The following is a 55,964-nucleotide window of genomic DNA, read 5'->3' on the forward strand; positions in this document are numbered from 1 at the left end:
GATGCATATGTGGCGGCAAACCCGGATCTGGTTGTCTGCAACATCGGTGTGGCGCGGACGGAATACAGCGGTATCCGCATTGGTGTAGAAAAGGGAGAAGAGGAGTTCGTGGAATACCTCAACGGGATCATTGCGGAGATGCAGGAAAAAGACCTGATTTCCAAGTATACGCTGGAAGCACAGAAGCTGGCCGGCATGGAGTAAGGAGATAAGACATGCCGCAGCTAAGCAAACGTGTCGATACATTTACAGATTCCGTAATCCGCAGGATGACGCGCATCAGCGATGCGAGAGAGGGGAGCATTAACCTCTCGCAGGGGTTCCCGGATTTCGACCCGCCGCAGGCGTTGCTGGACGCCCTGGCCCAAATGGCAGGGGGCGGAGAACAGCATCAGTATTCCATCACCTTCGGTTCGGAAAACCTGCGCAGCTGTATCGCGAAAAAGTATTCGCCGATATTTGGCTACGAAATCGATCCGGAAACAGAGATCGTCGTAACCTGCGGCTCGACCGAGGCTATGATGGCAGCGATGATGACGATTTGCAACCCTGGCGATAAGGTGATCGTGTTCAGCCCGTTTTATGAAAACTACGGCGCAGATGCGATTTTAAGCGGTGCGGATCCCATCTATGTTCCGCTCAACCCGCCCGAGTTCGGCTTTGACCGGAGCGTGCTGGAAGCCGCTTTCGCAAAGGGAGCCAAGGCCATCATCGTGTGCAACCCTTCCAACCCCTGCGGCAAGGTGTTCAGCCGGGAGGAGCTGGAATATATTCTGGAGCTGGCTGAGAAGTATGATGCGTTCGTCATCACGGACGAAGTGTATGAGCATATCGTGTTCCCGCCCTATCAGCATATCGCGGCTGCCTCTCTGCCCGGCGGCAGAGAGCGGGTCATCACCTGCAACTCGCTTTCCAAGACCTTTTCCATCACGGGATGGCGCCTCGGGTTCATGATTGCCCGGGCGGATGTGGCGGAAAATGTGAAGAAGGTGCACGATTTCCTGACAGTAGGCGCGCCTGCGCCGCTGCAGGAAGCCGCCTGCGCAGGGTTTGCCCTGGGCCAGGATTACTACGATGAGCTGGCCGAGACATACGGGAAGAAGCGCAAGATCTTCATGGATGGGCTGGATGCCATTGGGCTCAAGCATACTGTTCCCCAGGGTTCGTATTTCATCATGGTGGATATTTCGGACTTCCTGAAGCTGGAGAAGTTCCGCGGCTGGACGGATTTGCAGTTCTGCGAGTGGATGGTGGAGGAAGTCGGCGTGGCGGCGGTGCCCGGCTCGAGCTTTTTCCGCGAGCCCATCAACCACCTGATTCGCCTGCACTTTGCCCGGAGCGAAGATTCTCTGCGCGAAGCGCTGAGCCGGCTGAGCAAACTGGCGGATTATCTCAAAGCATAGAAATAGATTGCCTGCAAAGGGCGCGCCAAACAAAGGCGCGCTCTTTTTTGCGGGCTCTTTCGAAAACAGTGGAAAATTCCGCCGTTGTGTGATAGAATAAATAAGCATGAAGGCATTGCCGGGCGCACGGAAAAGCTGGGGCAAACAGCGCCGCAAAGGAGAAAAAGCCCTTGACATTGCCGAAAAGAAGTGATATGATAGCTTCGTTAAGCAGAAACTACCCGTTTCTCACCTGCCGGCAAAGGCTAGGCATGGTTCTTTGGAAAGAACAGTACTGCGGGTAGGTTTTGCCCGCAGTTTTTTTATTGCAAGGCGCGCAAAGGCGCAGGGAGAGAAGGAGGGAATTTTCATAGCTAACGATCTACTCATCAATGAACAGATCCGCGACCGCGAGGTGCGCGTGATTGGAGAAAAGGGCGATCAGCTGGGTATTTTGGAGATTGCAGCAGCGCAAAAGCTGGCGGATGAAGCCGGGCTGGATCTCGTCAATATCTCCCCCAAAGCGGTGCCGCCGGTTTGCAAAATTATGGATTACGGCAAATACCGCTTTGAGCAGGGCAAGAAGCAAAAGGAAGCCAAGAAAAACCAGAAGACCACAACCCTTAAGGAGATGCGCCTTTCCGCCACCATCGACACCCATGATATGGAAGTCAAGGCGAAAAACGTCGCAAAATTCCTTGCGGGAGGAGATAAGGTAAAAGTATCAATTCGTTTCCGGGGCAGACAGCTCAGCCATACGGAAAACGGGCTGACTGTCATGAATACGTTTTTGCAGATGCTGGGCGACAAGGTTGCCGTTGAAAAGCCGGCCAGGATGGAAGGCCGCAGCATGTTCATGATACTTGCACCAAAGAATTAACCTAGAGAGGAGGGCATTTCGATGCCAAAAATGAAAACTCACAGAGGCGCCGCCAAGCGTTTCAACGTTACCAAAAGCGGCCGGATCAAAAGAAGCCAGACAAACAAGCGCCACCTTCTGAACGGGAAAACCACAAAGCGCAAGAGAAGCCTGAGAAAGGGCGTCTATATGGTCGAGGCTGGCGAGAAGAATATGAGGGAGCTGCTTCCTTATAGCTAGGCCCGCAGCTTTGGAAAACGTGATTTAGGAGGAATTTTACTATGGCAAGAATTAAAAGAGCCGTAAACGGCCATAAAAAACGCAGAAAAGTATTTAAAGCAGCCAAGGGATACTATGGCGCAAGACACAGACAGTACCGCACAGTCAAGCAGGCGGTCATGAAGTCTAACTGGTATGCATACCGCGGCAGAAAGCAGAAAAAGCGCGATTTCCGCTCTTTGTGGATCACCAGAATCAACGCGGCTGCGCGCAGCAACGGCCTGAGCTACTCCAAGATGATCAACGGCCTGAAGCTTGCGGGAATCGAAGTCAACCGCAAAATGCTGGCAGAGCTGGCAGTCAACGATGCGGCGGCGTTCGCACAGCTGGCCGAAGTTGCCAAGAGCAAACTGGCATAACAAAACCGGAGGGAGCTTTCCCTCCGATTTTTTATGGACAAGAGGCAGAGGAAAAAGGAGCGGCGGAGTGGAGCAGATCACCAGCACGAAAAACGAATATATCAAATTGCTGCGCAGCCTGAAGCAGAAAAAAGGCCGGGAAGAAACTGGGCTGTTTTTGGCGGAGGGCGATAAATGCGCGGCAGAGGCGCTTGGCAATGCCAAAGTGCAGGCACTGCTGACGACGCAGGAGCAGCATCCGCTGGCTATTCAGGCAGAGCAAAAAGGCGTTCGGGCAGTTTTGGTTTCCCAGGCAGTGATGGAGGCAGTTTCGGATGTTAAGACGCCCCAGAGCGCAATCGCCGTCGTTCAAAAACAGCAGGGCAAGCTGCCGGAGCAGGGGCTTTTTGTGGCGCTGGAGGATGTGGCGGATCCGCAGAACGTCGGGACGATTCTGCGCACGGCAGACGCCGTGGGCGCGGCGGGCGTGCTGCTTTCCGGCAAATGCGCAGACTACACCTCTCCCAAAGCTGTGCGCGCGGCGATGGGCAGTGTTTTTCATCTGCCGGTTGAAGTTGCGCAGGATTTTCAGGGCAGGCTGAGCGCGATGAAGAAGGCGGGCGTGCGCCTGCTGGGCGGGCATCTGCAGGGCGTGCAGGCCATGCCGGGCCGGCAGGAGAATCTCTGCGTCATCATTGGCAACGAGGCCAGGGGCATGAGCGAGAGCGCCGTGCGGCTCTGCGATTATCTTGTGAAAATTCCCATCTATGGAAAGGCTGAGAGTTTGAATGCGGCCGTGGCCGCGGGAATTTTGCTCTATCGGTGCAAAGAGGGCAGATAGCGGAGGAAATTCGCAAAACCTCTTGCAGGAACAAACGCTGTGTGCTAGAATGAAACAAATGAAATGCAAAGACGAGGCAAAGTATGCCAGAGCCCGGCAAAAGAGAGCATCCGCCACCGGCTGAAAGCGGAAGCGAACCACTGGCAGAAATTTCACCTTCGAGCAGCGCTGTTGATAAGTAGGCGGCGCCGGTTTCAGACCGTTACCATGAAAGAGGCCAAGAAATTGGTGAATTCGGGTGGTACCGCGGAGTATGAGCTTCGCCCTGTGTGGGGCGGGCTTTTTTATTTTCCCGGGCAGGCCGTCCGTGTCAATATGAGAAGTCGGAGAAGAAAAAATGGATAACCACGAGAAAATTTTACAAGAGGTTCGGCAGGCTCTTTCCGAGCTGCGGCAGGAAGAAAAAGCAGCCGGGCAGGAGGTGCTCGGCCGTTTGCAGGAGCTGAGAGTCAAATATTTGGGCAAAAAGGGCGAGATCACCCAGATGATGAAGCAGATGGGGACGCTGCCCAAGGAAGAGCGCCCCAGTTTCGGGCAGAAGGTCAACAGCCTGCGCCAGAAGGTGGAAGAGGCGTTCGAGCAGCGGAAAAGCGAGCTGGAAGAGCGCATCAAGGAGAAAAAGCTGGCGGCAGAGCGGATCGACGTTACGCTGGAAAAGCCCGAGGCAGGCATGGGCGGCGTGCACCCGCTGACCAAGGTTTACCGCCAGGTGCGCGGCATTTTCGAGGGAATGGGCTTCCAGGTGGTCGAGGGGCCGGAAATTGAGTTTGACAAATACAATTTTGAGATGCTCAATATCCCCAAGGATCACCCGGCAAGGGATATGCAGGATACTTTCTATGTAACGGACGACATCGTGCTGCGCACGCATACTTCTCCCGTGCAGATCCGCACGATGCTGGGACATCAGCCGCCCATCCGGGTCATCTGCCCGGGGCGCGTTTACCGCACGGACGACGTAGACGCGACGCATTCGCCTGTGTTTAACCAGATCGAGGGGCTTGTCATCGATAAGGGAATCACCTTTGCGGATCTCAAGGGCACGCTCAACACCTTCCTGCGCCAGCTTTACGGCGAGCAGACCAAGACCAAGTTCCGCCCCGGTTTCTTCCCGTTTACAGAGCCAAGCGCAGAGGTAGACGCAACCTGCTCGCTCTGCGGCGGCAAAGGCTGCCCGGCCTGCAAGGGCGCTGGCATGGTAGAAGTGCTGGGATGCGGCATGGTCAACCCCAAAGTGCTGGAAAACTGCGGGCTGGACCCAGAAGTCTATTCGGGATATGCTTTCGGCCTGGGGCTGGATCGGCTGACCAACATCAAATACGGCATCACGGATATCCGCCTGCTCTATGAGAGCGACGTGCGGTTCCTGCGGCAGTTCAGATAGGGAGGAAGAGAAGATGAAAGTACCATTCAAATGGCTGAAAGATTATATTGAGATCCCGGTTTCTGCCGAGGAGTTCGCGGATGCGATGATCATGACGGGCAACGGCGTCGAGGGCATTGAGGAGCGCGGCGCAGAAATCCGTGATGTTCTGGTGGGCAGAATCGTCAAGCTGGAAAAACACCCGGATGCCGATCGGCTGCAAATTTGCAGCATCGATATTGGAAAAGAAGAGCTTTTGCAGATTGTAACCGGAGCGGATAACGTGTTTGAGGGCGCGCTGGTTCCCGTTGCAATGGTGGGCTGCCATCTTCCCAACGGCATGCACATCAAAAAGGGAAAGCTGCGCGGCGTTCCTTCGCTGGGTATGCTTTGCTCGGGAGAGGAGCTTTGCCTGAAGGAAGCGGATTATCCCGGCGCAGGCGTCTATGGCATCCTGATTTTGCAGGATGGGCAGCCGGGGCAGGATGTGCGCGAAGTGCTCATGATGGATGACAAAGTGATCGAGTTTGAAGTCGGCGCGAACCGGCCGGATTGCCTTTCGGTGATCGGCGTCGCCCGGGAAGGCGCTGCGGCGCTGGGAGAAGGCATCTCTCTGCCCGAGCCCAAATTTGGCGAGAGTGAAGGCGATATCTCCGAATATGTCAAAGTGACGGTGGAAAATGAGGAGCTTTGCCCGAGATATATGGCCAGGGCGGTGAAGAACGTCAAAATCGGCCCTTCTCCAAAGTGGATGCAGGAGCGGCTGTCGGCGGCGGGCGTTCGCCCCATCAGCAACATCGTCGATATCACCAACTTCGTCATGCTGGAGACCGGGCAGCCCATGCACGCTTTTGACGCCGCAGACATTCGAGGCAAAGAAATCATCGTGCGCCGGGCAAAGGAAGGCGAGAAAATCGTCACGCTGGATGGAAAAGAGCGGGAGCTTTCCGCTTCCATGCTGCTCATCTGCGATGGGCAGGGGCCGATCGGCATTGCAGGCGTGATGGGCGGAGAAAACTCCGAGATTCGTGAGAACACTACCACGGTCGTCTTTGAATCGGCAAAGTTCATGTACGGCAATATCCGGCAGACCTCCCGGGGCCTTGGCCTGGCGACGGAGGCCTCCATGCGCTATTCCAAGGGCGTGGATGCGGCCAACTGCGAATATGCACTGCACCGGGCCTGCCAGCTGGTAGAAGAGCTGGGCGCGGGCGAGATTGTCGGCGGCGAGGTGGATATTCTTTCGGAGGATTTGAGCGAGAAAGTCATCGAGACGACGGCCGGGAGCGTCAACGCGCTGCTGGGCGCGGAGATTTCCGCAGAGGAGATGCGGCAGTGTCTGGAGCGCGCGTTTATCAAAACCGAGCTTTCCCAGGGCAAGCTCACCTGCCATATTCCGCATTTCCGCGGGGATATGTATGGCAAGGCGGATGTGGCCGAGGAAGTGGCGCGCATCTATGGATACGACAACATCCCCGAGCGCACGGGCGCGGGCCAGATGATGCATGGCCTGCCGGCCAGCCTGGAGCCCGAGCAGGATGCGCTGCGCACTTACCTGGCGGCGGAAGGGTATTTTGAATCCGTTACATACTCTTTCCTGGGCGAGCAGGATTTCGATAAGCTGGAACTGCCGGCAGAGCATATGCTGAGAAAGGCGGTGCGCATCAAAAATCCGCTGGGAGACGATAAGGCGCTGATGCGGACGACGCTGGCGCCGGATATGCTTGCTGTGATGAGCGCAAACCTCAAGCGGAAGAACAAACAGGTGAAGCTCTATGAGATGAACAAAGTCTATCTGCCCGAGAATCTGCCGCTGGCAGATACGCTCCCGGATGAGCGGCGTATGCTGGCGCTCTGCATGAGCGCAGATGCAGGAGATTTTTACGCGATGAAGCGCGTGGTGAAAAACCTGTTCGATATTCTGCGCGTGCCCGGTTTCGATGTCGCGGCGGGCGGGGAAAGCTTCCTGCACCCCGGCAGAAAAGCAGAGATTTTTGCGGGCGAGCAGAAGGTCGGCCAGATGGGCGAGATCGCGCCGGAAGTTCAGAAGAATTTCGAGCTGCCCATGCGCGTTTACTATGCCGAAATCGATCTGAAGAGCCTGTTTGCGCTCATGCAGGGGGAGATCAAGTTTGCGCCGCTGCCCAAATACCCGGCTTTGGAGCGGGATATTGCGGTCATTCTGGCGGAGGAGGCAGAGGCGGGAAGCGTGGCCAAGTGCATCCGCAAAAACGGCGGGAAACACCTGGAGAGCGTGGAGCTGTTCGATGTGTACCGCGGCGGCCAGCTGGAGGAGGGGCAAAAATCCCTGGCCTATTCGCTGGCATTCCGCTCGCCGGATACGACGCTGACAGACGAGGCCATCGCCAAGAACATGGAGAAAATTCTCAAAGCTCTTTCCGAGGAATTCGGAGCGACGCTGAGAGAATGAGCCCAAAAGGGCGCCGGGAAGCCGGCGCTCTTTTTCTGCCGCGGCAGGGATGGGGGATTGGATACAAAATTGCAAAGTCCGCTTCTTGCAAAGAATGGGCAGATATTGTATGATTAAGAAAATTGCGAACATGGAGCAGGGTAAATATGGAAAATAATCAAAATCAAGGCCAGCAGAACTGGCAGGCAAACGCACCCTATGGGCAGCCGCCTTATACCCAGGGCTATCAAAACCAGCCCTATGGCCAGCAGCCCTATTATCAGGGCGGCTATGGGCAAAACCAGCCTGAGCAGGGCAAGGGCCTCGGGATTGCGGGAATGGTCTGCGGCATCCTCAGCCTTTTGCTGATTTTTGCGTTCATGCCGCTGGGAATTGGATGCGGCATTGCAGGGCTCGTCATGAGCATCATCGGCAGAAAGAAAAATAACAAAGACGGCATGGCGCTGGCAGGCATCATCACCTCTTCGATTGGCCTTGGGCTGAGCGTCCTGCTGATTATTTTGGCCGTGATTTTGGTGGGTGCGGCATTTGGCGCTTACGGATTTGAATATTTCGATTATTTCCTGAATGCGGCCCAGGTGGCGGCATTGGGAGCGGGGTTGATTCTATAAAAGAGAGGCGCCGGGGGCAAAGCGGCAGGAACTGCCATTTTTCCCCTGCCGCGCCTCTTTTTTTGCGCGGAAACGTGTGTTATAATAGTCTCACATGGGCCGAGCTAGGCTTGGCCGGGCAAGCACGAAAGATGAGAGAAAAAGGAGAGCGCAGATGGGGCGCATCAAGTTAGTCGTTTTTGATTTGGATGGGACGCTGGCAGATACCCTGCCGGATATTGCCGGAGCGCTGGAAAAAGTAACGGCAAAATATGGAGCATATGGGGATTTGCAGCAGCTCGTCCGAAAGAGCATCGGCAATGGAGCAAGGAAGCTGGTAGAGCGCGTGTTTGACGCCCTGGGAATTTCAAAGGAAAACCTCGAGGCAGATCTGGCCGAATACCGCGCGCTTTACGCAAAAGACAGCTGCATCGATACAGTGCTCTACCCGAACACGATCAAGGTCTTGGAGGAGCTGAAAAAGCGCGGCATCATGATGACTGTCGCCACGATGAAACCCCTGGAATCTACGAAGGAAGTGCTGGAAAAGCTGGGCATTGCGGATTATTTTTCCCTGGTGCTCTCGGCAGACGACATGCAGGCGCCCAAGCCGGATCCCTGGAGCGTCTATACCTGCGCAAAGCATGCCGGCGTTTTGCCGGAGCAGGCGCTGATGATCGGCGACTCTATGACGGATGTCGGCGCGGGCAAGGCCTCGGGGGCGGTGAGCGTGGCTGTGCTCGGAGGGTATTCCAACCGTGAAAAGATGCTGAGCAGCGGCGCGGATTATCTTGTGGAAGAGATTGGCGCGCTGCTCCCAATTTTAGATGAACTGGACGAAAGATAACAGTATGGTGCAGAGAACAAGGCCGAGGGTTCGGCGAGGCAGAAGACAATTCCATATCGATCCGAAACTGATCTGGATTACCGCAGGCGTTTTGGCGGCGATCATTCTGGCGGTTGTGCTCATTTCCGTTCTCTCTGTGAAGACTTTTACAGCAGAGCAGGGGACGATTTCCTTTTCCAAAAATTCCAGCGGCGTGGTCATCCGCAAGGAGACGCTGTATAAAGCGGATAACTACGGGAAAACCGAGTTTATTGCGCAGGAAGGCCAGGTTGTAACCAAGGGAACGCCCATCGCCGATGTCTATAGCTGGGATTATAACGATAAGGATTATGACGAGCTGAAAAAACTGCAGGAAACCATCATGGATTACCAGCAAAACAACGTCTATTCCAGCATTCGCTCGGAGGATCTGGAGCACCTTAACGCGATGATCGACGAAAAGACCGCAGAGATCCGCGCGATTGTCAAGGGAGAGGCCGAGGGCAACCTTCTGGTGCTCAATAAAGAGCTGGAAAAGCTGATGGATGAGCGGGCGGCCGTGTTGCGGGATTCCATCAAGCAGGATGATCAGCTCAAGGCGTTTTACGATCAGGAAACCGCGCTCAAAGCCAAAATAGACAACTGGAAACAGACGATTTTGGCCGAGGAGGACGGCGTCGTCAGCTTCCATTTTGACGGCACGGAGATTTTGCTGACGCCGGAAAACATGACAAAGCTGACCGTCAAGAATATCAATGACATTTTGCAGGGCAAATCCAGCTATACCAGCACAGAGGCAACAGCCAGCCGCGCGCTTTATCGGCTGGTCAGCCAGAATGAATGGTATGTCGTGATGATCTGCGATGAGAAAGTGCCGGAATTTGAGAATAATTCGGCTTTTCAGGTGGAGTTCTCCTATGGAGAGGACTATAAATATACCGCCACCATCTATGGGCATAACTCGGAATCGGGCAAGGAGATCTACTACCTGGCTTTCAGCCAGCCTGTGGACAAGCTGCTGCTGGCGCGGCAGGTGGAGTTCAAAATTTCGGCAGACTATGTGGGCATCAAGGTTCCGGTTTCGGCTGTCAAAACCAAAGACGGCGTAACCGGCGTATACTATAAAAATGAAGAGGGCAAGAAGGTTTTCGAGCCTGCGGCAGTGCTGATCCGGCAGGATAAGGAGTGCATCATCGAGCCTGTGGATCTGCGCTCGAAACTGGATGTCGGCAGCGAGATATATGCTTGAGATGAGGCGGAAAAATGAGCGTTAGGGAAGCTATCCAGGAAGTTTTGGGGGAGATTGCGCAGAGCGCGCGGAGGGCCGGCAGAAAGCCAGAGGAAGTGCAGTTGCTTGCTGTGAGCAAAACCGTAGAGGCAGAGCGCATCCAGCAGGCCATCGACGCGGGTCTTACCGCTTTCGGTGAGAACCGTGTGCAAGAATGGAAAGAAAAGTATGAAATTTTGCCAAAAAATATCTCCTGGCATATCATTGGACGATTGCAAAAAAATAAGATAAAGTATATAATAAACAAAATAGAGCTGTTGCATTCGCTTTGCACGCTGGAAGCCGCGCAGGAGATAGAGCGCCTCTCGGCCAGGGAAGGCGTGCAGACAAACTGCCTGGTGCAGGTCAACATCGGCAGGGAGGAGAGCAAAGCGGGCGTAGAGCAGGAGGAACTGGAGCGCTTTTTGGAGCAGCTTCAAGGGTTTGCGCATCTCAAAGTGCAGGGCCTGATGGCCATTGCGCCTTTTGCGGAAAACCCGGAAGACGTCCGCCGCTATTTCGCAGCAATGCGGGAGCTTTATGAAAAAATGCCAAACGAGGGCAACCTGGAGCGTAAATTTCTCTCGATGGGAATGTCGGGGGATTATAAAATTGCGATAGAAGAGGGGGCCAACATCGTGCGGGTTGGTTCAAAAATTTTCGGCGCACGGGATTACCACTAAACGGAGGAAATGAAACATGGCAAAGAATTTCTGGAAAAAGGCTTTTGGGCCTCTTGGCGGCAACGACGACGAGGAATACTACGAGGACGATTTGCTGGACGAAGAGGAAGACCAGGAGTACGAGGAAGAGGCTGATCAGCAGGAGCCGATGTATGAGGAGCCCAACTTTTCAAGAAGAAGGAACAAGGTGATTTCTATGCCTGAGAACAGGACAAGCGGTGATACCCAGATGAAAATGATCATTTTCCGCCCGACTTCCTACGACGAGACCCAGAGCGTCATCGACAGCCTGAAGGCCAGAAAGCCCATCATCGTGAACCTGGATGAGATCGACGTGGCTGTTGCACAGCGCATTTTGGATTTCATCAGCGGCGCGGTTTATGCCCTGGGCGGGGATATCAAAAAAGCGGCGCGCAATATCTTTGTCGTGGCACCTTCCAATGTGGAAGTTACGAGCAACATGGCAAACGAGCGCTCCACGATGGATTTCGACGTCGGCGATCTCTAGACCTTGGGGATAGGAGAGAAATATGGAACTGACAAAAGCATATATCGATATGGCAAAGTTCGAGCAGAAGCGCGGCCGATATGATGCCCAGGAAGTGGATGTCTTTTTGGACGGCGTGGCCGCAGAGGCCGAGCGCCTGCAAAACGAGCTGAAAGAGGCAAAAGAGCAGCTGGAGAAATACCGCAGCATGGAGGGCGCTCTGGCGTCCGTCATGGTTACGGCAGAGGCCAATGCAAAAAAGGTCGAGGAAGAGGCGGCAAAGAAGGCTGAGGAAATTCTGAGCCAGGCGGAGGAAGAGGCGGCAAAGGTGCGCGATTCCATCGCCGAGCAGGAGGCTTCCCTCAGAGAGCAGTATCAGAGCCAGAAGGAAGAGCTCATCCAGGAAGTGGAAAAGCTCTCTCAATTTTCCAAAGAGTATCGCAGTGCCATGCGCGAAAAGCTCGAGGGCCTTTTGGAGCAGCTCCAGGATTCGCCTGCACAGCAGGAAAACGGCGGGATTGACCTGGGAGATATTCTAAAGAATCTGCCCGAGACAGACAGCGAACTCAAAGCCATGATCGATGAACTGATCTAGAAAAAGACGGCAAATAGAAGCCGGCGGGGCACTATGGTACTCTGCCGGCTTTTTGATCGCAAGCTATTTGGCTGGTGCGGCAAGCCGGAAAGGGGCAAAAAAGAGCGGCCATCGGGGCGCCTTCCGTAAGGAAGCCATATCAATAGCAAATGTATAAACAAAGCCCGCACCTTTTGGGGTGCGGGTTTTGGATTTGGTGTCAAAATCAGATGCTCGCGAAACCTGTGGGCACTGCCGCATTAGCAAGCAGGATCATGTGCTGAGTTCTTCGATAAACCGAAAGCTGATAAGATATGCTTCCCTCTGTTTCCATAGGAAGGCCCAAAAGCGTTTATACTGTTTCTAAATAATTCACAAGAAAATCATTCACATTTGCAAAACGCTTTGGGCTAATTCCTGCTCTACAATACTCTTCCAGGTATCTATCTAAGGTATTGTCAAAAACCGTTAGATTCTTTTCCGGATCGCGAGGATCAAAGCTGCTCATAATCTCAAATTCACTCACTGCGGCATTTTCCGCAATTTCATTCATCATATACTGGAATGAAACCATGTTCATAAAGGAAGAAAATATATCTTTTCTATCTGAGGCTTCCTGCATTTTGTTCCGCCAGTTGGAGAACATTTCTTCATATGTGCCGGAAATATTGTCCTGATTGGGTGCAGTTTTTTCATGAGGGAACAATAGATATGCCTGCATCGTTTTCATCAGATCCGTCAGTCCGTTTCTGATTTTGGCATTCGTTTCTGCACGGATAATGTTCATGATTTTTTCCTCCATATTGAAGGGCATGTTCAGTGATTCCAACTCCTCAAATGTTCTTTTCACTCCTTTTCTGAAGTATCTGCCGTGATAGAGCATAGTTGCATCCAGCAGAAAATAAATCACTAAGCCAGCATCGGTGCGAATCTGCGAGGCTGAATCCGACAGGAAGCAGTCTGCATATATTTTTTTCGCATTGTCAAAAGCCGCCTGCGCCTTTTGATACCGCTTATCTGATGACAGAAGGGCTAATGCCTTTTTTCTCAATCCTTCGAGCCTTTGAACAGCACTTTGTTCTCTTATATAGACCAATGGTGAGTCAAGCAATCTGGACAGATGTGCGTGGCTGCATTTCGCATCCTCTTCGAGCATCTCCCAAGTGGTGCAATAAAGATCATATCCGACTTCGGCATCATTTAAAATAAATGTATCGGCCAGTTGCCTTCCATGTTCGTCATTGATTAAAATCATCAAATCAAGGTCGGATTTTTCATGAGTATCCCCTGTAGCGACCGAGCCGTACAAGCCTATGAGTGCCAGTGAATCCGGGCATGCCGCTTCTGCTTTTTTTATGATTGCATCAATAATTTTTTTATGGATTTCATTCATAAAATCATTCTTCTCATTCGGCTTAATAAAAAACAACGGATGCCTCTTTCGCCGCTCTTTTTCTGATCATTCGCCGGCGTAAGTGATGCCGATTTGCTTATTGTCGGGATGTACCGCGATCCAGGTGTTGCCCGGCTTTAAGATGATGGGCAGGCCGTTCTCGTCGTAATACTGGGTGGAATCATCCAGGCTTTTGCGCTCCCAGGAGCCGGAAATATGCTTGCCGCCGATGAAAAACTCGCATTTGCCCTCGCCGACCATCTCCACCATCCGGCGGCCGCCGTCGTTGTTGCGCACATACGTCTCCGCATACTGGACGATCAGGTTCTGCACGGAGAGGGGTGCGGTAGTCGTAGTCTGCTTGCCGTCCTCGTCTTCGGAGACTGTGCGGACCTCGAAGGCTTTTCCCTTTTCATAGCGGAAGAACTTGTCCTTGGCGGAATCATATTCGAAGGTAACGAAGTTTTCTACGCTGGTTACATAAGGCAGGCTGACGGTATCCACGGTTTTGCCGGTATAGCTGGGCGCATCGCTGAAGGAGAACTGGATGCGGTTGTTGGGCGTGTAATCGTAGAGCTCTTCGTCAATTTTGCCGAGATCGGTATAGACGTTGTGCGGCGCGGAACGGGATTTATCGCGCCAGAAGTAGTCGTTGTAAGTTCCCTTGATGCCGTCTACCCGCAGTTTGATGTACTTGGTGGAAGAGCCGTAGATATAGGAAGGGGAGTTGGGATCGTCCGGGCCGCCGTAGTGAACCAGCGGGGAATCCCACTCTTTTTGCATGTTGATATAGTATAGGCGTGCCGAGCGGATAGGGCCGGCGACACTGGGCTTCTGGTCGTTGAAGATGCACATGAACCGGGTGATATCGCCCTCTGCCATAGCCTCATAGATGATATCCGCCTGCTGCAAACCCGTCTGCGGCCGAGCCTGCGACTGGTTTTCTATCATGACGGAGATGGGCTTATACTCCGGCGGCGCATCGTAAGCCGTGCCGGTTGTGGGAGAATAGTAGACGGTGGGATCAGAAGAAGGCTCCTCCGATGCGGCAACCGTCGGAGAGGGCAGAACTTCCTGGCTGGCTTCCGGCTGTTGTTCTGCGCCGCAGGAGAAGAGCAGCGGCAGGCAGAGCAGCGCCAAAACAAAAGCGAGCGCTTTTTTCATAAGATAAGGTACCTCCTCTTTGGGTTTACAGATTCATTTTAGGGGATTGCAAACCTTCTGTCAATGAACCGGGCATAATTTCCCGGCGCGCAGAATAAGAATGAGTAGAATAAAACAAAAGGAGAAACTGCCATGAGCGGATATGAAGAAATCAGGAGACTCGATGCCCGGCCGCATAAAGTGATCATCGAGGGCAGGGAGCGCATTACCATTACCTCGGTTGAGGATGTGGATAGCTTCAACGAAAATGAGGTGATTTTCCTCACCGGGCTTGGGATGATGACAGTCATCGGAGAAGAGCTGCATATTGCAAAGCTGAACCTGGAAGAGGGCGAGCTTGTGATAGACGGGCAAATCCAGGCGGCGGATTACGCCGACCACGAGGAGATCCGCATGAACAAAGGCGGGATTTTCTCCAAGATTTTTAAATAATGGAAGGCACATTAAGCCAGCCCTATCTCTTTGCGGCGGCGATGTATGTCGGGATACTGGGGGCGGCAATTTACTTCTTGCTCTCCTGGCTTGGAAAGATTCTGCAAAAGCGGGCATGGCAGATCGTCCTGGATATTTTCTACTCTCTTTTGGTGCTGGCCGCTATGGCAGGCATGCTCTATCTGGTGGCGGATTTAAAGGTCAGGGGCTTCTATTTCATCGGCGCCGGGCTTGGTTTTGCCATTTATTGCCTGGGAATAAAGCCTGCGCTGGGCTGTATTTGTAAACTTCTCAGGCCCAGGGGAAAATCAAAGAGCAAATAGTTGACAAAGCATAGCAAAAACCTCTAATATAGAGTTAAACTCCGATTTAGAGGTTTTTCGTATGCAGGAAAGAAACACTGCTCCGGCAGAAGAGATAAAAGAAGAGCGTGCAAGCCAGGAAAAGGCGCAGAAAAGGCCAGCATGGCGCCTTTCTCAAAGGAAAAAAGCGCTGATCCGCTGGGCGATTTTGGGTGTTGTGGTTGTCTATGCGGGCATTACGCTGGCTATGCAGCAGCGCACGATTAGTATGCAAAAGCAGGAAGCCAAAGAGCTGCAGGAAAGACAGGAGCAAATGCAGCAGGATTTGGAATTTCTGAAGGAGAAAGAGGCTTATACCGGGACGGATGCCTATATCGAGCGGGCGGCCAGAGAGAAGTTTGGCTGGGTAAAAGACGGGGAGATCATCTTCCGCAAGCAGGAAGATACCCAGGGCGGCGCGAATGCTGATGCGACTCCCCAGCCGGATTCCAGCGCCCCTGCGGAGGAATAGGAGCGATGCAAAAAGAGTTTGCGATCGATATTGGGACAAATTCCATCCGTCTGCTTTATGCCCAAATCGAGCAGGGCAAGCTGCGCACTGTCAAAAAGCTGGTCAATACTGTGCGCACGGGCGAAGGCGTCAATGCCAGCGGCAGATTATGCGAGGCGGCCATCCGGCGGACGGTTGAGGGCATTGCCGAATTTGTGTGCCAGGCAAAGCAGTGGGGCGCAGAAGAAGTTTTGGCGTTTGCCACCAGCGCTGTGCGCGATGCGCAGAACGGTCGGGCATTTGTAGAGCGCGTTTGGCAGGAGTGCGGCGTTAAGGTGCAGATTTTGCAGGGAGAGCAGGAAGCCATCTGCGGAATCACAGGAGCGCTGGGCGGAAAAGAGCAGGGAGCTATCATCGATATCGGCGGCGGCAGCACGGAAGTCGCGGTAATGCGGCAGGGAAAGCTGGCCAGCGCAGACAGCGTCAATATCGGCTGTGTCCGCGGGCTGGAGCTTTTTGCGGAAGAGGAGTACGAAAAGCTGATCGCATGGGCAAAAGATGCTTTTTTGGAATTAAATCTGAAGGAATTGCCCAAACTATATGCGATAGGCGGAACGGCAACAGCTCTAGCCGCCATCGACCTCGGGCTGGAAACATATGATCCGGGCAAAGTCGATGGGCACGAGATTGCGGTGCAGCGCCTGGAAGCTCTGATGGGCGAGATTTTGGGGCTTTCAAAGCAGGAGCGCATCCAGCGGATGTGCCTGGATGGCGGCCGCGCGGAAGTCATCGTATATGGCCTTGCGGTGCTGCTGGGATTTTGCCGGGCTTACCGTGTTTCAGACATTACCGTGAGCGAGGCGGATAACCTGGAAGGGTACGTTTTACTCAGGCGCATGGGAGCGCCGTGAAAAATCTCTTGACATTGAGCCGCTCATATCATATAATAATAAATGTCGCAGTAATGCGAGATAATAACGCGGGGTAGAGCAGCTTGGTAGCTCGTCGGGCTCATAACCCGGAGGTCGTTGGTTCAAATCCTTCCCCCGCAACCACACAGAAAGACCGCAAACAAGGTGTTTGCGGTCTTTTATTATGTTCTGAGTTATTTCATTTCGTTAAAATCAGAAATTTTTCTCCGTTCATCTTCCTATTAAAATTATAAGAATAAGCGATAGTTACTTATTTGCAAGACTCTATTGAAGCATATCAAAAAAAGTTAGTTGTTCTGGTCTAGCCATTCCATTTGCATCTTTTTCTATAGAAAGATTATTTGAATGGTTTTTTACTAATCTCCATCTAGACTGATTCCCTTTTAACCCGGGAATCATTTCTAGAGCTCCTTGTTTTCTAAGGCGCGTAAAGACATCTTTCATTTTGATAGTATCAGCAATACCTGTTATTTTGCGACCTTCCGCATTATTTATAGAGTCATGATCTTTTAAGTAATTTAAAATAGTAGTTTCGTGGTCTGCTAATCGTTCATGTTGTATTATTACCAGAACACTATTCGTCTTTTCTTTTATAATGGGCTTTCTTAAATTCATTTTAGCCATAGCATCAAATGCTGTGTTTAAACCTTCGCCTACATCTTTATTCGGAGGGTGAGGAAATTTTGAAATCAGCCTAACAATTTTTCCATTTCTTGAATACTGTTCTTTTAAAATATTATCTATTGTAATATGGCCAGGCAATTTTCCTGGGCTTTCAATTTCAATTCTATTAGTATAAATTCTTATTTGTATATCACTTGCTATACTATAATCTCTATGCAAAACCGCATTTGTTATTATTTCATGTAAAGTTATTTCTGGATATTTTTTAGCCTCCATGCCTAATGCACCAATAACATCGGATTCTTCTACTATTTCTATAGTTTTTTTTACGGCAGATGATATTAAGCTGTATAAATCACCCTCGATTGAAATTGGGAAACGATCATCTAAGGTATCTCTGCTTCCTTCTCTAAGATCTGATTTATATCTTAAAATTCTAATTGCGGAATGCTTTGGTAGAACAGATTGGGGATTTTCAAGGTATAATAAAACTCCGGCCACAGATATTTTCGAATCTTGGTTAATTAGAAATTCCCTCTTTAAAAAATCATATGTGTTACTTTTGGGGACAATGGCTTTTGAGAAATCATGCAATACTGATGAATTTTTAATTATATCATAAGTACAAGATGTCATTTCATCTTCATATGACCGTATACCTTTGTCATATTCAATTTGACGAATTTTTTCAGGAGTTTCTTGTGGTATATTTTGGGCGCCTACCCTTCTATATAGTGTTCTATTAGTTGCATAGATAGGCTTTTGTGTCTTTTGAATAATAATATGTAATACAATGCTTTTCTGATAATAAAGAAATTCGAAAACGCATTCGTCCTGTTCCATGCCCAAGTTACTAATAACTGAGAGAATTTGATTACACTCTTCGATATGTGTAAATCCGTCCCAATTATAATTTGTTTTTTCTTGGCAGGAACTTAAGCCAACATATATTTCTCCACCATCTGTATTTGCTAAAGCTGATACAGTATGCGAAAGCTTAGCTGGAGTAATATTTTTTCCCTTTTTATCCATCACCCAAGTTTCTTCTAATTGAAGTATTTGGTCAACTTCCTGCTTTGTAAGTTGGTTCTTGATAGGTGTACTCATTTTTTCTCCTATATTTTAATCTAAAAATATTATATCATAACCAAAAGTCTAGAAGATATATGGAAGAGTAAATGGACGCTTAATTTTTTATGTCAAGTATCTCTCTGATTGTTGCATCTGACAGAATTTTTATAAGGCGCTATGTGCGGCTTCCTATAAAAAGAGAAAAGGCTGAGCGGAAATAAAAGAGCCCCTGCCAAGGCAAGGGCTCTTTTTAGCCAAGAGATTCTTTCAGATCTTCGATGCTCCAGGTATCTGTTTGAGGCGTTTTCCCAGGCTCCAATTTGGGGCGCTCTTCTGGAAGCGGCGCAATGGTGAGCTGTTCTTTGATATCCGCGCAAGCGCTGTCGTCTTCCGAGCCCTCGCGAATCTCAATCTCTGTCCCTGGGGCGATATGGTAGAAAATCCATCTTGCATCCGGGACGAGCAGGCGGATACAGCCATGAGAATCCCGGGTGCCGAGCTTTTCATAAGAGCCGACGGTATATTCCGAGGCATCTTCTGCGGAATACAGAATCGAGTGGAAATAGATCTCTCCGGTGATCTGCGTCCAGTACTGCGCGTATACGTCGTCTATCTGGAATTTTTGAAAGCGCACGCGGTCGTCATCGGCTTCGTATGTCCCGGTGGGGGTGGGCGTTTTTTCTGAGCCGGTGGTGCAGAGCATATAGCGCTCGGGAACAGTATATTCCCCGGCATTATCCTTGGAGTAGGCAATTACAACCTGATGGTAAATATCTACGACGAGCTTATACGTCCCTTTTTCCGGGAATTTTTCCGGGATTTCGTCGATACCATTGTCCCCAACCAGCTCGGCAAATTCCATTCTCGTGGTCGGCGCCAGTTCGGCGAACGTCCGCTCCTGCGAGGGAGAGGGCTTTGGAGCCTGGGTTGGAGCCGCGCTTTGCGGGTTGGCTTGCCCGGGTGAGGCCGCGGGCGCGCTGGGTGAAGGGATCGGCTTTTTCGCCGAACAGCCAGCTGCTATGATAAGCATCAGAAATGCCGATGCACCTAAAACTATTTGTCTCAATTTCATATTGATTCACCTGTCTTGTGATGATTTTTTCTTATTGTCTCCCAAAAAAGAAAATAGTTGCATGATAGTCTCAAATATTTCCTGACATACTCAAAATTTTTAAATACGAGGGGAGAATATGAGGATGCAGAAAATGGCAAAATTTATTTGGACAATGCTTGACTTTAGGGGGGAGAACGGATATAATAGATAAGGAATTTGAGTTTGGCGGCGTAGCTCAGTTGGCTAGAGCAATCGGTTCATACCCGGTCGGTCATCTGTTCGAGTCAGATCGCCGCTACCATATCGCGATGGATTTCGCGATCACAATCCCGTTCGGATCAACCGAGCGGGATTTTTAATTGCTCTTCATTCCGAAAAAAGCATCTGTTTATCCCTCGCTGGGCTTTTGCCTTTCGCTGATCTGCCACTTTTTTGCGGGCAGCGCACCTGCGGCGCGTTTGGGAAATAGCTCGGCTGCAAGCGCTCTCTCGGCGGTTTACTGCCAGCTTTTGCAGTTTTACCTCAATCTATCTGGAGTAAAGCGCAGTTCAAGTTTGGCATCAGGGCAAAGCGCGCTTTGTTCTATTTCTTATTTGTCCTTGTCCGCGCACAAAAGCCCCCGCCATACGCCAGGGGCTTTGATAGTTATTTAGTTTTGATCTATGCGGCGGTCTGCTTGCGGCGGGAGAGGTAGATCCCCTGAACCCCGAGGATGGAAACAACGCTGAACACCGCATAGCAGAGGTATGCCGGGAGATAGCTGCCGGTGATATCTGCCAAGATGCCGGGGAAAGATTCGAACAGCAGTGAACCGATGCGGCTGAAGAGCTGAATGCGCTGTAAGACGACGCCGTAGCTGCGGGAATCCGAAAAATCCAGCGCCCACATGGAGAAGCCGACTGTGGAGAGCGGGAGCCCCAGCCCGCGAAGCACCATAGAGATGAACAGGACGCTGCTGCTCTGCGTAAAGGCAAAACAGCAAAGGATTTGCCCCAGGATGATACAGGCGCCGAACAGATAATTGGAGCGGTAGGTGCCCAGGCGATCTGTGATGCAGCCATAGAGGAATTTGCCCACGGAGAGAAGCAGGCCAAACAGCGAGAGCGCGAAGGCGACGGTCATGGGCGAATATCCCTCTGTCGTAAACAGCAAAGTGATGTTGCTGTCCCCAGAGGAGGAGACGGCGTTGAATAAAATGACGAACAGGCCCAGCAAAACCCAGCTTTTTTTGCTCAGGGGCGGGGAGGAGGGCCGGAGCACTTTTGCCTCTTCCTCCTGATGCTCTAGGCCGTATGGCGCCAGATGCATCTGGGCAGGGTCGTTGCGCAGCAGGAAAAAGATGAGAATGCCCAGAAGCAGCATACACCCGGCCTGTAGGAAAAAGGCCGCCTGCATACTGTTCTTTTCGATAATGGATGTGATGATAGAAGGGAAAATGATGGAGGCGATGCCCGAGCCAATGCTGCAAATGCTCAGCGCCAGCGCCTTTTTGCGGGCAAACCAGCGGTCGATGACTAGGGAGATGGGGAACATCGTCCCAAGGCCGTAGCCGATGCCGGCGAAAGCGGCGGCGGTATAAAAGCCTGCAATGGATTTGGAGAGGCCAAACAGAACAAAGGAAAACACCGAAATGAGAATGGCGATGCCCGTTCCCAGCCGGATATTGAATTTCTGATAAAATGGCCGGATAAAGCACATGGCGATGAGGGAAAACATACAGCGGATGGTCGTGATCATGGCGCACTGCGTATTGGAAAATCCCAGCTGTGCGATGATATAGGGCCGATAGACCGAGAACACATTCGCGATTAGTCCCATAGTGGTAAAGAGCAGCAGAGTGCAGCCCAGGCAGATGACCCAGCCGTAATGCGGTTTTTTCATGCAAAGTTCCCCTCATTCCTGCAATATAATCTCAATCATAGTATAAAGGATGGGAAATATTTGTAAAATTGATTTTTTTATCTTATAATATAAAGAAAATTTATATTACTTGGGTATTTTCATGAATTATGCAGAGATAGAAGGGTTTTTGGCCATCGTGCAAAATGGCTCTATGACCAGGGCGGCGCAGAAACTGTTTATTACACAGCCGACTTTAAGCAACCGCATCCACGCGCTGGAGGAGGAGCTTGGGGAGCGGCTTGTCCTGCGGGGCAAGGGAGTGCGGGAAATTCGGCTCACGGATGCGGGCAAGCAGTTTATCCCCATCGCGGAAAAATGGCAGAATCTATGGAAAGAGAGCAGGTATATCGGCGCCAGGCAGGAGAGAAAGCCCATCCATATCGCGGCCATTTCCAGCATCAACATGTATTTTATGCCGCGCGTTTATCAGCAGTTTATGGAGCAGACCCAGTCTCGCTATATCTCGCTGAGCACTTGCCCTTCTTATGATATTTACCATCGGGTGGAAAGCGGGCAGGCGCAGATCGGCTTTATCGGCACGACCATGTATGCTGGGCGCGTGCTGACGGCGCCGCTGTTTCAGGAGCGGATGACGCTGGTCTGCAACAGCGAGAGCAGCTATCAGGGCAGCGTCTCGCCCAGGCAGCTGGACGTTGGGCATGAGATTAAGCTGGATTGGTGCCCGCAGTTCACGCAGTGGCATGAATACTGGTTCGGCGCGCAGGCGCTACCCTGGATTTATATCGACGATACGCTGATTTTGGAGCAGCTGCTGGAAGTGCCGGGCAGCTGGGCGGTCGTGCCCGTCTCCATCGCGGAGGCGCTTTGCAAGAAAAAGACTGTGCGCCAATGCGCGCTGCAGGAAGGGCCGGCGGATCGCATCATCTATCTGCTGACGCATCCGGCGCATCAGCTGCCCAAGGAGACTGCGGTTTTGCTGGAGCAGATGCACAGCGCCGTGCGGCAATACCAGGGCATTTCCTGGCTGCATCCCATTGGCGCATGAAATGGGAAAACTTGACAAGCTGTTTTGAAAAAGAGTATGCTGATAACGGCTTTTGATCAGAATACGAAAGGGATGAAACGAGATGTCGCTGCAAAAGGCAAAAGAGCATTTGAGTAAATTTGGGTTGGCGGATAAAATACTGGAGTTTGACGTCTCCAGCGCAACGGTAGATCTGGCGGCGCAGGCGCTGGGCTGTGAGCCAAAGCGCATCGCCAAGACGCTTTCCTTTGAACTGGGGGAAGGATGCATCCTCATTGTGATGGCGGGCGATGCGAAAATCGATAATCCCAAATTTAAGGCGGAATTTGGGTGCAAGGCCAAGATGCTGGCGCCTGCTGATGCGGAGCGGCTGATCGGCCATGCTGTGGGCGGCGTCTGCCCCTTTGGCATAAACGAGGGTGTGCAAGTCTATCTAGATGAATCTCTGCGGCGGTTCGAGACGGTTTTTCCCGCCTGCGGCAGCAGCAACAGCGCCATTGAGCTGAGCATCCCCATGCTGGAGGAATGCAGCATGGCGAGAAAATGGGTGAATGTTGGCAAAGGATGGCAGGAAGTGTAAGTTTATAGATTGTTCATTGCAATACACATGTAGATTTGTTAAAATAATTGTTACAAGTCTATTGTAAAATAACATTGGAGGAGTGCCCATGGAATATGCGATCGTTGCGGATAGCAGCTGCGATATGACGCCGGAGCTGCGTGAAAGGCTGGGCGTGGTAACAGCTCCCCTGACGTTGACGCTGGGGGAACAACATTTTATCGATGATGATGCGCTGGATTTGCCTGAATATATGAGGCAGATGCGCTCATTTTCCGGCGTGCCCACCTCTGCCGCCCCTTCGCCCGAGCGATACCGCGACGGCTTTTTGACGGCGGAAAAAGCCTTTGGCATTACGCTTTCCGGAAACCTCTCCGGCTCCTATGCCAGCGCGGTGGTGGGGAAGAATCTGGCCGAAGAGCAGGGCGGGGATGTGCATGTGTTCGATTCCAAGAGTGCGTCTGCCGGGGAAATCCTGGTTGCCATCAAAACCCGGGCGCTCATCGCCCTGGGCAAAACCAAGGAAGAGATCATCACTTCCGTCGAGGCTTTTATCAAACGCATGAAAACCTTTTTTGTTTTGGAGGATCTGGAAAACCTCATCAAGAACGGCAGAATGAGCAAAATCAAAGGGCGCATTATCTCGGCGCTCAACATCCGGCCGCTTTTGGGCTCGGACGGCGACGGGAATATCGCGCTGTATTCCATTGCCCGGGGCGAGAAGCAGTCCATCGAAAAGATGGCGCGCACGGTAGCGGAGAGCGAAGTGGAGACGGATGGGCAGACGGCTGTGATCACGCACTGCAACAACGAGCCCTTCGCCATGCGGCTCAAGAAGCTGCTGGAAGAGCGGTATTCCTTTGCGGAAGTGCTGGTTGTGTCCACAAGAGGGCTAAGCTCCATGTATGCCAATGAGAAGGGCGTCATTTTGGCTTTCTAAGCAGAGACGAGAGACGGCAGGCAGAAGCCTGCCGTCTTTTTATTTTTCGGCAATTGCAATGCGGCAAAAAACAGGATATGATAGGAGAAAGGAGGGAGGGGAAACATGAGAAAAACCAGAGTGATTTGCCTGCTGCTTGCTGCCATCCTGCTGGCAGGGCTGCCCATGAGCGCTTTTGCGCAGGCTGAGGAGCAGGAGATCTTCATAAAGGCCGGGCAGGCGCAAAAACAAGAGGATGGGAGCTATCGGTTTGAAAAGCTGGAGCTTTCCGGCGGGCCGGTACTGGGCATTCAGATCTCTTTTGCCGATCAGATGAGGCAGGGCGATGCGCTGGTTGCGCCCGAAGAACTGCCGGAAGGGATTGCTGCCAATGAGGCGCTGACTTCGCACGCCATGCTCAGCTTTGATGTGGATCCCAGCAAAGCTGATGCGGAGGAGATTGAGGCTTTTTTGCGGTCGCTCGCTTTCTTGAAGGGTGAGCAAACCGAGGAGCTTCAGGTCTATTTTAATCTTTCAGGCGAAAAGCTGTATCGCCAGGTGTTTTACTTCGCCGCCAACGATACCTACTACGAGATTTTCTTCTCGCCGTGCTGTGCGCTGCCCGTGCGGCATATGGATATGGAAACTTTCGTGCAGACGGAGGGCGTCTACCCGGTGGTGCGCGGATACAGCGAAAGGCTGGGCCAGCTTGCCCAGTATGTAACGTACCGCGGGATGCAGGGAAAGCCTGCCCGGGTTCCGGATGAGGCGACGGACAACTTCCTTTGGGAAGTTCTGAAATTTGGCGCGACGATTGGAGCCATCTATGTGGAAGACGGCTGGTACTGGATGGATGAAAAAGGCGAGGCGACATCCGAGAAGGTAGAATATGCGCGCATCGCGGAGACAGAGCCGCGCTACGGCAATTATCTGCACTACAGTATCAACTACCAGAAGGAAGACGACGGCCGGCATGGTCTGCGCTCGGCCGCGGGAAATCACCAGTGCACGGGCTACCTCATCGAATATGATAGTTCGCTTCTAGCGCAGGATGCCGGGCAGGCGGAGAACTATAACTATGCCTCGGATGTGGGCAAGGCAGGCGGAAACGGAAATTTGCTTTGGCTGGGATGGGTTCTGATTGGCGTCCTGGTGGCTGCGGGGCTGGCCTGGGCAGTATGGGAGAAAAGCAAGCGGAAAAAGGGGCAGGAAAAATAGACCAAAAAAGCCGGAAGCGCGCTTCCGGCTTTTCTTTTGCGGCAAAAACGGGCAGAGCGGCCTCAAAAGCGGGTTGCAAAAAAAGTAGAATCCCGGTAAAATAAAAAAGAATATGCGAGGAGGGAAACGCGATGTACACATACTACACAAAAGGCGTCTGCTCATCCAGAATGGAAATTGAGCTGGACGGCGATAAGATAAAAGCAGTTCGCATTGCGGGCGGCTGCAACGGCAATTTGCAGGGAATCATCCGGCTGGTAGAAGGCATGGATGCAAAAGAGGCGATTGGGAGGCTTCGGGGCATCCACTGCGGCCCTAAGGCGACCTCCTGCCCGGATCAGCTCTCAATTGCGCTGGAGCAGGCCTTAGCCGAGCGCGCAAAAGCATGAATGAGACGATTGCGGCCATCATGAGCCGGCGCAGTATCCGCAAATTTGAGCAAAGGCAGGTGCCTGAAGCGCTGCTACAGGAAATCCTGGAGGCAGGGCGCGCCGCGCCCAGCGGCGGAAACATTCAAACAAGCCATCTTTTGGTGATACAGTCCTCCGAAATTTTGCGCGAGATGACAGAGCTGGCCGTGCAGCGCCTGGCTCTGCTGGAATACGACGATCGCACCTATCAAAGCCTGCGCTCGGCCATAGAGCGGGCGCGGAAGGGCTACTGGGATTTCACCTATGGCGCGCCGACGTTTGTTGTCGTGGCCAACCAGAGGGAATATGCTCATAATAACCACCTGGCAGACAGCGCATGCGTCATCCAAAACATGATGATCGCCGCGCAGTCGCTGGGTATCGGGACATGCTATATCAACAATCTCAAATGGCTGAATGAGGATGGCGTCATGCTGGAATATCTGCGGGGCCTGGGCCTTGGGGAAAAGGAGATTCCCTGCGGCAGCCTGAGCATGGGATACAGCGCGATGAAAAAAGAATTGCCGCCGCTGAAGCGGACGGGCAACCTAATTACTCGAATTGGATAAAACTGGGGGAAATATGAAGGGCACTGGATTTGACAACGAAAAATACCTGCATTTGCAATCTGAGCAGATCCGCAAACGGATCGCGCAGTTTGGCGGCAAGCTTTATCTGGAATTTGGCGGCAAGCTCTTTGACGATTACCACGCTTCCAGGGTTTTGCCGGGGTTTGCGCCGGATAGCAAAGTCAAGATGCTGCTTCAGCTCAAGGACCAGGCTGAAATTGTTTTTGTCATCAATGCGGCGGATATTGAGAAAAACAAAGTCCGCAGTGATCTCGGCATCACCTACGATGCGGATATTCTGCGGCTGACGGATGCGTTCCGTTCCATCGGGCTTTATGTGGGCAGTGTGGTCATCACGCGCTATCAGGGGCAGAGCGCTGCGGATGTTTTCCAGAAGCGGCTGCAAAGCCTTGGGATCAAGGTCTACCGCCATTATCCCATCGATGGCTACCCCTCCAACGTGCAGAAAATCGTCAGCGACGAAGGGTATGGCAAAAACGACTATATCGAGACAGAGCGCTCGCTGGTCGTCGTAACGGCGCCGGGGCCGGGCAGCGGCAAAATGGCCACCTGCCTTTCCCAGCTCTATCACGAGCATAAGCGGGGCGTCCGGGCGGGATACGCCAAGTTCGAGACCTTCCCCATCTGGAATATTCCCCTCAAGCACCCGGTCAATATCGCCTATGAGGCGGCCACGGCAGACCTGAACGACGTCAATATGATAGACCCGTTCCATCTGGAGGAATACGGCAAGACGGCCGTCAACTATAACCGGGATGTCGAGATTTTCCCGGTTCTGAGCGCCATGTTTGAGCGCATTTTGGGCTATTCGCCCTATAAATCGCCGACGGATATGGGCGTGAATATGGCGGGATTCTGCATTACGGATGATGAAACCGTCAAAGCCGCGGCGCGCCAGGAGATCATCCGGCGCTATTATGCCGCGCTTTGCGATCGCCGCAAAGGCATCGTAGAGGAGGATCTCGGCGACAAAATCGCCCTGCTCATGGAACAGGCCGGCACGAACGCATCCGATCGCAGGGTTGTGGCGGCGGCGCTGAACAAGGACGAGCTGACCCAGGGCCCGGCGGCGGCAATCGCGCTGGGGGATGGGCGCATTATCACCGGCAAGACATCGGCTCTGCTGGGCGCATCCTCGACGCTGCTGCTCAATGCGCTCAAAGCCCTTTGCGGGCTCCCGGATGAGCTGCTGCTCATCTCGCCGGAGGTCATCGAGCCCATTCAGCGGCTCAAAACAAAGTGCCTTGGCAACCGCAACCCCAGGCTGCATATGGATGAGACGCTTATCGCCCTTTCCATCTGCGCCGCGGCAGACCCGAACGCCGAGCTGGCATTGCAGCAAATCCCGAAACTAAAGGGCCTGGAAGCGCATTCGACGGTGCTGCTCTCCTCTGTGGATGAGGGAGTCTTCCGAAAGCTGGGCGTCAACCTGACCTGCGAGCCAAAATATGAGACGAACAAACTATACCAAAAAAGCTAGAGCAACGCTCTAGCTTTTTTGGTTTGCGCCACTATTGCAGCAGTTCGTGCACATAGCGCCGCAGTTCTTCTTTTGGGATGGAAGTATCGTGCTCCAGCCACCAGCTTGCCAAAGAGAAAAACGCGCCGGTGTAAAATTCGGCCAGCGCTTCGGCGGGAATTTCGGCCGGGTGGCGCAGGCTGTTTTTGGGAAAATGGTTAAAATCGTCCAAAAGGAGTTGTACGATATTTTTATGGAATACTCTCGTGATGTCCCCGCCGCGGTTGGCCCGCAGCATGCGCGAATATGCCATTCGGTTTTCATATAGATGATCCAGAACCTGATCGATCATCGCCAGGTAGAAGGCGTGGGGCTCCTCACTGCGGGAAATCTGCGAGATAAATTCCTCCTGCATGGATTCGATGGCACAGCGCAGCAGATGATATTTATCCTCGAAGTGGTTGTAGAAGGTTGTTCGGTGCACCATGGCTTTTTGGCAAATATCCGTTACGCTGATCTCGTTAAACGGTTTCTGTTCCATGAGATCGAAAAGTGCGGCATAAAGAAATTTGTGTGTTTTCCGAATGCGAAGATCCTGCTTTTTAGCCATATGAGCCCCCAGTTTTCTACTGAATTATCTATTCTATAGAATATTATACAAATGAAGAGTAATTGAACCTTGACGAATTTGCATTTCTCTCTTACACTTTTTTCAATACTTGTAGTATTAGTATACAATTGTAGAACAGAATGTCAAGCAGAAGAAGGGAGACAGTTTTATGGCATTTGTTGAATTTCAGAATGTGAGCAAGATATACCGCCAGGGAGAAGTGGAGACGAGAGCTCTGGATGGCGTTGATTTTACTATGGAGCAGGGAGAGTTCGTCGTCATTGTGGGCGCTTCGGGAGCGGGAAAGACGACGCTGCTCAATATTCTCGGCGGAATGGATAGCTGCACGGAAGGGCGCATTCTAATTGAAGGGCAGGATATCAGCCATTATTCCGCAAGACAGCTGACCGAATACCGCCGCTATGATATTGGGTTTGTCTTTCAGTTCTATAACCTGGTGCAAAACCTGACGGCGCGGGAAAACGTGGAGCTGGCGGCGCAGATCTGCAAAGAGCCGCTGCCGGCAGAACAGGTTTTGGAGCAGGTTGGCCTGGGGCACCGCATGGCGCACTTCCCGGCGCAGCTTTCGGGCGGCGAGCAGCAGAGAGTCGCCATTGCCCGGGCGCTGGCAAAGAACCCAAAGCTGCTTCTTTGCGACGAACCGACGGGCGCGCTGGACTATAAGACGGGCAAGGCGATCTTAAAACTATTGCAGGATACCTGCAAAAACAGTAAAAAGACGGTAGCCCTTATCACGCACAACCAGGCGTTTACTGCGCTGGCCGATCGCGTCATACAAGTCAACAGTGGAAAAATAACGGATATGCGAATCAATGAGAGCCCCATATCCGCGGAAAGGATCGAGTGGTAATGAGCGCATTTTTCAAGGATATTTTCCGTTCGGTCCGCCGCTCGATGAGTCGCTTTTTATCCATCATTGCCATCACGGCTCTGGGCGCAGGCGTGTTTTCCGGGCTGGCGGCCGTCGCGCCGGATATGTGGCAGACGGGAGACGACTACTTTGATCGGCAAAACCTGATGGATCTCCGCCTGCTCTCGACCTATGGCTTCACAGAAAGCGATATTGAACAAATACGCCGGGAAGAGGGCGTGCGCGGCGTGTTCGCGACGTACAGCGCAGATGTGGTCGCCAGTATCGGCGGCACGGATTACACCCTCCGCCTGCATGGCCTTCCGGATGATCCCGCGCGCATGGCGGAGGACGATATGAATCTGCCGGTGCTGGTAGAGGGCCGCTGGCCCGAGAAAAAGGGCGAGTGCGTGCTGGTAAAAAAAGCCATTGAGATCGATAATGAGCAGATTGGCGATCGCATTCTCGTCCAAAACGAGGGCGGCGAACTGGACAATATGCTGGGCTGCCTGGAATACGAGATCGTCGGGTTTGTGGAATCGCCGTACTATCTCTCCTTTACCCTGGGCACGACGGATAAAGGCAACGGGACGCTCTATTATGCCGCGTATGTCCGGCGGGAAAACTTTGCCGCGGAAGTGTATACCGATGTCTATGTGAGCATAGAGGGCGCCAAAGAGCTGGATAGCTTTGGGCAGGAATACCACGATTTGATCGCGGACGGCAAGGCGCGGCTGGAAATTTTGGCGGATGAGCGAAAAGAGATTCGCCTGCAGGAGATCCGGCAGGAAGCAAACGAAGAACTGCTGGATGCAAAGCAGGAATATGCGGACGGCAAGGCCGAGGCCGATGAACAGCTGGCCGAGGCGGAGGCACAGCTGCAGGATGCCAGAGAGCAGATAGAAAAAGGCGAGAATAAGCTGCGGGACGGCCAGAGGGAATATGACCAGGGCGTGCTCCTGCTGGTGGAGCAGAGGGCGGAATATCAGCAGAAGATTGCCGCGGCAGAGCAGCAGCTTGCCCAGTCTCAGCAGGAGATAGAGCAGGGCAAAGGCCAGCTGGCCCAGGCAAAGGAACAGCTGGATGCCTATGAAGCGCTTTTTGCAGAGCAAAGCGCGGCAGGTCAGAAGCAGCTGGAAGAGGAGCGCAAAAAGCTGGAAAGCCGGGGCGCGCAGCTGGAGCGCCTGGCAGAGCAGATCGCGGCCGCAGAGCAGATAGAGGCGGCGGGCGGAAGCGTGCCCGAGCTGCCGGCCATGCGCCAGCAGTATGCAGAGCAAATGCGGCAGCTGGCCGATGCCAAGGCGCTGTTGGAGCAGAAGGCGCAGGAGGGGCAGAAGGAGCTGGCAGAACGCCGGGCCGAGCTGGATGCGGCCTGGGAGGAATACTATGGCCAGGCAGCGGCGCTGGAGGCTGGAAGCCTGGAGCTGGAAAAGGGAAAGAACGAGTTGGCGCGCCAAAAGGCCGATGCCGAGCAGGGCTTCGCCCAGGCAGAGGCAGAGCTTGCGGCCGCGAAGAAACAGCTGGAGCGCGGCAAAGCAGAGCTCGCGGATGCGAAAGAGCAGCTGGGGCGCGGCGAAAGAGAGTATCAGGACGGCAAAGCCGAGGCCGAGGCTCAGCTTGCCGAGGCTGAGCGGCAGATTGCGGATGCCGAGCGGCAAATCACAGAGCTTGCGGCACCGGAATGGTACCTTCTGGATCGGGATATGACCGAGAGCATCGTGCTTTTTGATGCGAGCACAGAGCGCATGAACCAGCTCAAGACGGTTTTCCCGGTGGTGTTCTTCCTGGTGGCGGCGCTGGTCGCGCTGACGACCATGACGCGCATGGTAGACGAGGAGCGCGTCATCATCGGGACGTATAAGGCGCTCGGGTATTCCAATGTGAAAATCGGCTTCAAATACCTCTGCTATGCCGCGATGGCGACGATGCTCGGATCTGCGCTGGGCATCGGGCTGGGCATGTATTTTCTGCCAAAGATCATCTGGAACGCCTATGGAATCGTGTTTTCGCTTCCCAAAATGCTGATCACTTTCCACCTTGGGATCGCACTGCAGGCGCTTTTGGCCTTGCTCTTTTTCACGCTGGGGGCGACCTATCTCGCCTGCAAAGCCTCTCTGTTTGAAGTGCCGGCGCGCCTCTTGCAGCCGCGCGCGCCCAAGGCGGGCAAGCGCATTTTGCTGGAGCGCATCACCTTCCTCTGGAAAAGGCTGAATTTCACCGCCAAAACGACAGCGCGCAACCTGTTTCTCAACAAGCGGCGGCTCATTATGACGGCGCTGGGCGTCGCGGGGTGCACGGCTCTGCTGGTAACGGCCATGGGCGCCCGGGATTCGGTCAGCACGGTTTTGGGCGATCAGTTTGAAGATATCTACCGGTTCGACGTCATGGCAACGCTGGAGGAGCAGGAGATTTCCGGAGAGCTTTTAGATGCGCTGGAAGATCCGCAGCTGTTTGATGGCTATCTGCAGATCATGAACAAGAATATGAATGTTACCAACCAGCAGGAAAGCTACACCATGACGGCCTATCTCTATGTTCCAAAGCAGCCCGAGCGGCTGAGCGAGTTCGTGGATCTGCGCCACCGCCAGGATAAGGCGAAGATCCCATTTGGGGAGGACAGCGTCGTCATCACGGAAAAGCTGGCGGAAAACCTGGATCTGAAACCGGGGGATACGCTGCGCCTGCAGTCGGTTACGGCATCGGATGCCGGCGGGCTCGAGCTTACCGTAACGGATATCTGCGAGAACTATGTGTTCAACTATATCTATGTCTCGCCAAAGGTATATGAGAGAGCGGCCGAGGGGCCATGCGAATTTACCCAGCTGGTCGCCCGGACGAACCCAGAGGGAACCCAGGCCGCCATCCAGAAACTGCAGGAGCTCTCCCGGCAGGTGCCGACGATCACGCTCATTTCGGATATCATAGGGACGGTGAAGGGCTCCATCGACAGCGTCAATATCATCATCTTTGTGCTCATCATCCTGGCCGGGGCGCTGGCTTTTATCGTGCTCTATAACCTGACGAATATCAACGTGGGCGAGCGCGTGCGGGAAATCGCGACGCTCAAAGTCCTGGGGTTCCGCGCCGGGGAGACCAACGCCTATATTTTCCGGGAGACGCTGATTCTCTCGATAATAGGGTGCATTCTGGGCCTTGGGCTTGGGCTGGTGCTCTATCAGTATGTGGTAAAGACGGTGGAAGTCGATATTCTCATGTTGGGGCGCACGGTAAGCCTGGGCGGGTATCTGATGGCCTCTGCGCTGACCATGCTCTTCACATGGCTGGTGAGCATCTTCATCAACCGCCGCATTCGGCAGGTGGATATGGTGGAATCGCTGAAATCTGTGGACTAAGCAGAAAAAGAATGCTATACTCTGTTTAGGAGGGCAGAAAAATGGCGAAACAACACAATTTATGCCGAAGCTTTGCGATGGCTCTGCCTGCCGCGCTCATGTTTTATGGGATTCCGGCGCTTCTGGCAGCGTGCGTTCTATCCGGCGTTGGGGTTTTTAGCTGGCTGGTTTGCAGGGCTGTGCGCGAGAATAAGAAGAAGCGGCAGGATATTTGAAAACGGCAAAAAGGTGCAGAGCATTCTGCACCTTTTTTATGCAAGCGGAGGAACTATGATTATCAGCGCGAGCCGGCGGACGGATCTGCCGGCATTTTACGCGGATTGGCTGAAAAAGCGCTTTGAAGAGGGCTATGCCCTGGTGCGCAACCCGATGAACTGCCGCCAGGTCAGCAAAATACTGCTCACGCCGGAGCATGTGGACGGGATCGTCTTTTGGACGAAAAACCCGGCGCCGCTCCTGCCGCACCTGAATGCTTTTGATGCCTACCCGTTCTATTTTCAGTATACGCTCACTTCCTATGGGAAGGAAATCGAGCCGGGCATCCCGCAAAAGGGCAGGGAGGGCATTGCGGTATTTCGGCGGCTGTCCGAGCAGGTTGGAAAAGAGCGGGTGATTTGGCGCTATGATCCCATTTTTCTCTCCCAGCGCTACTCACCCGAATACCACATCCGCTATTTTGAGCAAATGGCCAAGCGGCTGGAGGGATATACCGAAAAATGTATTTTCAGCTTTCTCGATCTCTATCCCAGCATTCAAAAGCGCATGAACCAAAGCGGCATTCTGCCCATGGAGCAGGAGCAGATGCGGGAATTGGCCGAAAAACTGGCCGAGATCGCGGCGGCATATCACTTGAAATTGGAGACGTGCGCCGAGCCGGCTGATCTATCCGAATTTGGGATCCGGCATGGCTGCTGCATTGATGCGGCCCTGCTTTCGCGCATTGCCGGAAGGCCAGTTCAGGCAAAAAAGGATAAAAACCAGCGGGAAAGCTGCGGCTGTGCGGCCAGCGTGGATATTGGGGCATACGGCGCGTGCCATGGAGGCTGCCAATACTGCTATGCCAGAAGGGACGGCCAGGCCAAGGAGCACCGGGCAGATTCTCCCTTCTTGCTGGGCGGGCTTGCGGAGGGAGACGTTGTGCGCGAAAGGAAATAGAAGGGCAAAGCGAAAAAGGGCACTCGGCATGAGTGCCTTTTTTATGCAAAGAGCAGGGCGGTAGGCAGGAAACCACTGAAAAAGAATATTAATGTTTTATATATAAAATTTAATGTAAAACATTAAAATATTATTGACATAAATTAAATATAGTGGTAAATTATTCTCACCAGGCATGCGATGGCAATTTATCACGTTGGAGGAAGTGCAAAAGTGAAAGGAATTGATAAACTCGCGAAGGTCGTTACGAAGGTGTTGGAAGTTACGCATTGGGTCGCAGAGGCGCTCATGCTGGCGGCGGCAATCTGCATAACAGCTGCGCCGCAGTGGCTGGGCTATTTCGTCGGTCTGGATACGGCGGGGCAGGAAGTAGAGCTATCCACCTATGGCTTTGAAATCGTGGCTCCCATTTCGGATGGAAGAGTGGATACAAAGAGCTTTGTCCTCTTTGCCGTTGGAGCCATCATCATCTTTTCGCTGGTGGCGATGATATTCCGGAACTTGCACCTGATCATCAAAAAATCCGAGGGCAGCACGCCGTTTCAGAAGGATAACGTCCGCATGATGAGAGAGATCGGCATTTTCTCCATCGGGATTCCTGTAGTCGGCTTTGTGATGAGCATCATTGCCCGCCTGGTGCTCGGGCCGGAAGCGACGGAGATGAGCATCAGCATGGATGGGATGATTATGGGCATCATCGTGCTTTGCCTGACGCAGTTTTTCCAGCATGGAGTGGAGCTGGAAAAAGATGTGGACGGGCTGCTGTAAGGAGGCGCATAAATGGGAAAAATTGTGCTGCGGCTGGATAGAATGATGGTTGAGAGAAAAATATCGCTGGGCGAACTGGCCGAGCGGGTGGGCATCTCGAATGTCAACCTTTCGAAAATCAAGAATAACAAAGTAACGGCCATCCGCTTTTCCACGCTCGCGGCGATCTGCGAGGTGCTGGAATGCCAGGCCGGTGATATTCTGGAATTTCAGAAGGATGGGGAATAATCCCGCGAAAGGCGCATAAAAAAGCGGCATGGCCATATGACCATGCCGCTTTTCCTGTTTTATTCCTGTTCAGGCTGGGATGGGGCTTTGCTGGAAAGCGCCGGAGGATTTCCGGCTCCCTGGATGAGCCCTGCCAGATCGATCCCGGTGAGCTCTTTGAGCGTTTCAAAGCCAGCTCCTGCAATGTTGGTAACAGTCTGCGCAACCTTTGCCGCGCCGCCCTTGCCTTCGCCTGTATCGATGACAGTGATCTTATCGATGTTCTCCATGGGCTTGGCGATATTCTGCATGATGGCCGGCAGGTTGCCCATGATGAGCTCGACGACGGCCGCCTGGCCGTATTTTGCCATAGCGTCGGCCAGCTTGTTTTTCGCATCAGCATCCGCAATACCCTTGGCGCGGATGGCTTCCGCTTCCGCTTCGCCCGTCAGCCGAATGGCTTCGGCCTCCGCCTGCGCCTGAATTTTGCGGGCCTCCGCCTGCGCCATGGCATCGATGCGAATGGCTTCCGCCTGCGCCTCGGCCTGGCGGATTGCCTTAATTTTATCTGCCTCTGCTTCGATCTCTGTTTTGCGCTTTTGGGCATTGGCCGGTTTTTCCACAGTCGCGACCAGCTCTTTTTCTACCGTGATGGCAGCCTGTTCTGCCAGAATGGCCTTTTGCTGCTCCAGCTCAGACTGCACCTGAATCTCGCGGATCTTATAGGAGGCGTCGGCCTCTGCCTTGGCGCGGTCCTGCTCGGCGCGGAAGCCTTCCATGCGCAGTTGCTTATCGCGTTCTGCCCGGGCGATCTCCGCGTCTGCCGCCAGTTTGACTTTCTGGCCCTCCTGAGAAGCCTCGGCCGTCTTAATATCCGTATCGCGCTTGCGCTCTGCCTCGGCGATCTCCGCCTCCGCCTTGGACTGGGCAACCTGCGGACGGGCACGGTTTTCCAGATAGCCGCCCTGGGTTGCGATCTTCAAAATCGAGTAGGAGAGCAGCTGAAGGCCCATCTCATCCAGCTCTTTTTTGATATCCTCTTCCGTGCGGCGCTCAAACTCGGCGCGGTTGGAGTTGATCTCCTCGACAGTCATCGTAGAGACGATGCCGCGCAGCTTGCCTTCCAGAATCTGCTCGACCATGCCGCTGATGACGGCTTTGGTAGACACGGCGTTGCCGTTGCAGAATTGTTCGACCGCTTTTAAAATGCTCTCGCGCTCATTGCGCACTTTGACGACAGCCGTTCCCACGACGTCCACAAAGATGCCCTGCTTGGAAGGCGCTTCGGTAACGTCAGTCGTCATGGAGATATTCTCCAGAGAGATGACGCAGCTGGTTTCGAAAATAGGAAGCATGATGCCGCCCCTTCCCGAAAGCACGCGCTTTTTAATTCCCGTAATGACGATGGCTTTATCCGCCGGAACTTTGCGCCAGCAAAGAAGAATAAGCAAAAAGACGAGCAAAACTGGAATTGCGATGCTCAGAACTGGCCAAAGGAACTCGAGATCATCAAACATATTTTCCTCCTGATAGGTACTAAAAATTTCGCCGCAAAGTGCGGCGCCCCATAATATAACATATGATGCGCTGGGGGTTAGCATTATTATAGCATTTCTGCAAAAAATGTCGAGTAGTGCGGCAAAAAAATGCGGCGCGTTTACAAAAAAGAAAAACGCCGCATGCAAACTCTGTTTTGCCATAGAAAAAGAGCCGCAGCCTGCGGCTCTTTTCGTATGAAAATTATTTCACTTCGTCTTTATGTTCTTCGTAGAAAGCGAGATATTTATCATACTGCTTGCGGATCATAGAGGGAACATCCATCTGATAGGGGCACCGCGAAGAGCACTGGCCGCAATGCAGGCACTCGTCTACGACCTTCAAGCTCTTGTAGTATTCATCCGAGATGAAGTTCTGATAGGGAGAGCGGGTGCAGAGCAGATGCAGCCGGGCGACAGTCGGGATCTGGATGCCCACCGGGCAGGGCATGCAGTAGCCGCAGGCGCGGCAGAACTCCCCGGCAAACTCGGCGCGCTCCTTTTGGATGATCTCCAAAAGCTCTTCATCCAGGGCGGGCAGCGCCTGCTCATAGGAGAGCCACTCATCCAGCTCCTGCTGGCGCTGGATGCCGTAAATCGGGACGACATTATCGAACTGCTGCTGGTAGGCAAAAGCCGCCTTGGCGCTGCTGCAAAGCCCGCCGGACATCGCCTTCATGGCGATAAAGCCCATATCATACTCCTTGCACAGCTCGACCAGCTCCAAATCGCTGTCTGCCGAGAGATAGGAGAGCGGGAACTGAAGCGTATCGAACAGACCGCTTCGAACGCCCTGCTCGGCGATATCATGGCGGTGCGCAGTAAAGCTCACATGGCGGATTTTGCCGGCTTTCTTTGCCTGCATCAGCGCGAAGAGCGCGGTGGAATCGTCGTCCGGATCCTGCAGAGCCTGGAGATTGTGCATCTGGTAAATATCGATATAATCCGTCTGCAAATTGCGCAGGCTGGTCTCGATATCCCGCTCGGCGCCGGCGCGGTCGGTAGACATGGTCTTGCTGGCGATGATGATATTCTGGCGCAGCCCGCCTTTGAACGTCTCGCCCAGCTTTTCCTCGCTGTCGGTATATGCCCGGGCGGTATCGAAGAAGTTGATGCCCGCATCATAGGCGCTGCGCAGAATGCTCTTTGCCGCCTGCATATCCACGCGCTGAATGGGCAATGCGCCAAAGGAAGTTTTTGTAACCATAAGCTCGGTCTTTCCCAGCCTGATTTTTCTCATATGCGTTTCCTCCGTAACTAGAAAGTAATTATAGTTTACTACTTAAAGCGGGCTGTAAGTCAAGCCTTTTCTCGTTGCAATGAGGGGAAAAGTCGGGTATCATAAGAGAAGAGAATTTGAGAAAAGGAAGATAAAATGAGCATTAAACTGATTGTATCGGATATCGATTACACGCTGATCAACGCCCACGCGATGCCCACGCCCCGGGTTACGCAGACGCTGCGCCGGGCAATGGAGCGGGGGATTACCGTCGCGCTGGCGACGGGCCGCGGCCTATTTGAGGCGCGCCATATCGCGGAGCATATCGGCGGCATCCGGCACTGCATCTGCATGACGGGCGCAGAGCTTTACGACTTGCGCAAAGAGCAAACTATCTTTTGCCGGACGATGCCAAACGCCGTGCTGGCAAGCGTCATAAAGGCTGTGGAGCGCTTTCCCGGAGCATATTGCCAGCTCTACTGCGAGCGGGAGATCGTCGCCAATGAATATGCCATGAATCGGATCAAGGAAAACGCAACGGCGAAAAGATACCTGGATACCGTGCGGGATCGGCTGATTACGGCGGAGGATGTCCCCTTAGCCGTGGAGCAAAGAGGGCTCAAAGGCGCGAAATTCCTGATCATTGCAAAAGAGCAGGAACAGCTTGCCCCCATGAAAGCGGAAATCGCAAAAATTCCCGGGCTGAGCGTGGTGTTTTCGGGAAGCTGGTCCATCGAAGTGATGGATGAGAGCGTGACCAAGGGAACCGCGCTCAAAACACTGCGCGAAATGCTGGGCTTTGACAGAGAGGAAGTGCTGGCCATTGGCGACAGCGAAAACGACGTCGCCATGCTGGCCGAGGCGGGCATTGGCGTGGCCGTCGGCAATGCGACTGGGCCGCTTTTGGAATATGCCGAGCATATCGTCCCGCCCGTCTGGGAAGACGGCGCGGCGGTGGCAGTCGAGCGGTTTGCGCTGGGAGAGGCGTAATGGAGTGGGGGATTCTCGCCGGCGCGGCAGGGCTGCTCTGCGGTTTCCTCTGGGCGCAGAATAACTGGCTGACGGAGAAAAAATATGTGCTGCACCATCCGCGCATCGCATCTCCCATGCGCATTGTGCACCTCTCGGATCTTCACGCCAAGCAGTTTGGAAGGGGAAACCGCCGTCTGCTGCGCAGGGTGCGCAGGCAAAAGCCGGATCTCATCGCCTTCACAGGAGACTTGGTGGATCGCTTCCGGCTGGAGACGGATGCCGCCTATGATCTGATGCGGGAGCTGACGGCGCTGGCGCCAGTGGTCTACTGCCCCGGCAACCATGAGTACGGCCGGCGGGATCGGGAGCAGATTTTAGAGCAGCTGCAAGCCTGCGGTGTCATCGTCCTGCGGCAGCAGATCCGGGAGATGCAGATGGCGCAAAACTGGCTGGCAATCCTTGGAGTAGATGAAATTGGCTATGGCGGCAAAAGCGCAGAGCAGCTGGCGAAGCTGGAGCAAAGCGAAAAATTTCGGCTGCTGCTGGCGCATTTCCCGCACTATTTCGAGCCTTCTTATAGCCGCTATGCCATCGATTTGGCGCTTTGCGGCCATGCACACGGCGGGCAGTTCTGGTTCCCGGGCGGCGGGGTTTATGCCCCAGGCCAAGGGCTTTTCCCGAAATACTGCAAGGGAATGCACAAAAAGGGAAGGGCGCGCATGATCGTCAGCCGGGGGCTTGGAAACAGCGGATTTCCTCTGCGGCTTTTGAATTTCCCGCAGATCATCGTGGCAGAGCTGCTGCCGGAATAAAATAAACAAAAAAAGAGCGGGCTATCCCGCTCTTTTTTTCTTGCCTACTGGGCGGCGGATGCCTCCAGATCGGCGTAGTAGTTATCCAGATAGACCTGGTATTTTTCCGGATATGTCTTGACTTTCATCTCGTCCCGCCAGGTTTCGCACATCTCGAAAAATGCGTCGCTTTTTCTGGTTTCCAGCAGGGAGGCAGAGATAGTCGCCTGAACATCCTCGTATTTGGCCGGGCCTTCCTCCAAAATCTCCTCCAGGCGGATGATGTGGTAGCCGCTGGGGGAGGAGACCAGGGCGCTGATGTCGCCCACATTATTTAGCGCGAATACGCCTTTGACGAAGTCTTCATAATAGGTGGAGTTTTCCTGCCCCACGACGTAGCCGTCCGGGTAATAGGCGGCGCCGGGATCTGCGGAATATTCGCTCATGAGATCCGCGAAATTCGAGCCGTCCGCGTTGATTTTTCCGCGCACATCCTCCGCCTTGCTCTTGATTCCAGCCAGCGCTTCCTGCAGATAAGCATCATAGGCGGCTTGATCGCCGGCGGAATACAGCTCGCTCAGCTTGCTGGAAGTCTCGGTATCAAAGCCGATCAAAATGTGCTTGACACGGCGGTAGCCGGCAGGCGTATAGTAGATGGCGCCGCCGCTGAGAGCGTCGTTCTCAAAGCTGGCAGTGCCGTCGGCATATCCGGTTTTGGCCTCTTCCACGAGTCTGTCGTATTCCTCGCGCACTTCCTGCTCCTGCACGGAAATATCATCTGTAAAATGCGCGAACACCTTATCGTAGACCAGCGAATCCTCGTAATAGGAGCGGAAGTCCTCTTCGATATAGCCCTGGTTTGCCATTTCCAGATTGACTTTCGTCTCTAAATCCGCTTCAGAGAGATCGGGGTTTTGCTCTTTGATAGAGGCCTCAATGCTCTGGCGGCCTGAGCTCATTTCCGAGGCGACGTTTTCCTCGATCTTCGCGCGCTCTTCCTCGGAAAATTCATAGTATCCAAGCTCCTCGCCCTTGGCGTAGACGACTTCGCTGAGCACCATAGAGTCCAGAATCTGCTGGGCGAGCTGCATCACGCTCTCCTTGGAGGAGGCGCTGCTGGCATCGATGCTCAAATAGTAGACGTAGTAGTCCAGCGTATCCAAAAAGTCGTCGAAGGCGATTTCGCGGCTGCCGACTTTTGCGATCACTCCGCCTCTCTCCTGCTTTTTGCAGCCGGCAAAAGCGCCAAGGCACAGGAGAAGCACAAGCAAGATGCTTAAGAATTTTTTCATGAATTCCATCCTTTCCGTTTGCAACATGTTCTTATTCTACCATACCTGATTTTTAGAAAATATATGGAATTTGTAAACAATCTGGGGCAAAGCAAAAAAGATGCGCCCAGGAAATTTACAAAGAAACGCAAATGGGATATGATGAAAGAAAAATTTTGGAGCATGCATATGAAAAAAGGTGAAAACAAAGTCTCTGCCCCTGGTTACTTCAAGGGGCTGGGCGGCGCGGTGCTGGGCGGCATTCTGGCGTTTCTGATGTGGGTGATGACGGCTTATTTTGTGGGGGGCAATCTGCATCTGAGCTTCGGGTTCGTGCTGGCGCTTTTTGTCTACTACGGCTATTTTTCCTTCGGCGGCAAAAAGGCGAAGGGCTTTTTCGCCGTCTATCTGCCCACCGTGTTTTTGCTGGGCTTTCTGGCCGCGGCGGTTTCGGTTGGCATCATCCATATGCAGAGCCTGGGTTTTACAAGCAGCAGCTTCCCCGCATATGCCGCCGCCTACTATCACGGCAACTTGCTGGCGGCCTATTTTGATACGCTGAGCGGCAGCGTGCGGCAGGTATTTTTGCAGTTTGGCAGTGTGTGGCCGTATTTTGCCATTGGCGCGATCTATGAGGCCGTGGGCGCCATGTGCTACGGCGTTCGGGCGGGCAGGCAGATGATAGAGGAAAAGCAGGCGCAAGCCGAGAAGAGCGGAGAATAGGTAAAAATGCAGATTGTTGGCTATCAGGAAAAATATGCAGAGAAACTCTCGGAGATTGTCGTCCGCAATCTTGTAGAGGTCAATTCCAGGGATTACCCGATACGCGAGATACGGCGGCTGATCCTGGGCTTTGGCCCGGAGCAAATTCGGAATTTTGCGCAAAAACGGGAGATTTTTGTGGCGGCAGAGGGGGATGAGCCCATCGGCATTTTGACGATCGAGCCATCCTGGAACGGCCCAAAAGGCGAATACTATTTTCTGACCATCTTTGTTCAGCCGGAATACCATAGAAAGGGAGTTGGCCGGGCGCTCATCGCGGCAGGCGAAGCGTATGTGCGGGCAAACGGCGGGGTCAAAATCACCATTCCCTCTTCCATCACCTCCCACGCTTTTTATCATAAGATGGGCTATGCCTATACCAGCGAACAGCCGGATGGGGAGGGGCACTATATCATGGAAAAATATTTGGGGCCGGGCAGTGAAGGGGAGGCCGCGCGATGAGCAGTCAATCCAGTTTAGGCCCGCTTTGCCACGGGGCGCCCGAAGACCAGCGCAGTCAGCGGGAGATGCGGGTATACGCCGCCTTGCAGCAGCTGAACATTCCATTTGTGCGCCTGGATCATCAGGCGGTTTATTCTGCTGCGGACGGCTCCTGCGATGCCATCGATGCGGCGCTGGGCATTCCGAATCTGAAAAATCTCTTTTTGCGCAATGCGGATAAGTCCCGGTATTTCATGGTGACACTGCCCGCGGAAAAACGCGCCGATCTCAAAAAGCTTGCGGAGCAGCTCGGGGTATCCCGGCTCTCTTTTGGCAGGCCGGAACAGATGGAGGCCTTTTTGGATTTGCAGCCAGGGTCGGTGAGCGTTTTGGGATTGATGAACGATGCGGACGGGCGCGTTCAGCTGGTTTTGGATCGCGAAATAGAGCATTTGGAGGCGCTTGGGTGTCATCCGTGTGTCAATACCTCCAGCCTGCGCATTTCCATGCGGGATTTCCTCGAAGTTTTCCTGCCGGCTTTTGATCATGCGCCTATTTGGATGGATATCTGAATGCGGGCGGAAAGGCATTTTGCAGGGGAACCGTGAAAGTTTTGTAAATATGCCGAAAATTTGCCAATATCATTGCCATTCCGGCAAATTTTGTGATAGTATGAAAAGCAAGAAAATATATGTTCTATGAGCAAAGGGGGAAGCAATATGAACAACAAATCGAGCATTGGCGTGGATGTTAGGCTGGCATATCTTCTGATCTATCTCATCCCGTTTCTGGGCAGCTTTTTGTTTTTGATTTTTGATTACAGCGATAAAACAATCCGCCGGCATTGCCTGATGTCGCTCTTTACTTTGATCGGCGTGATTCTGATCAATATGGTGCTGTTCTTTTTTGCGAAAATCCCGGTCATTGGAGTGCTCTTCTCCATTTTGATCGCCGTGCTCTATGCTCTTTATGGCATCATTATGATCATCGGCCTGGCGCGCGCTCTGGGCGACAGCTTTCTGCGCATCCCCTTCTTCTACGATCTGGCCGAGAAATGCAGCAAATAATTTTTTAGAGAGGACGAAATAGACTACATGGAAAAAATCAGGATGAGCACCCCGCTGGTAGAGATGGATGGCGATGAGATGACGCGCATTCTCTGGGGGCAGATCAAAGAGGAGCTGTTGTGCCCGTTTGTGGATCTGAAAACAGAGTATTACGATCTCGGCCTGCCGTATCGGGATGAGACGGACGATCAGGTTACTTACGACGCGGCCAACGCCATCAAAAAGTACGGCGTCGGCGTCAAATGCGCGACGATCACGCCCAATGCCCAGCGAGTGGAAGAATATCATCTGAAGGAAATGTATAAAAGCCCCAACGGGACGATCCGCGCCGTGCTGGATGGAACTGTTTTCCGCACGCCCATTCTCGTGAAGGGGATCGAGCCCTTTGTGCGTACGTGGAAACAGCCCATCACCATCGCCCGCCATGCTTTCGGCGATATTTACCGGGATACCGAATCCAAGGTCGCAGGCGGCGGGAAAGTGGAGCTGATTGTCTCGCAAAACGGCGAGGAGCAGCGGCTGCCCGTCTATGAGTATAACGAGAACGGCGGCATTGCCCTGGCGATGTATAACACCGTCGATTCCATTCGGAGCTTTGCCAGAAGCTGCTTCCAGTTTGCCCTGGGCGAGAAAAAGGATCTCTGGTTCTCTACCAAGGATACCATTTCCAAGCAGTATGACCACACGTTTAAGGATATTTTCCAGGAGATTTATGACGCGGAGTTCGCCGAGAAATTCGAGGCCGCGGGCCTGGAATATTTCTATACGCTCATCGACGATGCCGTCGCCCGGGTGGTGCGCTCGGAAGGCGGGTTCATTTGGGCGCTGAAGAATTACGACGGCGATGTCATGAGCGATATGGTAGCGACGGCCTTCGGAAGCCTTGCCATGATGACATCGGTGCTGGTCTCGCCGGACGGCAACTACGAATACGAGGCCGCTCACGGCACGGTTACGCGCCATTACTATAAGCATCTCAAAGGCGAGGAGACTTCCACCAACTCGGTTGCGACGATCTTTGCCTGGTCTGGCGCGCTCAGAAAGCGCGGCGAGCTGGATGGCAATCAGGAGCTGATGGAGTTTGCCCAGAAGCTGGAGCAGGCCACGCTCTCGACCATTGAAGGCGGCGTGATGACGCGGGATCTGGCGCTTCTCTCTACGCTGGAAAACGTCAAAGCGGTCAATTCGAGCCAGTTTATCAAGGCGATTCGGGAAAACCTCGAGAGCCTTTATCAATAATTGAGACAAAAGAGGAAAATGGGATGACACTATACGAAAAGTGGCAGCAGCTGGCAGATATGCAGCAGACGCAGGAGGCGCAGCTGGCATATTGGCAGGAGTATTTTGCGGCGGAAACAGAGAACTACAAGAAAATTCTCGCCGAGCCGGAAAAGGTCTTTGTGGGCAAGCTTTCGGAGCTGGCAGAGCAGTTCGGGATGACGCCCGAAGTTTTCACCGGCTTTCTAGACGGCATCAATGAGAGCCTGGTCTCCGGCTATGAAATTGCGGGGCTGGCAGAAGATACAGAGATCGAGCTGAAAGTGGATTTCGAGAAGCTGTTCTATAATATGCTGGATGCCAAGGCAAAGTGGCTGTATACTCTGCCTGAGTGGGAAGGCGTTCTTTCGGAAGAGAAGCGCCGGGAGATCACCAAAGCGTGGCGCAAATCCGGCCAGATCATCAACGAGAACAAGGTCGGTCGCAACGATCCCTGCCCCTGCGGCAGCGGCAAAAAATATAAAAAGTGCTGCGGAAAGAACCTCTAATCTGGCAGATCAAATAAGAAACCGGCAACCGCCGGTTTTTTATTTCGCTCTTTTCGAAGAGCGCGGATTTTCCCGGCGCATCCTTGCTTTTTTTAGGAAATTCCCATAAGATATAGGAGAGCTATTTTGGAGGTAGTATGAACAGGCAGGATACCATTCGCAATTTTTGCATTATCGCGCATATCGACCACGGCAAATCCACTCTGGCCGATCGCTTAATTGAAAAGACCAAAACAGTCTCCATGCGGGAGATGGAGGATCGGCTGCTGGATCAGATGGATTTGGAGCGCGAGCGCGGCATCACCATCAAATCCCAGGCGGTGCGCATGTTCCACGAGAAAGACGGCATCGAATATACGTTTAACCTCATTGATACGCCCGGGCATGTGGACTTCACGTATGAAGTCTCCCGCTCGCTGGCGGCCTGCGAAGGGGCGATCCTTGTGGTGGATGCCAGCCAGGGCATCGAGGCGCAGACGCTGGCAAACGTCTATCTGGCGCTGGATAACGATCTGGAGATTTTGCCTGTCATCAATAAAGTGGACTTGCCCTCGGCGCGGCCGGATGAAGTGGCGCAGGAAATCGAGGATGTCATCGGGCTGGATTGCAGCTATGCGCCGCGCATCAGCGCGAAAACCGGCCTGAATATCGAGAGCGTTCTGGATGCGATCGTGGATTACCTGCCCCCGCCCAAGGGCGATTCCTCCGCGCCGCTGAAAGCGCTGATCTTCGATTCCTTCTATGATAACTATAAAGGCGCTATCAGCTTTGTGCGCGTCAAAGAGGGCAGCGTCAAAACTGGGGACATCATCCGGTTTATGGCCACGGAGAAAGAATACGACGTCACGGAAGTGGGCATTTTCACCCCCAGGCTGCTGCCCGCGGAAAGCCTAAAGGCGGGGGAAGTCGGCTATATTGCGGCAAGCGTCAAGACCATCAGCGATACGCGGGTGGGCGATACGGTAACGCTGGCGGCCCGGCCGGCTCCAGAGCCGCTGCCGGGGTATAAGAAAGTCTCCTCCATGGTCTACTGCGGCATCTACCCGGCCGACGGCGCCAGATACGATGATCTGAAGGATGCGCTGGAAAAACTGCATTTAAACGACGCCTCCTTAAGCTATGATCCGGAGACGTCCGTCGCCTTGGGCTTTGGCTTCCGCTGCGGATTTTTGGGGCTTTTGCATATGGAGATCATTCAGGAGCGGCTGGAGCGGGAATTCGATCTCGATCTGGTGACCACGGCTCCCAGCGTCAGCTACCATGTGATTCTGACGAACGGCGAGCTGGTTGTGGTGGAAAACCCCACCAACCTGCCCGATCCCTCCACCATCGAGCATATGGAAGAGCCGATGGCCAAGGTATCCGTCATGACGCCGGATGAGTATGTCGGCGCGGTGATGGATATTTGCCAGGAAAAGCGCGGCATTTTCAAGAATATGGAGTATATCGAGACGACGCGCGTCGTCCTGCACTATGAGATCCCGCTCAACGAGATCATCTATGATTTCTTCGATCAGCTCAAATCCCGCACGCGGGGATACGCGTCGCTGGATTATGAGCTCTGCGGCTATCAGAAGAGCGATCTGGTCAAGCTGGATATTCTGCTGAACGGCGAGATGTGCGATGCGCTTTCGCTGATCGTGCATGCGGATAGGGCCTATGCCCGGGGCAGAATGATCGCCGAAAAGCTCAAGGAAGTCATTCCGCGGCAGATGTTTGAAGTGCCCATTCAGGCGGCCATCGGTGGAAAAGTCATCGCCCGGGAGACGGTCAAGGCCATGCGCAAGGATGTTTTGGCCAAATGCTATGGCGGCGATATTTCCCGAAAGAAAAAACTGCTGGAAAAGCAGAAGGAAGGAAAAAAACGCATGCGGCAGGTGGGGAGCGTAGAAGTCCCCTCCGAGGCGTTTATGAGCGTTTTGAAGCTGGATTCGTGAGCAGAGGGCTTTATATTCATATCCCATATTGCCAGCGCAAATGCGGCTACTGCGATTTTGTCTCCTATCCTGGAAAAGAGAGCACGATGCCGGAATATGTGCAGGCGGTGATTCGGGAGGCGGCGTTTTATCAGGGCGAGCGCGCGGATACCGTCTTTATCGGCGGGGGGACGCCATCGCATCTGCCGGATGGGGCGATAGAACAGCTGCTGGAAGGCGTGCGAAGGAGCATCGAGATTGCCCCGGAAGCGGAAATCTCCATCGAGGCCAACCCCAATTCCTTTTCCGGGCAGAAGGCGCTGGAATATCGGCGGGCGGGGATCAACCGCATCTCCTTTGGCCTTCAGGCCGTGCAGGATGCGCTTTTGGCATCGATTGGCCGCCTGCATACCTATGACGATTTTCTGCGTGCGCTGGATGCGGCGTGCCAGGCGGGATTTTCCAATATCAACGCGGATCTCATGTATTCGCTGCCCGGCCAAAGTGTGGAGCAGGCAAGGGAGAGTGCAAAGGCGCTTTGCGCTCTGCCGGTTACGCATGTCTCGGCCTATGCCTTAAAGCTGGAAAAGGGCGTTCCCATGTATGGTATGCCCCAGCCGGATGAAGAGACGGATCGGGCCATGTTTTACGCCATCAAGCAAACCCTGGAGGAAGCGGGATTTGCCCGCTATGAGATCTCCAATTTCGCAAAGAAAGGCTATGAATGCCGGCACAATTTGAAATACTGGCGCGTTTGGGAGTATATCGGCCTGGGCGCCTCGGCGCACTCCTTTTACCAGGGCGAGCGCTTTTCCAACGACGATGGCCTGGGGCGGTATCTGGCTGCGCTGGGGCGGGGAAAACGGGCGGAGATCTCCCGCCTCAAGGCAGATTTGCCCTTTGAGCGCATCATGCTCAAAACCCGCCTGCTGGAGGGTATGCCGGCAGAAGAGCTCCCCGAAAGCGAAGGGATGCGCAGATCTCTTGCCAAGCTGCAGAAGCTCGGCCTGTGCGAGCTGGGCGAGCGGCTTGTTTTGACGGAAAAAGGGCTGGATTTGCAGGATGGCGTTGTGTTGGAGCTCATCGAAAATCTGGTATAGCAAGCCGAAAAAGGCGCGGCCCAAAGGGGGCTGCGCCTTTCTTTGTTCAATAATTCGTAACAAATAGCCTATTGACTAAAAAGGGAAATAGTGCTATTTTTATAGTACTGATTAGCACTCGATGAAGTTGAGTGCTAACAAACCAAAAGGAGGGCGGAGATATGGCGATAACCGAACGTCAGATGATGATTCTAAAAGCGATCATCGATGATTATATTGCTACGGGCATTCCGGTTGGGTCCCGCACGCTTTCCAAACGGGAGGATATGAACATCTCTTCCGCGACGATCCGCAATGAAATGGCAGATCTGGAAGAGGGGGGGTATCTGGAGCAGCCGCATACCTCTGCCGGGCGCATGCCTTCGGATAAGGCGTATCGGCTCTATGTGGATACACTCATGAAAGTTTCCCGCCTAAATCAGGGTGAAATCGCCTTTATCCGCGGCTATCTGAACCAGAAGATGGGGCAGATGGGCGGCGTCATCGAGGCGACGGCAAAAGTGCTTTCGGAGATGACCAATCTCACCAGCCTGGTGCTTGCCCCGCAGCTCTCGCAAATCGAGATTCGGCGCATCCAAGTTGTCAAGCTGAGCGGGCATAAGGCTCTGCTCATTTTCGTGTTCAACACGGGCATGGTGCGGGATATGGTGATCCATGTGCCCGAGGAGATGGATCCTTACGAGCTGGAAACGCTCTCGAATTTTCTGACGGATAAAGTGAGCAACCGGCGCTTTGCAGATGCCGTTTCGGCAGTGCGGGAGGCGGCGGTGGGCGATATCGAGGCGCACCGGGCTTTTATGGAAAGCATGCTGGATGCCGTGCAGGCCAACATCCGGCCGGAGGCTGGAAAGGAAGTTGTGCTGGGGGGAGCGAAAAATATCTTCAACCACCCGGAATACCAGGATGTGGATAAGGCGAAAAATTTTCTGACGCTTTTGGAGACCAAAGATGCGCTCTATGATATGCTTTCCCGCTCGACGGATATGGAATTTACCATCCGCATCGGCAGGGAAAACGAGCTGGATGAGCTGAGGGATATGAGCATCGTTACGGCGACTTACCGCATGGGCGATCAGAAGCTGGGGTCCTTTGGCGTCATCGGGCCGACGCGCATGAACTATGCGAAAATTATCTCGGTACTGCGGTGCGTGAGCGCCAGCATGAACGAGATTTTGCAATATTATCTTGCGGATGACAAACAATACTGACAGGAGAGAGAAATGGCAAAAAGCAAGCAGGAGCAGCAGGAAGAGAAGGTAGCGGAGCAGCTCCAGGAGGAAACACAGAATCAGAAGAGCGAGCCCGAAAAGAAGCCCGCCAAGGAAAAGGGCAAAAAAGCCGATTTGGAGAAAGAAAAACTGCAAAAAGAGCGGGATGAGTATCTCTCGCTGCTGCAGCGCGAGCGGGCGGATTTTGAGAACTATAAGCGGCGCAACCAGACGGCGGTTTCAGAGGCATATCAAAATGCGATGCTGGATGCCGCGGCAAAGTTCCTACCGCTGGCGGATAACATGGAATACGCCATCAAAGCGGCAGGCGAAGAGGATTCGCCCATAAAGCAGGGCGTGGAGCTGATCCAAAAACAGCTGGGCGAGATTTTTGCATCCCTTGGCATCGAGGAGATTGAAGCCCAGGGCCAGCAGTTCGACCCGAATTTCCATAACGCCGTCATGCAGGCAGAACCGGAGGAAGGCGAGGAAAGCGGGCTGATCAAAGAAGTGCTCATGCGCGGCTACCGGGCCGGGGAGCGCATCCTGCGGCACAGCATGGTGAAAGTAGTAAAATAAGAATTTGAATATTTAGGAGGATATCGTATTATGGGCAAGATTATCGGAATTGACCTTGGAACAACCAATAGCTGTATGGCGGTGATGGAGGGCGGCGAGCCTGTCGTCATTCCAAATGCGGAGGGCGCGCGGACAACGGCCTCTGTCGTCGCATTTGCAAAGAATGGCGAGCGCCTGGTCGGCCAGATCGCAAAGCGCCAGGCCGTAACCAACCATGAAAACACCATCGCTTCCATCAAGCGGGATATGGGAACGGACCGCAAAGTCAATATTGAGGGCAAGGGCTATTCTCCCCAGGAGATTTCGGCCATGATTCTGGCAAAGCTCAAGGCAGATGCCGAGAGCTACCTGGGCGAGAGCGTCAGCCAGGCCGTCATCACGGTTCCGGCTTACTTCTCGGATTCCCAGCGCCAGGCGACCAAAGATGCCGGCAAAATCGCAGGGCTTGAGGTGCTGCGCATCATCAACGAGCCGACGGCCGCAGCGCTTTCCTACGGTCTGGATAAAGAGGATTCCCAGAAAATTCTGGTGTATGACCTGGGCGGTGGCACGTTCGACGTGTCCATCCTGGAAATTGGCGACGGTGTCGTCGAAGTTTTGGCGACCAACGGCAACACCCGGCTGGGCGGCGACGATTTCGACCAGCGCATCATGGACTGGATGGTCTCCGAATACAAGAAGGAGAGCGGCATCGATCTTTCCGCAGACAGCGCGGCGATGCAGCGCCTGAAGGAAGCGGCCGAGAAAGTGAAGATCGACCTTTCCGGCGTCATGCAGGCCAATATCAACCTGCCCTTCATCACCATGGATGCGACCGGCCCCAAACACCTGGATATGAACCTCTCCCGGGCGCAGTTCGACAAGCTGACGGAGGACCTGGTCCGCGCGACGGAAGGGCCCACCATGAACGCGCTGAGAGACGCCGGCCTTTCCACCGGCGAGATCGATAAAGTCGTGCTGGTCGGCGGCTCCACGAGAATTCCTGCAGTTCAGGATATGGTCAAAAAGCTGACGGGCAAAGAGCCGTATAAGGGCATCAACCCGGATGAATGCGTTGCGCTGGGCGCGGCCATTCAGGGCGGCGTTCTGGGCGGCGAAGTCAAGGATGTTCTTCTGCTGGATGTTACTCCGCTTTCCCTTGGCATCGAGACGCTGGGCGGCGTCTGCACGCGCCTGATCGAGCGCAACACCACCATCCCGGCCAAAAAGAGCCAGATTTTCTCCACAGCCGCAGATGGCCAGACCACCGTTGAGATTCACGTCCTTCAGGGCGAGCGGGAGATGGCGCAGTACAACAAAACGCTGGGCCGGTTCACGCTGACGGATATTCCGGCTGCGCCCAGAGGCGTGCCGCAGATCGAGGTTACCTTCGATATCGACGCCAACGGCATTGTGCATGTCTCGGCCAAGGACCTGGGGACGGGCAAGAGCCAGGATATCACGATTACCGCCTCCACCAACCTCTCGGATGAGGATATCGACAAAGCTGTGAAGGAAGCGGAGCAGTTCGCGGCAGAGGACAAGAAAAAGAAAGAGGAGATCGAAGTCCGTAATACCGGCGATTCCCTGGTCTACCAGACGGAGAAGACGGTCAAAGAACTGGGCGACAAGATCTCGGATGCGGATAAAGCTTCCATCGAGGCCAAGACCGCAGAGCTGAAAAAGGCGCTGGAAGGAACGGATACCGAGGCCATCAAGGCGGCCACCGAGGCGCTGACGACAACCTCCTACGAGATTTTCGGCAAGGCATATCAGGCGCAGAGCGAGCAGGGCGCGCAGGGTGCCCCCGGCGCACAGGGCGCGGCGCCCAAGGATGACAACGTCGTCGATGCGGATTATGAAGTGGTAGACGACGATAAGAACCAGAAGTAGGAAAAAGGCCGAAGCGGAAGGGAAGGCGGGTGAAAGCTCCCGGCCTTCCTTTCTGCGGTTAAAAAGAGGAAACGAATTTGGCAAATAAGGATTACTACGAAACGCTGGGTGTAGACAAGAGCGCCAGCGCAGAGGAAATCAAAAAGGCCTATCGCCAGCTCGCCAAAAAGTATCACCCAGATCTCAATAAAGACGATGAGAGCGCCGCCCAGAAGTTCAAAGAGGTGAACGAGGCATATCAGGTGCTTTCGGACGATCAAAAGCGCGCACAGTACGATCAGTTCGGCTCGGCGGCGTTTGACGGGAGCGCGGGCGGCTATGGAGGCTATGGGGGCGGCTTTAGCGGCGGCGGGTTCGGCGGATTTGGAGATATTTTCGAGAGTTTCTTTGGCGGCGGCTCTGCGGCCAGAAGGGGCGGGCCAACCCGAGGCAACGACGTGGAGGCAACGCTGCGCATCACCTTTGAAGAAGCGGCCTTTGGTGTGAAAAAAGAGGTGAACATCGGGCGCAGAGAGGCCTGCGAGCATTGTCATGGAACGGGCGCCAAGCCGGGCAGCAGCGTCAAAACCTGCCCGACCTGCGGCGGCAGCGGCCAGGTGCGCCAGCAGCAGAACAGCATGTTTGGCAGCTTTATGAATATCACAACCTGCCCCAACTGCCGCGGTCAGGGCAAGATCATCGAAGAGCCCTGCGAAACCTGCCGGGGCAGCGGGCATGTTCAGCAGAACCGGAAGATCAGCATCAATATCCCGGCCGGCATCGACAACGGCCAGGTGATCACGCTTTCCGGCCAGGGCGATGCCGGGGAAAAGGGCGGCCCGGCGGGCGATTTGCTCGTCTATATTCAGGTGCGGCCGCACAAAACCTTTAGACGGGAAGGGGTCAACCTCTATATGGAGATGCCCATCAGCTTTGGCCAGGCGGCGCTGGGCTGTGAACTGGAAGTGCCCACGCTGGACGGCAAGGTGAAATATAGCATTCCGGCAGGCACGCAGACCGGGACGACTTTCCGCTTGCGCGGGAAGGGCATCAAGTATCTGCGGCAGGATTTGTACGGCGACCTGTTCGTCAAGATGAATGTGCAGATTCCGCGCAAGCTGACGGAACAGCAAAAACAGCTGATTATGGAGCTGGAAAATATCGATGCACAGAGCATCCCCAAAAAGAAAAAGCTCTTTAAGAAATAGCAAACTGCAAAAATGCGGCGGTATTCCAGGGATACCGCCGCACTTTTTATGCAAATATCCCCCGGGCAATGTTTGAATTTTTCTGGAAAAAAGGTATAATAACTAGTAGTATAAGCGATGCGCGGTTAGGAGATGACGTTATGAAAATGAAGCAGAGAGAAATTCTAAATGCACTTGCGCTGGATTTTGCGAGAGATCACCAGTCTCAGGAGGAGTATATCAACGCCAAAATTGAGGAGATCAAGTGCGCAACCAAGGAATATCTCATGGGCACCGGCATGAAAGGCTTTATGCTGGGGCTTTCGGGCGGCATCGACAGCTATGTCTCGGCGGCGCTTGTGGCAGATGCCGTGCGCGATATCAGCGGCCTGGTGCATCTGCTGATTTTGCCCAACGGCGAGCAGAAGGATATCGGCGATGCGCTGGAGTGCGCGGATGCCCTGACCCAGCGCTTTTCCAACATCACCTGCGAGACCATCAATATCCGCCCGATGTACGATGGCCTTTTGGAGAGCATAGCTCCAAGCTGCATTCGGGAGCAGGCGGATTCCTATTTCCTCGGAAACTCTCAGCCCAGGCTGCGCATGGTTTGCCAGTATGCGCTGGGCAAAGGGCTGCTTGTGGTGGGGACGGACCACGCCACGGAAAACATCACCGGGTATTTTACCAAATACGGCGACGGCGGCAGCGATTACAATCCGATGGACGGCCTGATCAAGCCGGATATCTACGCCATTGCCGCGCAGTACGGCGCGCCCGAGTGCGTCATGAAAAAAGCGCCGGCGGCAGGGCTTGGCATCTCCAGTTCGGATGAGGAGGAACTGGGCTTTACCTATGAGCAGCTTTCCCAGTATCTCCGGGGCAACCTGGTGGAGAAGGATACCATGGCGCGTATCGTCTCGCTGTATGAAAAAGCCGAGCATAAGCGGCATTTGCCCGCTTCGCCCATGAACCTCTGGTGGAAGCAGAAGAAGGAGGAGGCCAGCTTTATCGTCGTAGATATGATCCATGCGTTTACGGATGGCAGCATGGCCTGCCAGAATGCCGAGGCCGCAGTGAAAAATACTGTTTCCTACCTGAACGAGCATCCCGAGCACCGGGTATTCTATGTGCGCGACTATCACCCGGAAGATCACTGCTCTTTCCAGGAGCAGGGCGGCCCCTGGCCGCAGCACGCCGTTGCCGGCACAAAGGAGAGCCAGGTGGAGGAGGCGTTCTATACGGAGCTTGGAAAGACCATCAACACGCCTCTGGAGCGCTATAATGTGTTCAACAAGGGGAGCAACCCGCTGGAAGAGGAATACTCTGGCTTTAACGCGCAAAACGAGCAGTACGGTGCGCTCAAGTATAACCTGACGCGCAAAGTGATCGTGAGCGGTATCGCCACGGAATACTGCGTGAAGAACACCGTCATGGATCTGCTGAAAAATGGGTTTGAAGTCGCCGTCCTGAAAGATGGCCTGGCCTACCTGGAAGCGCAGGGGCATGAAGAGGCGCTGGCCGAGATGCGGGCAATGGGCGCTCAGATTATCGAATAAGACGGAGGAACTATTTTGGCTAGAAGCGATGAAAACGTATTCGCGGAAGAGCGCAAGCAGCTGATTGTCGAGCTTGTCAACCGGCAGGTGAAGGCCACGGTATCCAGCCTTTGCGAGGAATTCGGCGTCTCACCGGCGACCATCCGCAACGATCTGCGGGAGCTGGAGTTTGCCGGCCTTTTGAAGCGCACGCACGGCGGCGCGATTCGCAATAAAAAGACGAGCTACGAGAAGATATACGAAGAGCGGCTGGTCTACCGCAAAGAGGAAAAACACGCCATTGGCAAGGCGGCCGCGGCGATGGTGCAGGACGGCGATACCATCATCATGGATACAGGCACGACTACGCTGGAGATGGCGCGCTTTCTGACGGACGTCCAGGGGCTGACCGTCGTTACCAATGATCTTGGGATTGCCTCATATATCAACCGCCATATCAACGCAGATCTCCTGGTGGTCGGCGGGTTTTTGCGCAAGCACTATAACTGCTTTTGCGGGCCGCTGACGATTTCCGCACTGGATGGGCTGAGCGTGGACAAGGCGTTTCTCTCTGCGGACGGCGTCTCCATCGAAAAGGGCATTTCGACGCCGAATGTGGATATTTCCATGGTGCGCCGGGCGTTCATCGAGTGCGCAGACGAGAAGATTTTGCTGGCTGATCACTCCAAATTCGGCAAGACGACGTTCGTCAAGTGCGCGGCATTGAGCGAGATTGACGTCATCGTCACAGATGAAAAAGCCGAGAAAAAATATTTGAGCCGCATGCGGGAAGAGGGCGTGGAAATCGAGGTTGCCAAGCTGCCCCGGCAGGCGGCCAAGGAAAAAGAGCAGAGCCTTGCCGCAAAGGAGGCTTAAAAAGCTGGAATATTCCAGCTTTTTTATTTGCAGGAAACGTCTGATACAGTTTCCAAATCATTTGCGGCAAAGTTCGATATATTTCGCGCCCAAGTCAAATAAGAATAGAGTGGGTGATGAAATTGAATCAAAAAGCAAAACGGTATTTGGAATACGCCAAATATGCCTTGCTGGCGCTGGCGTATCTGTTTCTCATGGAAGTGCTGGGATGGATCTTCAGCTCCCAGGGGACTTGGAGCTTTGGCAACCGCGTAACCATGTTCGCGGCCGTGTTTTATTTTGTCTGGACGGCGCTGTTCGCCGCTCTGGCCGTGAGTCTTAGCTTGGTGCTCTACCGCACAAAAGGGAAGGGCATTGTGCCGGCTCTGCATTTTCTCAATGGGGCGGGCTGTGCGATGTATCCGTATCTCTATTTCGAGCGCATGAACGTCTTTTCCGCGCTGAATTTGTGCGTGCTTCTTTTCCTCTTCTCCTTCTATCTGTTCCGCAGGACGCTGGAAGTGGAGCGGCCTGCCGCCTATCTGCTTTTGCCCTATATCATTTGGCTGGGCGTCGCGCTCATTCTCTCCTACCAGAGTGTTCTGCTAAACTAATAATTGCTTCCTGAGGTATTTTTTAGTATAATATTATGGAAAATATATGTCGGGTATCCGAAATGAGAAAAGGCGGAAGAGCGCTTTTTGCCTGCGGAGTATCTTCGGAGCTTCAGCAAAACTGGCAGAGCGCTTTGAATGCAGATGCGGAACCTGAACGGAGGTAGAAAAATGAATAACAGAAGCAAGAAACTTGGGGTTTTGGTGCTGGGCGCGGTGCTTGCCGCCGTAACGCTGCTGCTGGGGATGACGCCGCTGGGCATTATCCCGCTGGGCTTTATCAACGTTACGATCATGTGCATCCCGGTTATCGTGGGCACAATTTGCTGCGGCATTCAGGTTGGGCTGATTTTGGGCGCGGCCTTTGGCATTGCCAGCGCGTGCTCGGCATTTGGGGTTTCCATGGTGCCAACCAGCGCGCTCGTCTCCATGCTGATGGCAGAGAGCCCGTTTGAGGTGGTGCTCATGTGCCTGATCCCGCGGCTGATGCTGCCGGTTGTCGTGCATCTGGTGCACCGGGCTTTCGCGAAGAAGAGCGAGAAGATGGGCAAAGTTGGCATTGGTGTTGCGGCCGCGGCTGGCTCGCTGACCAATACCATCCTGTATCTTGGTATCATGCTTCTGCTTTTTGTGGTCAATGGGCTGGAATCGGCAAAAGTCTTGGCAGTGATCGGCGGGACGGGCGCCATTGCCGGCTCGCTGGAAGCGGTTGCTGCGGCGCTGATCTGCTATCCGATTATCCTGGCGGTCAGCAGCATTTCCAGAAAAAATAAGTAAGGAAGAGAAGTTTTATCAGCATGCTATTTGTGATAGATTTGGGCAATACCAACATCAAATGCGGTATTTTCGACGGGGACAAGCTCCTGCATTCCTGGCGGCTGGGCACTAAGATAGACCGCACGGC

59 protein-coding genes, 2 tRNA genes and 2 other annotated features (2 of these 63 running past the window's edge) are annotated in these 55,964 nt (G+C 53.5%); of the genes, 52 read left to right on the forward strand and 9 right to left on the reverse strand.

Going from position 1 to position 55,964, the window contains the following annotated elements; genetic code table 11:
• From AALG83_00880 to AALG83_00945, 14 genes are all read left to right on the forward strand, one after another.
• A protein-coding gene (locus AALG83_00880) for a transporter substrate-binding domain-containing protein (GenBank protein ID MEY8381715.1) crosses the window boundary here: on the forward strand, nt 1-204 show its 3' end. The gene continues 597 nt to the left of window position 1, outside the view; only the last 204 of its 801 coding nucleotides appear in the window; its start codon lies off the left edge, out of view; the stop codon is at nt 202-204.
• 11 nt (nt 205-215) lie between these two features.
• Nucleotides 216-1,403 (forward strand): pyridoxal phosphate-dependent aminotransferase, encoded by a 1,188-nt coding sequence (locus AALG83_00885; GenBank protein MEY8381716.1) that lies wholly within the window; start codon nt 216-218, stop codon nt 1,401-1,403.
• Nucleotides 1,404-1,605: 202 nt separating this feature from the next.
• Nucleotides 1,606-1,712, forward strand: a sequence feature (ribosomal protein L20 leader region).
• 34 nt (nt 1,713-1,746) lie between these two features.
• Nucleotides 1,747-2,262, forward strand: coding sequence for a translation initiation factor IF-3 (gene infC, locus AALG83_00890; GenBank protein MEY8381717.1), 516 nt, complete (start codon nt 1,747-1,749; stop codon nt 2,260-2,262).
• 21 nt (nt 2,263-2,283) lie between these two features.
• Nucleotides 2,284-2,481: a 50S ribosomal protein L35 gene (gene rpmI, locus AALG83_00895; protein ID MEY8381718.1), complete on the forward strand. Its 198-nt coding sequence runs from the start codon at nt 2,284-2,286 to the stop codon at nt 2,479-2,481.
• Between the two features lie 41 nt (nt 2,482-2,522).
• Complete coding sequence (rplT, locus tag AALG83_00900; GenBank protein ID MEY8381719.1) at nt 2,523-2,879, forward strand: 50S ribosomal protein L20; 357 nt, start codon at nt 2,523-2,525, stop codon at nt 2,877-2,879.
• 67 nt (nt 2,880-2,946) lie between these two features.
• Entirely contained in the window at nt 2,947-3,699 is a 753-nt protein-coding gene (locus tag AALG83_00905) for an RNA methyltransferase (GenBank protein ID MEY8381720.1), read from the forward strand.
• Between the two features lie 59 nt (nt 3,700-3,758).
• Nucleotides 3,759-3,970, forward strand: a binding site (T-box leader).
• A 66-nt stretch (nt 3,971-4,036) separates the two neighbouring features.
• Entirely contained in the window at nt 4,037-5,083 is a 1,047-nt protein-coding gene (gene pheS / locus AALG83_00910; GenBank protein ID MEY8381721.1) for a phenylalanine--tRNA ligase subunit alpha, read from the forward strand.
• Nucleotides 5,084-5,096: 13 nt separating this feature from the next.
• Complete coding sequence (gene pheT, locus AALG83_00915; GenBank protein MEY8381722.1) at nt 5,097-7,493, forward strand: phenylalanine--tRNA ligase subunit beta; 2,397 nt, start codon at nt 5,097-5,099, stop codon at nt 7,491-7,493.
• Between the two features lie 146 nt (nt 7,494-7,639).
• Entirely contained in the window at nt 7,640-8,104 is a 465-nt protein-coding gene (locus tag AALG83_00920; protein ID MEY8381723.1) for a DUF4190 domain-containing protein, read from the forward strand.
• 154 nt (nt 8,105-8,258) lie between these two features.
• Entirely contained in the window at nt 8,259-8,930 is a 672-nt protein-coding gene (locus AALG83_00925) for an HAD-IA family hydrolase (protein MEY8381724.1), read from the forward strand.
• Complete coding sequence (locus AALG83_00930; GenBank protein ID MEY8381725.1) at nt 8,911-10,158, forward strand: HlyD family efflux transporter periplasmic adaptor subunit; 1,248 nt, start codon at nt 8,911-8,913, stop codon at nt 10,156-10,158. The genes AALG83_00925 and AALG83_00930 overlap by 20 nt, the downstream gene beginning before the upstream one ends.
• A 14-nt stretch (nt 10,159-10,172) precedes the next feature.
• Nucleotides 10,173-10,859, forward strand: a complete 687-nt coding sequence (locus tag AALG83_00935) for a YggS family pyridoxal phosphate-dependent enzyme (protein MEY8381726.1) — start codon at nt 10,173-10,175, stop codon at nt 10,857-10,859.
• A gap of 16 nt (nt 10,860-10,875) precedes the next feature.
• The gene (gene sepF, locus AALG83_00940; GenBank protein ID MEY8381727.1) at nt 10,876-11,367 is read left to right on the forward strand and encodes a cell division protein SepF; all 492 of its coding nucleotides are present in this window, start codon (nt 10,876-10,878) and stop codon (nt 11,365-11,367) included.
• 22 nt (nt 11,368-11,389) lie between these two features.
• Complete coding sequence (locus AALG83_00945; protein ID MEY8381728.1) at nt 11,390-11,941, forward strand: DivIVA domain-containing protein; 552 nt, start codon at nt 11,390-11,392, stop codon at nt 11,939-11,941.
• Between the two features lie 331 nt (nt 11,942-12,272).
• On the opposite strand, the gene AALG83_00950 is transcribed toward AALG83_00945, so the two are convergent.
• Both AALG83_00950 and AALG83_00955 read right to left on the reverse strand, forming a co-directional pair.
• Nucleotides 12,273-13,313, reverse strand: coding sequence for a nucleotidyltransferase domain-containing protein (locus AALG83_00950; GenBank protein ID MEY8381729.1), 1,041 nt, complete (start codon nt 13,311-13,313; stop codon nt 12,273-12,275).
• 66 nt (nt 13,314-13,379) lie between these two features.
• Nucleotides 13,380-14,477 carry a DUF3048 domain-containing protein gene (locus AALG83_00955; GenBank protein ID MEY8381730.1) on the reverse strand — a complete coding sequence of 366 codons (1,098 nt, stop codon included), beginning with the start codon at nt 14,475-14,477 and terminating at the stop codon, nt 13,380-13,382.
• Nucleotides 14,478-14,609: 132 nt separating this feature from the next.
• Here AALG83_00955 and yabP point away from each other — a divergent pair, with 132 nt between their 5' ends.
• The 5 genes from yabP (at nt 14,610) to AALG83_00980 (ending at nt 16,756) form a co-directional block, all read left to right on the forward strand.
• Nucleotides 14,610-14,909 carry a sporulation protein YabP gene (yabP, locus tag AALG83_00960; protein MEY8381731.1) on the forward strand — a complete coding sequence of 100 codons (300 nt, stop codon included), beginning with the start codon at nt 14,610-14,612 and terminating at the stop codon, nt 14,907-14,909.
• Nucleotides 14,909-15,232 (forward strand): spore cortex biosynthesis protein YabQ, encoded by a 324-nt coding sequence (gene yabQ / locus AALG83_00965; GenBank protein MEY8381732.1) that lies wholly within the window; start codon nt 14,909-14,911, stop codon nt 15,230-15,232. The genes yabP and yabQ overlap by 1 nt, the downstream gene beginning before the upstream one ends.
• A gap of 61 nt (nt 15,233-15,293) precedes the next feature.
• Nucleotides 15,294-15,722 (forward strand): septum formation initiator family protein, encoded by a 429-nt coding sequence (locus AALG83_00970; protein ID MEY8381733.1) that lies wholly within the window; start codon nt 15,294-15,296, stop codon nt 15,720-15,722.
• Between the two features lie 5 nt (nt 15,723-15,727).
• On the forward strand, nt 15,728-16,612 hold the full coding sequence (locus AALG83_00975) for a hypothetical protein (GenBank protein ID MEY8381734.1): 885 nt from the start codon (nt 15,728-15,730) through the stop codon (nt 16,610-16,612).
• A 67-nt stretch (nt 16,613-16,679) separates the two neighbouring features.
• Nucleotides 16,680-16,756, forward strand: a tRNA-Met gene (locus tag AALG83_00980).
• A 141-nt stretch (nt 16,757-16,897) separates the two neighbouring features.
• Here the strand turns inward: AALG83_00980 and AALG83_00985 are convergent.
• A complete protein-coding gene (locus AALG83_00985) occupies nt 16,898-18,364 on the reverse strand; it encodes an ATP-binding protein (protein MEY8381735.1) in 1,467 nt (488 codons plus the stop codon).
• Nucleotides 18,365-18,578: 214 nt separating this feature from the next.
• Nucleotides 18,579-19,358 (reverse strand): L,D-transpeptidase, encoded by a 780-nt coding sequence (locus AALG83_00990; protein MEY8381736.1) that lies wholly within the window; start codon nt 19,356-19,358, stop codon nt 18,579-18,581.
• 248 nt (nt 19,359-19,606) lie between these two features.
• Between AALG83_00990 and AALG83_00995 the strand changes: the two genes are divergently transcribed.
• Nucleotides 19,607-19,683, forward strand: a tRNA-Met gene (locus AALG83_00995).
• Nucleotides 19,684-20,042: 359 nt separating this feature from the next.
• Here AALG83_00995 and AALG83_01000 read toward each other — a convergent pair.
• Entirely contained in the window at nt 20,043-21,263 is a 1,221-nt protein-coding gene (locus AALG83_01000) for an MFS transporter (protein ID MEY8381737.1), read from the reverse strand.
• Nucleotides 21,264-21,384: 121 nt separating this feature from the next.
• On the opposite strand from AALG83_01000, the gene AALG83_01005 reads away from it, so the two are divergent.
• The 7 genes from AALG83_01005 (at nt 21,385) to AALG83_01035 (ending at nt 27,445) form a co-directional block, all read left to right on the forward strand.
• Entirely contained in the window at nt 21,385-22,290 is a 906-nt protein-coding gene (locus tag AALG83_01005; protein MEY8381738.1) for a LysR family transcriptional regulator, read from the forward strand.
• A gap of 82 nt (nt 22,291-22,372) precedes the next feature.
• On the forward strand, nt 22,373-22,849 hold the full coding sequence (locus AALG83_01010; GenBank protein MEY8381739.1) for a YbaK/EbsC family protein: 477 nt from the start codon (nt 22,373-22,375) through the stop codon (nt 22,847-22,849).
• 88 nt (nt 22,850-22,937) lie between these two features.
• Complete coding sequence (locus AALG83_01015) at nt 22,938-23,768, forward strand: DegV family protein (protein ID MEY8381740.1); 831 nt, start codon at nt 22,938-22,940, stop codon at nt 23,766-23,768.
• Nucleotides 23,769-23,873: 105 nt separating this feature from the next.
• The gene (locus tag AALG83_01020) at nt 23,874-24,965 is read left to right on the forward strand and encodes a hypothetical protein (protein ID MEY8381741.1); all 1,092 of its coding nucleotides are present in this window, start codon (nt 23,874-23,876) and stop codon (nt 24,963-24,965) included.
• A gap of 131 nt (nt 24,966-25,096) precedes the next feature.
• Nucleotides 25,097-25,354, forward strand: a complete 258-nt coding sequence (locus AALG83_01025) for a TIGR03905 family TSCPD domain-containing protein (GenBank protein MEY8381742.1) — start codon at nt 25,097-25,099, stop codon at nt 25,352-25,354.
• Nucleotides 25,351-25,944 carry a nitroreductase gene (locus AALG83_01030; protein MEY8381743.1) on the forward strand — a complete coding sequence of 198 codons (594 nt, stop codon included), beginning with the start codon at nt 25,351-25,353 and terminating at the stop codon, nt 25,942-25,944. The genes AALG83_01025 and AALG83_01030 overlap by 4 nt, the downstream gene beginning before the upstream one ends.
• Before the next feature lie 13 nt (nt 25,945-25,957).
• Entirely contained in the window at nt 25,958-27,445 is a 1,488-nt protein-coding gene (locus AALG83_01035; GenBank protein MEY8381744.1) for a DUF1846 domain-containing protein, read from the forward strand.
• Between the two features lie 31 nt (nt 27,446-27,476).
• Here the strand turns inward: AALG83_01035 and AALG83_01040 are convergent, their stop codons facing one another.
• A complete protein-coding gene (locus AALG83_01040; GenBank protein ID MEY8381745.1) occupies nt 27,477-28,034 on the reverse strand; it encodes a TetR/AcrR family transcriptional regulator C-terminal domain-containing protein in 558 nt (185 codons plus the stop codon).
• A gap of 169 nt (nt 28,035-28,203) precedes the next feature.
• Here AALG83_01040 and AALG83_01045 point away from each other — a divergent pair, with 169 nt between their 5' ends.
• The 6 genes from AALG83_01045 to AALG83_01070 all read left to right on the forward strand — a co-directional run bounded on the left by AALG83_01045 (nt 28,204) and on the right by AALG83_01070 (nt 34,409).
• A complete protein-coding gene (locus tag AALG83_01045; GenBank protein MEY8381746.1) occupies nt 28,204-28,905 on the forward strand; it encodes an ABC transporter ATP-binding protein in 702 nt (233 codons plus the stop codon).
• Between the two features lie 44 nt (nt 28,906-28,949).
• Nucleotides 28,950-32,258, forward strand: a complete 3,309-nt coding sequence (locus AALG83_01050) for an FtsX-like permease family protein (GenBank protein MEY8381747.1) — start codon at nt 28,950-28,952, stop codon at nt 32,256-32,258.
• Nucleotides 32,259-32,299: 41 nt separating this feature from the next.
• Nucleotides 32,300-32,473, forward strand: a complete 174-nt coding sequence (locus tag AALG83_01055; GenBank protein ID MEY8381748.1) for a hypothetical protein — start codon at nt 32,300-32,302, stop codon at nt 32,471-32,473.
• Between the two features lie 55 nt (nt 32,474-32,528).
• On the forward strand, nt 32,529-33,413 hold the full coding sequence (locus AALG83_01060; protein MEY8381749.1) for a DUF1848 domain-containing protein: 885 nt from the start codon (nt 32,529-32,531) through the stop codon (nt 33,411-33,413).
• Nucleotides 33,414-33,626: 213 nt separating this feature from the next.
• The gene (locus tag AALG83_01065) at nt 33,627-34,181 is read left to right on the forward strand and encodes a hypothetical protein (GenBank protein ID MEY8381750.1); all 555 of its coding nucleotides are present in this window, start codon (nt 33,627-33,629) and stop codon (nt 34,179-34,181) included.
• Between the two features lie 12 nt (nt 34,182-34,193).
• Nucleotides 34,194-34,409 (forward strand): helix-turn-helix transcriptional regulator, encoded by a 216-nt coding sequence (locus tag AALG83_01070; GenBank protein ID MEY8381751.1) that lies wholly within the window; start codon nt 34,194-34,196, stop codon nt 34,407-34,409.
• A 59-nt stretch (nt 34,410-34,468) separates the two neighbouring features.
• Here AALG83_01070 and AALG83_01075 read toward each other — a convergent pair whose 3' ends face one another.
• The gene (locus tag AALG83_01075) at nt 34,469-35,905 is read right to left on the reverse strand and encodes an SPFH domain-containing protein (protein ID MEY8381752.1); all 1,437 of its coding nucleotides are present in this window, start codon (nt 35,903-35,905) and stop codon (nt 34,469-34,471) included.
• Nucleotides 35,906-36,128: 223 nt separating this feature from the next.
• Nucleotides 36,129-37,163, reverse strand: a complete 1,035-nt coding sequence (locus tag AALG83_01080; GenBank protein ID MEY8381753.1) for an aldo/keto reductase — start codon at nt 37,161-37,163, stop codon at nt 36,129-36,131.
• Nucleotides 37,164-37,298: 135 nt separating this feature from the next.
• Here AALG83_01080 and AALG83_01085 point away from each other — a divergent pair, with 135 nt between their 5' ends.
• Together AALG83_01085 and AALG83_01090 are read left to right on the forward strand one after the other, a co-directional pair.
• A complete protein-coding gene (locus AALG83_01085) occupies nt 37,299-38,132 on the forward strand; it encodes an HAD family hydrolase (protein MEY8381754.1) in 834 nt (277 codons plus the stop codon).
• The gene (locus AALG83_01090) at nt 38,132-38,926 is read left to right on the forward strand and encodes a metallophosphoesterase (GenBank protein MEY8381755.1); all 795 of its coding nucleotides are present in this window, start codon (nt 38,132-38,134) and stop codon (nt 38,924-38,926) included. The genes AALG83_01085 and AALG83_01090 overlap by 1 nt, the downstream gene beginning before the upstream one ends.
• A gap of 44 nt (nt 38,927-38,970) precedes the next feature.
• On the opposite strand, the gene AALG83_01095 is transcribed toward AALG83_01090, so the two are convergent.
• The gene (locus AALG83_01095; protein ID MEY8381756.1) at nt 38,971-40,197 is read right to left on the reverse strand and encodes a peptidylprolyl isomerase; all 1,227 of its coding nucleotides are present in this window, start codon (nt 40,195-40,197) and stop codon (nt 38,971-38,973) included.
• A gap of 168 nt (nt 40,198-40,365) precedes the next feature.
• On the opposite strand from AALG83_01095, the gene AALG83_01100 reads away from it, so the two are divergent.
• The 17 genes from AALG83_01100 to AALG83_01180 all read left to right on the forward strand — a co-directional run.
• The gene (locus AALG83_01100) at nt 40,366-40,899 is read left to right on the forward strand and encodes a hypothetical protein (protein ID MEY8381757.1); all 534 of its coding nucleotides are present in this window, start codon (nt 40,366-40,368) and stop codon (nt 40,897-40,899) included.
• A 6-nt stretch (nt 40,900-40,905) separates the two neighbouring features.
• Nucleotides 40,906-41,400 carry a GNAT family N-acetyltransferase gene (locus AALG83_01105; GenBank protein ID MEY8381758.1) on the forward strand — a complete coding sequence of 165 codons (495 nt, stop codon included), beginning with the start codon at nt 40,906-40,908 and terminating at the stop codon, nt 41,398-41,400.
• Nucleotides 41,397-41,951 carry a prolyl-tRNA synthetase associated domain-containing protein gene (locus AALG83_01110; GenBank protein ID MEY8381759.1) on the forward strand — a complete coding sequence of 185 codons (555 nt, stop codon included), beginning with the start codon at nt 41,397-41,399 and terminating at the stop codon, nt 41,949-41,951. Before AALG83_01105 ends, AALG83_01110 begins: the two co-directional genes overlap by 4 nt.
• Before the next feature lie 147 nt (nt 41,952-42,098).
• On the forward strand, nt 42,099-42,446 hold the full coding sequence (locus AALG83_01115; GenBank protein ID MEY8381760.1) for a hypothetical protein: 348 nt from the start codon (nt 42,099-42,101) through the stop codon (nt 42,444-42,446).
• 27 nt (nt 42,447-42,473) lie between these two features.
• Nucleotides 42,474-43,685 carry an NADP-dependent isocitrate dehydrogenase gene (locus tag AALG83_01120; protein MEY8381761.1) on the forward strand — a complete coding sequence of 404 codons (1,212 nt, stop codon included), beginning with the start codon at nt 42,474-42,476 and terminating at the stop codon, nt 43,683-43,685.
• A gap of 23 nt (nt 43,686-43,708) precedes the next feature.
• On the forward strand, nt 43,709-44,212 hold the full coding sequence (locus tag AALG83_01125; protein ID MEY8381762.1) for an SEC-C metal-binding domain-containing protein: 504 nt from the start codon (nt 43,709-43,711) through the stop codon (nt 44,210-44,212).
• Nucleotides 44,213-44,349: 137 nt separating this feature from the next.
• Nucleotides 44,350-46,149 (forward strand): translation elongation factor 4, encoded by a 1,800-nt coding sequence (lepA, locus tag AALG83_01130; GenBank protein MEY8381763.1) that lies wholly within the window; start codon nt 44,350-44,352, stop codon nt 46,147-46,149.
• Nucleotides 46,146-47,228 (forward strand): radical SAM family heme chaperone HemW, encoded by a 1,083-nt coding sequence (gene hemW, locus AALG83_01135; GenBank protein MEY8381764.1) that lies wholly within the window; start codon nt 46,146-46,148, stop codon nt 47,226-47,228. Before lepA ends, hemW begins: the two co-directional genes overlap by 4 nt.
• Before the next feature lie 161 nt (nt 47,229-47,389).
• Nucleotides 47,390-48,436, forward strand: coding sequence for a heat-inducible transcriptional repressor HrcA (gene hrcA, locus AALG83_01140; GenBank protein ID MEY8381765.1), 1,047 nt, complete (start codon nt 47,390-47,392; stop codon nt 48,434-48,436).
• 12 nt (nt 48,437-48,448) lie between these two features.
• Nucleotides 48,449-49,015: a nucleotide exchange factor GrpE gene (locus tag AALG83_01145; GenBank protein ID MEY8381766.1), complete on the forward strand. Its 567-nt coding sequence runs from the start codon at nt 48,449-48,451 to the stop codon at nt 49,013-49,015.
• A 30-nt stretch (nt 49,016-49,045) separates the two neighbouring features.
• The gene (gene dnaK / locus AALG83_01150; GenBank protein MEY8381767.1) at nt 49,046-50,887 is read left to right on the forward strand and encodes a molecular chaperone DnaK; all 1,842 of its coding nucleotides are present in this window, start codon (nt 49,046-49,048) and stop codon (nt 50,885-50,887) included.
• 77 nt (nt 50,888-50,964) lie between these two features.
• Entirely contained in the window at nt 50,965-52,074 is a 1,110-nt protein-coding gene (gene dnaJ, locus AALG83_01155; protein ID MEY8381768.1) for a molecular chaperone DnaJ, read from the forward strand.
• A gap of 140 nt (nt 52,075-52,214) precedes the next feature.
• Nucleotides 52,215-53,612 carry an NAD(+) synthase gene (nadE, locus tag AALG83_01160; GenBank protein ID MEY8381769.1) on the forward strand — a complete coding sequence of 466 codons (1,398 nt, stop codon included), beginning with the start codon at nt 52,215-52,217 and terminating at the stop codon, nt 53,610-53,612.
• 15 nt (nt 53,613-53,627) lie between these two features.
• Nucleotides 53,628-54,467: a DeoR/GlpR family DNA-binding transcription regulator gene (locus AALG83_01165; protein ID MEY8381770.1), complete on the forward strand. Its 840-nt coding sequence runs from the start codon at nt 53,628-53,630 to the stop codon at nt 54,465-54,467.
• A gap of 116 nt (nt 54,468-54,583) precedes the next feature.
• Entirely contained in the window at nt 54,584-55,060 is a 477-nt protein-coding gene (locus AALG83_01170; protein ID MEY8381771.1) for a tryptophan-rich sensory protein, read from the forward strand.
• Between the two features lie 171 nt (nt 55,061-55,231).
• Nucleotides 55,232-55,837, forward strand: coding sequence for an ECF transporter S component (locus AALG83_01175; protein ID MEY8381772.1), 606 nt, complete (start codon nt 55,232-55,234; stop codon nt 55,835-55,837).
• 20 nt (nt 55,838-55,857) lie between these two features.
• Nucleotides 55,858-55,964 carry the start of a type III pantothenate kinase gene (locus AALG83_01180; GenBank protein MEY8381773.1) on the forward strand. It continues 664 nt past the right edge of the window, so 107 of the gene's 771 nt are visible here — the first part of the coding sequence; the start codon lies at nt 55,858-55,860; its stop codon lies beyond the right edge, outside the window.

The sequence above is a fragment of the Christensenellaceae bacterium 44-20 genome, assembly GCA_041223705.1.
GTDB lineage: Bacteria > Bacillota > Clostridia > Christensenellales > Christensenellaceae > QANA01.

What these genes read in the sequence shown, in the direction of transcription:
- nadE (MEY8381769.1), top strand. Translation starts at nt 52,215, where the DNA reads ATGAAAATGAAGCAGAGAGAAATTCTAAATGCACTTGCGCTGGATTTT.
- AALG83_00885 (MEY8381716.1), top strand. Translation starts at nt 216, where the DNA reads ATGCCGCAGCTAAGCAAACGTGTCGATACATTTACAGATTCCGTAATC.
- AALG83_01025 (MEY8381742.1), top strand. Translation starts at nt 25,097, where the DNA reads ATGTACACATACTACACAAAAGGCGTCTGCTCATCCAGAATGGAAATT.
- hrcA (MEY8381765.1), top strand. Translation starts at nt 47,390, where the DNA reads ATGGCGATAACCGAACGTCAGATGATGATTCTAAAAGCGATCATCGAT.
- AALG83_00970 (MEY8381733.1), top strand. Translation starts at nt 15,294, where the DNA reads ATGCAGGAAAGAAACACTGCTCCGGCAGAAGAGATAAAAGAAGAGCGT.
- AALG83_01005 (MEY8381738.1), top strand. Translation starts at nt 21,385, where the DNA reads ATGAATTATGCAGAGATAGAAGGGTTTTTGGCCATCGTGCAAAATGGC.
- AALG83_00975 (MEY8381734.1), top strand. Translation starts at nt 15,728, where the DNA reads ATGCAAAAAGAGTTTGCGATCGATATTGGGACAAATTCCATCCGTCTG.
- AALG83_01120 (MEY8381761.1), top strand. Translation starts at nt 42,474, where the DNA reads ATGGAAAAAATCAGGATGAGCACCCCGCTGGTAGAGATGGATGGCGAT.
- AALG83_01040 (MEY8381745.1), bottom strand. Translation starts at nt 28,034, where the DNA reads ATGGCTAAAAAGCAGGATCTTCGCATTCGGAAAACACACAAATTTCTT.
- yabQ (MEY8381732.1), top strand. Translation starts at nt 14,909, where the DNA reads ATGGAAGGCACATTAAGCCAGCCCTATCTCTTTGCGGCGGCGATGTAT.
- sepF (MEY8381727.1), top strand. Translation starts at nt 10,876, where the DNA reads ATGGCAAAGAATTTCTGGAAAAAGGCTTTTGGGCCTCTTGGCGGCAAC.
- dnaK (MEY8381767.1), top strand. Translation starts at nt 49,046, where the DNA reads ATGGGCAAGATTATCGGAATTGACCTTGGAACAACCAATAGCTGTATG.
- AALG83_01060 (MEY8381749.1), top strand. Translation starts at nt 32,529, where the DNA reads ATGATTATCAGCGCGAGCCGGCGGACGGATCTGCCGGCATTTTACGCG.
- AALG83_01080 (MEY8381753.1), bottom strand. Translation starts at nt 37,163, where the DNA reads ATGAGAAAAATCAGGCTGGGAAAGACCGAGCTTATGGTTACAAAAACT.
- AALG83_01000 (MEY8381737.1), bottom strand. Translation starts at nt 21,263, where the DNA reads ATGAAAAAACCGCATTACGGCTGGGTCATCTGCCTGGGCTGCACTCTG.
- AALG83_00920 (MEY8381723.1), top strand. Translation starts at nt 7,640, where the DNA reads ATGGAAAATAATCAAAATCAAGGCCAGCAGAACTGGCAGGCAAACGCA.
- lepA (MEY8381763.1), top strand. Translation starts at nt 44,350, where the DNA reads ATGAACAGGCAGGATACCATTCGCAATTTTTGCATTATCGCGCATATC.
- AALG83_01075 (MEY8381752.1), bottom strand. Translation starts at nt 35,905, where the DNA reads ATGTTTGATGATCTCGAGTTCCTTTGGCCAGTTCTGAGCATCGCAATT.
- AALG83_01095 (MEY8381756.1), bottom strand. Translation starts at nt 40,197, where the DNA reads ATGAAAAAATTCTTAAGCATCTTGCTTGTGCTTCTCCTGTGCCTTGGC.
- AALG83_01110 (MEY8381759.1), top strand. Translation starts at nt 41,397, where the DNA reads ATGAGCAGTCAATCCAGTTTAGGCCCGCTTTGCCACGGGGCGCCCGAA.
- AALG83_00985 (MEY8381735.1), bottom strand. Translation starts at nt 18,364, where the DNA reads ATGAGTACACCTATCAAGAACCAACTTACAAAGCAGGAAGTTGACCAA.
- yabP (MEY8381731.1), top strand. Translation starts at nt 14,610, where the DNA reads ATGAGCGGATATGAAGAAATCAGGAGACTCGATGCCCGGCCGCATAAA.
- AALG83_01145 (MEY8381766.1), top strand. Translation starts at nt 48,449, where the DNA reads ATGGCAAAAAGCAAGCAGGAGCAGCAGGAAGAGAAGGTAGCGGAGCAG.
- AALG83_00935 (MEY8381726.1), top strand. Translation starts at nt 10,173, where the DNA reads ATGAGCGTTAGGGAAGCTATCCAGGAAGTTTTGGGGGAGATTGCGCAG.
- AALG83_01045 (MEY8381746.1), top strand. Translation starts at nt 28,204, where the DNA reads ATGGCATTTGTTGAATTTCAGAATGTGAGCAAGATATACCGCCAGGGA.
- AALG83_01105 (MEY8381758.1), top strand. Translation starts at nt 40,906, where the DNA reads ATGCAGATTGTTGGCTATCAGGAAAAATATGCAGAGAAACTCTCGGAG.
- AALG83_00955 (MEY8381730.1), bottom strand. Translation starts at nt 14,477, where the DNA reads ATGAAAAAAGCGCTCGCTTTTGTTTTGGCGCTGCTCTGCCTGCCGCTG.
- AALG83_01055 (MEY8381748.1), top strand. Translation starts at nt 32,300, where the DNA reads ATGGCGAAACAACACAATTTATGCCGAAGCTTTGCGATGGCTCTGCCT.
- AALG83_01050 (MEY8381747.1), top strand. Translation starts at nt 28,950, where the DNA reads ATGAGTCGCTTTTTATCCATCATTGCCATCACGGCTCTGGGCGCAGGC.
- AALG83_01115 (MEY8381760.1), top strand. Translation starts at nt 42,099, where the DNA reads ATGAACAACAAATCGAGCATTGGCGTGGATGTTAGGCTGGCATATCTT.
- AALG83_00945 (MEY8381728.1), top strand. Translation starts at nt 11,390, where the DNA reads ATGGAACTGACAAAAGCATATATCGATATGGCAAAGTTCGAGCAGAAG.
- rplT (MEY8381719.1), top strand. Translation starts at nt 2,523, where the DNA reads ATGGCAAGAATTAAAAGAGCCGTAAACGGCCATAAAAAACGCAGAAAA.
- AALG83_01035 (MEY8381744.1), top strand. Translation starts at nt 25,958, where the DNA reads ATGAAGGGCACTGGATTTGACAACGAAAAATACCTGCATTTGCAATCT.
- pheT (MEY8381722.1), top strand. Translation starts at nt 5,097, where the DNA reads ATGAAAGTACCATTCAAATGGCTGAAAGATTATATTGAGATCCCGGTT.
- AALG83_00925 (MEY8381724.1), top strand. Translation starts at nt 8,259, where the DNA reads ATGGGGCGCATCAAGTTAGTCGTTTTTGATTTGGATGGGACGCTGGCA.
- AALG83_01020 (MEY8381741.1), top strand. Translation starts at nt 23,874, where the DNA reads ATGAGAAAAACCAGAGTGATTTGCCTGCTGCTTGCTGCCATCCTGCTG.
- AALG83_01070 (MEY8381751.1), top strand. Translation starts at nt 34,194, where the DNA reads ATGGGAAAAATTGTGCTGCGGCTGGATAGAATGATGGTTGAGAGAAAA.
- AALG83_00930 (MEY8381725.1), top strand. Translation starts at nt 8,911, where the DNA reads ATGAACTGGACGAAAGATAACAGTATGGTGCAGAGAACAAGGCCGAGG.
- AALG83_01030 (MEY8381743.1), top strand. Translation starts at nt 25,351, where the DNA reads ATGAATGAGACGATTGCGGCCATCATGAGCCGGCGCAGTATCCGCAAA.
- AALG83_01125 (MEY8381762.1), top strand. Translation starts at nt 43,709, where the DNA reads ATGACACTATACGAAAAGTGGCAGCAGCTGGCAGATATGCAGCAGACG.
- AALG83_01100 (MEY8381757.1), top strand. Translation starts at nt 40,366, where the DNA reads ATGAAAAAAGGTGAAAACAAAGTCTCTGCCCCTGGTTACTTCAAGGGG.
- rpmI (MEY8381718.1), top strand. Translation starts at nt 2,284, where the DNA reads ATGCCAAAAATGAAAACTCACAGAGGCGCCGCCAAGCGTTTCAACGTT.
- AALG83_01085 (MEY8381754.1), top strand. Translation starts at nt 37,299, where the DNA reads ATGAGCATTAAACTGATTGTATCGGATATCGATTACACGCTGATCAAC.
- AALG83_01175 (MEY8381772.1), top strand. Translation starts at nt 55,232, where the DNA reads ATGAATAACAGAAGCAAGAAACTTGGGGTTTTGGTGCTGGGCGCGGTG.
- AALG83_00950 (MEY8381729.1), bottom strand. Translation starts at nt 13,313, where the DNA reads ATGAATGAAATCCATAAAAAAATTATTGATGCAATCATAAAAAAAGCA.
- pheS (MEY8381721.1), top strand. Translation starts at nt 4,037, where the DNA reads ATGGATAACCACGAGAAAATTTTACAAGAGGTTCGGCAGGCTCTTTCC.
- AALG83_01015 (MEY8381740.1), top strand. Translation starts at nt 22,938, where the DNA reads ATGGAATATGCGATCGTTGCGGATAGCAGCTGCGATATGACGCCGGAG.
- AALG83_01090 (MEY8381755.1), top strand. Translation starts at nt 38,132, where the DNA reads ATGGAGTGGGGGATTCTCGCCGGCGCGGCAGGGCTGCTCTGCGGTTTC.
- AALG83_01010 (MEY8381739.1), top strand. Translation starts at nt 22,373, where the DNA reads ATGTCGCTGCAAAAGGCAAAAGAGCATTTGAGTAAATTTGGGTTGGCG.
- AALG83_01170 (MEY8381771.1), top strand. Translation starts at nt 54,584, where the DNA reads ATGAAATTGAATCAAAAAGCAAAACGGTATTTGGAATACGCCAAATAT.
- AALG83_00990 (MEY8381736.1), bottom strand. Translation starts at nt 19,358, where the DNA reads ATGCTTATCATAGCAGCTGGCTGTTCGGCGAAAAAGCCGATCCCTTCA.